The 51,386-nt window shown below is 60.6% G+C and carries 43 protein-coding genes; 17 read left to right on the top strand and 26 right to left on the bottom strand.

Annotation, left to right across the window (positions count from 1 at the left end; translation table 11 throughout):
* The 4 genes from PU724_RS31035 to rpsL form a co-directional block, all read right to left on the bottom strand.
* A partial coding sequence (locus PU724_RS31035; protein ID WP_244571411.1) for a GTP-binding protein occupies window positions 1-127 on the bottom strand: 127 nt, incomplete at its 3' end.
* A gap of 65 nt (window positions 128-192) precedes the next feature.
* Window positions 193-2,283, bottom strand: a complete 2,091-nt coding sequence (gene fusA, locus PU724_RS31040; protein WP_127284730.1) for an elongation factor G — start codon at window positions 2,281-2,283, stop codon at window positions 193-195.
* Window positions 2,284-2,312: 29 nt separating this feature from the next.
* A complete protein-coding gene (gene rpsG / locus PU724_RS31045; protein ID WP_126054431.1) occupies window positions 2,313-2,783 on the bottom strand; it encodes a 30S ribosomal protein S7 in 471 nt (156 codons plus the stop codon).
* Between the two features lie 64 nt (window positions 2,784-2,847).
* On the bottom strand, window positions 2,848-3,219 hold the full coding sequence (gene rpsL, locus PU724_RS31050) for a 30S ribosomal protein S12 (protein WP_006202128.1): 372 nt from the start codon (window positions 3,217-3,219) through the stop codon (window positions 2,848-2,850).
* A 138-nt stretch (window positions 3,220-3,357) separates the two neighbouring features.
* Here rpsL and PU724_RS31055 point away from each other — a divergent pair, with 138 nt between their 5' ends.
* The 3 genes from PU724_RS31055 to PU724_RS31065 all read left to right on the top strand — a co-directional run bounded on the left by PU724_RS31055 (window position 3,358) and on the right by PU724_RS31065 (window position 5,013).
* Entirely contained in the window at window positions 3,358-3,696 is a 339-nt protein-coding gene (locus tag PU724_RS31055) for a hypothetical protein (protein WP_128274996.1), read from the top strand.
* Window positions 3,693-3,974, top strand: coding sequence for a transcriptional regulator (locus PU724_RS31060; protein WP_126054430.1), 282 nt, complete (start codon window positions 3,693-3,695; stop codon window positions 3,972-3,974). Before PU724_RS31055 ends, PU724_RS31060 begins: the two co-directional genes overlap by 4 nt.
* A 103-nt stretch (window positions 3,975-4,077) precedes the next feature.
* Window positions 4,078-5,013 carry a Gfo/Idh/MocA family protein gene (locus PU724_RS31065; RefSeq protein ID WP_354425512.1) on the top strand — a complete coding sequence of 312 codons (936 nt, stop codon included), beginning with the start codon at window positions 4,078-4,080 and terminating at the stop codon, window positions 5,011-5,013.
* Between the two features lie 293 nt (window positions 5,014-5,306).
* Here PU724_RS31065 and PU724_RS31070 read toward each other — a convergent pair whose 3' ends face one another.
* The 9 genes from PU724_RS31070 to secE form a co-directional block, all read right to left on the bottom strand.
* Entirely contained in the window at window positions 5,307-5,972 is a 666-nt protein-coding gene (locus PU724_RS31070) for an O-methyltransferase (RefSeq protein WP_354425511.1), read from the bottom strand.
* A gap of 75 nt (window positions 5,973-6,047) precedes the next feature.
* Window positions 6,048-10,244 carry a DNA-directed RNA polymerase subunit beta' gene (gene rpoC, locus PU724_RS31075; RefSeq protein ID WP_127310835.1) on the bottom strand — a complete coding sequence of 1,399 codons (4,197 nt, stop codon included), beginning with the start codon at window positions 10,242-10,244 and terminating at the stop codon, window positions 6,048-6,050.
* A gap of 145 nt (window positions 10,245-10,389) precedes the next feature.
* Window positions 10,390-14,526: a DNA-directed RNA polymerase subunit beta gene (gene rpoB / locus PU724_RS31080; RefSeq protein ID WP_135858412.1), complete on the bottom strand. Its 4,137-nt coding sequence runs from the start codon at window positions 14,524-14,526 to the stop codon at window positions 10,390-10,392.
* 252 nt (window positions 14,527-14,778) lie between these two features.
* On the bottom strand, window positions 14,779-15,159 hold the full coding sequence (gene rplL / locus PU724_RS31085; protein ID WP_059189560.1) for a 50S ribosomal protein L7/L12: 381 nt from the start codon (window positions 15,157-15,159) through the stop codon (window positions 14,779-14,781).
* Window positions 15,160-15,213: 54 nt separating this feature from the next.
* Complete coding sequence (gene rplJ, locus PU724_RS31090; RefSeq protein WP_127286434.1) at window positions 15,214-15,732, bottom strand: 50S ribosomal protein L10; 519 nt, start codon at window positions 15,730-15,732, stop codon at window positions 15,214-15,216.
* 392 nt (window positions 15,733-16,124) lie between these two features.
* A complete protein-coding gene (gene rplA / locus PU724_RS31095; RefSeq protein WP_354425508.1) occupies window positions 16,125-16,823 on the bottom strand; it encodes a 50S ribosomal protein L1 in 699 nt (232 codons plus the stop codon).
* A gap of 4 nt (window positions 16,824-16,827) precedes the next feature.
* Complete coding sequence (rplK, locus tag PU724_RS31100; RefSeq protein WP_095765524.1) at window positions 16,828-17,256, bottom strand: 50S ribosomal protein L11; 429 nt, start codon at window positions 17,254-17,256, stop codon at window positions 16,828-16,830.
* A gap of 195 nt (window positions 17,257-17,451) precedes the next feature.
* Window positions 17,452-17,979 (bottom strand): transcription termination/antitermination protein NusG, encoded by a 528-nt coding sequence (gene nusG, locus PU724_RS31105; protein ID WP_059189556.1) that lies wholly within the window; start codon window positions 17,977-17,979, stop codon window positions 17,452-17,454.
* Between the two features lie 27 nt (window positions 17,980-18,006).
* Complete coding sequence (secE, locus tag PU724_RS31110; RefSeq protein WP_127286436.1) at window positions 18,007-18,210, bottom strand: preprotein translocase subunit SecE; 204 nt, start codon at window positions 18,208-18,210, stop codon at window positions 18,007-18,009.
* A 583-nt stretch (window positions 18,211-18,793) separates the two neighbouring features.
* On the opposite strand from secE, the gene PU724_RS31115 reads away from it, so the two are divergent.
* The 3 genes from PU724_RS31115 (at window position 18,794) to PU724_RS31125 (ending at window position 26,629) form a co-directional block, all read left to right on the top strand.
* Window positions 18,794-22,120 (top strand): NERD domain-containing protein, encoded by a 3,327-nt coding sequence (locus PU724_RS31115; RefSeq protein ID WP_354425506.1) that lies wholly within the window; start codon window positions 18,794-18,796, stop codon window positions 22,118-22,120.
* A 236-nt stretch (window positions 22,121-22,356) separates the two neighbouring features.
* Entirely contained in the window at window positions 22,357-23,139 is a 783-nt protein-coding gene (locus PU724_RS31120; RefSeq protein ID WP_354425505.1) for a HamA C-terminal domain-containing protein, read from the top strand.
* On the top strand, window positions 23,126-26,629 hold the full coding sequence (locus PU724_RS31125; RefSeq protein WP_354425503.1) for a DEAD/DEAH box helicase: 3,504 nt from the start codon (window positions 23,126-23,128) through the stop codon (window positions 26,627-26,629). Before PU724_RS31120 ends, PU724_RS31125 begins: the two co-directional genes overlap by 14 nt.
* Before the next feature lie 100 nt (window positions 26,630-26,729).
* Here the strand turns inward: PU724_RS31125 and PU724_RS31130 are convergent, their stop codons facing one another.
* Complete coding sequence (locus tag PU724_RS31130) at window positions 26,730-27,299, bottom strand: hypothetical protein (RefSeq protein ID WP_354425501.1); 570 nt, start codon at window positions 27,297-27,299, stop codon at window positions 26,730-26,732.
* A 99-nt stretch (window positions 27,300-27,398) separates the two neighbouring features.
* Here PU724_RS31130 and PU724_RS31135 point away from each other — a divergent pair, with 99 nt between their 5' ends.
* Complete coding sequence (locus PU724_RS31135; RefSeq protein ID WP_354425499.1) at window positions 27,399-28,262, top strand: DUF5677 domain-containing protein; 864 nt, start codon at window positions 27,399-27,401, stop codon at window positions 28,260-28,262.
* A gap of 65 nt (window positions 28,263-28,327) precedes the next feature.
* Entirely contained in the window at window positions 28,328-28,897 is a 570-nt protein-coding gene (locus PU724_RS31140; protein WP_354425497.1) for a hypothetical protein, read from the top strand.
* A 63-nt stretch (window positions 28,898-28,960) separates the two neighbouring features.
* On the opposite strand, the gene PU724_RS31145 is transcribed toward PU724_RS31140, so the two are convergent.
* The 3 genes from PU724_RS31145 to PU724_RS31155 all read right to left on the bottom strand — a co-directional run bounded on the left by PU724_RS31145 (window position 28,961) and on the right by PU724_RS31155 (window position 33,136).
* Window positions 28,961-30,268 carry a DUF5623 domain-containing protein gene (locus PU724_RS31145; RefSeq protein ID WP_354425495.1) on the bottom strand — a complete coding sequence of 436 codons (1,308 nt, stop codon included), beginning with the start codon at window positions 30,266-30,268 and terminating at the stop codon, window positions 28,961-28,963.
* Between the two features lie 504 nt (window positions 30,269-30,772).
* Complete coding sequence (locus PU724_RS31150) at window positions 30,773-31,423, bottom strand: hypothetical protein (RefSeq protein ID WP_354425493.1); 651 nt, start codon at window positions 31,421-31,423, stop codon at window positions 30,773-30,775.
* A 48-nt stretch (window positions 31,424-31,471) separates the two neighbouring features.
* Complete coding sequence (locus tag PU724_RS31155; protein WP_354425491.1) at window positions 31,472-33,136, bottom strand: DUF4403 family protein; 1,665 nt, start codon at window positions 33,134-33,136, stop codon at window positions 31,472-31,474.
* Between the two features lie 418 nt (window positions 33,137-33,554).
* Between PU724_RS31155 and PU724_RS31160 the strand changes: the two genes are divergently transcribed.
* Window positions 33,555-35,633, top strand: a complete 2,079-nt coding sequence (locus PU724_RS31160; RefSeq protein ID WP_354425489.1) for a DNA/RNA non-specific endonuclease — start codon at window positions 33,555-33,557, stop codon at window positions 35,631-35,633.
* 72 nt (window positions 35,634-35,705) lie between these two features.
* Here the strand turns inward: PU724_RS31160 and PU724_RS31165 are convergent, their stop codons facing one another.
* The 3 genes from PU724_RS31165 to PU724_RS31175 form a co-directional block, all read right to left on the bottom strand.
* A complete protein-coding gene (locus tag PU724_RS31165) occupies window positions 35,706-36,620 on the bottom strand; it encodes an ArdC family protein (protein ID WP_354425487.1) in 915 nt (304 codons plus the stop codon).
* Window positions 36,621-36,989: 369 nt separating this feature from the next.
* Window positions 36,990-37,400, bottom strand: coding sequence for an arsenate reductase (glutaredoxin) (gene arsC, locus PU724_RS31170; protein WP_354425485.1), 411 nt, complete (start codon window positions 37,398-37,400; stop codon window positions 36,990-36,992).
* Window positions 37,401-37,425: 25 nt separating this feature from the next.
* A complete protein-coding gene (locus PU724_RS31175; RefSeq protein ID WP_354425483.1) occupies window positions 37,426-38,109 on the bottom strand; it encodes an aquaporin in 684 nt (227 codons plus the stop codon).
* Between the two features lie 461 nt (window positions 38,110-38,570).
* Between PU724_RS31175 and PU724_RS31180 the strand changes: the two genes are divergently transcribed.
* Together PU724_RS31180 and PU724_RS31185 are read left to right on the top strand one after the other, a co-directional pair.
* Window positions 38,571-39,929 (top strand): tyrosine-type recombinase/integrase, encoded by a 1,359-nt coding sequence (locus PU724_RS31180; protein WP_354425481.1) that lies wholly within the window; start codon window positions 38,571-38,573, stop codon window positions 39,927-39,929.
* A gap of 3 nt (window positions 39,930-39,932) precedes the next feature.
* Window positions 39,933-40,406: a hypothetical protein gene (locus tag PU724_RS31185; RefSeq protein WP_354425479.1), complete on the top strand. Its 474-nt coding sequence runs from the start codon at window positions 39,933-39,935 to the stop codon at window positions 40,404-40,406.
* Between the two features lie 62 nt (window positions 40,407-40,468).
* Here the strand turns inward: PU724_RS31185 and PU724_RS31190 are convergent, their stop codons facing one another.
* The 5 genes from PU724_RS31190 to PU724_RS31210 all read right to left on the bottom strand — a co-directional run bounded on the left by PU724_RS31190 (window position 40,469) and on the right by PU724_RS31210 (window position 44,884).
* Entirely contained in the window at window positions 40,469-41,446 is a 978-nt protein-coding gene (locus PU724_RS31190; RefSeq protein WP_354425477.1) for an XcyI family restriction endonuclease, read from the bottom strand.
* Window positions 41,443-42,303, bottom strand: coding sequence for a DNA-methyltransferase (locus tag PU724_RS31195; RefSeq protein ID WP_354425475.1), 861 nt, complete (start codon window positions 42,301-42,303; stop codon window positions 41,443-41,445). Before PU724_RS31195 ends, PU724_RS31190 begins: the two co-directional genes overlap by 4 nt.
* 952 nt (window positions 42,304-43,255) lie before the next feature.
* Window positions 43,256-43,549, bottom strand: coding sequence for a hypothetical protein (locus tag PU724_RS31200; RefSeq protein ID WP_354425473.1), 294 nt, complete (start codon window positions 43,547-43,549; stop codon window positions 43,256-43,258).
* Between the two features lie 486 nt (window positions 43,550-44,035).
* On the bottom strand, window positions 44,036-44,209 hold the full coding sequence (locus tag PU724_RS31205; RefSeq protein ID WP_292216044.1) for a hypothetical protein: 174 nt from the start codon (window positions 44,207-44,209) through the stop codon (window positions 44,036-44,038).
* Between the two features lie 117 nt (window positions 44,210-44,326).
* Window positions 44,327-44,884: a recombinase family protein gene (locus PU724_RS31210; RefSeq protein ID WP_354425471.1), complete on the bottom strand. Its 558-nt coding sequence runs from the start codon at window positions 44,882-44,884 to the stop codon at window positions 44,327-44,329.
* A gap of 353 nt (window positions 44,885-45,237) precedes the next feature.
* Here PU724_RS31210 and PU724_RS31215 point away from each other — a divergent pair, with 353 nt between their 5' ends.
* The 6 genes from PU724_RS31215 (at window position 45,238) to PU724_RS31240 (ending at window position 48,808) form a co-directional block, all read left to right on the top strand.
* Window positions 45,238-45,477: a hypothetical protein gene (locus PU724_RS31215; protein ID WP_354425469.1), complete on the top strand. Its 240-nt coding sequence runs from the start codon at window positions 45,238-45,240 to the stop codon at window positions 45,475-45,477.
* A gap of 46 nt (window positions 45,478-45,523) precedes the next feature.
* The gene (locus tag PU724_RS31220; RefSeq protein ID WP_354425467.1) at window positions 45,524-46,033 is read left to right on the top strand and encodes a hypothetical protein; all 510 of its coding nucleotides are present in this window, start codon (window positions 45,524-45,526) and stop codon (window positions 46,031-46,033) included.
* 26 nt (window positions 46,034-46,059) lie between these two features.
* Window positions 46,060-46,422, top strand: a complete 363-nt coding sequence (locus tag PU724_RS31225; RefSeq protein WP_354425465.1) for a hypothetical protein — start codon at window positions 46,060-46,062, stop codon at window positions 46,420-46,422.
* Between the two features lie 36 nt (window positions 46,423-46,458).
* Window positions 46,459-47,052, top strand: a complete 594-nt coding sequence (locus tag PU724_RS31230) for a hypothetical protein (RefSeq protein WP_354425463.1) — start codon at window positions 46,459-46,461, stop codon at window positions 47,050-47,052.
* Between the two features lie 612 nt (window positions 47,053-47,664).
* Window positions 47,665-48,168 (top strand): hypothetical protein, encoded by a 504-nt coding sequence (locus tag PU724_RS31235; protein WP_135918609.1) that lies wholly within the window; start codon window positions 47,665-47,667, stop codon window positions 48,166-48,168.
* Between the two features lie 7 nt (window positions 48,169-48,175).
* A complete protein-coding gene (locus PU724_RS31240) occupies window positions 48,176-48,808 on the top strand; it encodes a hypothetical protein (protein ID WP_354425461.1) in 633 nt (210 codons plus the stop codon).
* A gap of 188 nt (window positions 48,809-48,996) precedes the next feature.
* On the opposite strand, the gene PU724_RS31245 is transcribed toward PU724_RS31240, so the two are convergent.
* Window positions 48,997-50,934, bottom strand: coding sequence for a ParB/RepB/Spo0J family partition protein (locus PU724_RS31245; protein WP_354425459.1), 1,938 nt, complete (start codon window positions 50,932-50,934; stop codon window positions 48,997-48,999).
* Between the last annotated feature and the right edge of the window lie 452 nt (window positions 50,935-51,386).

Consider the following 51,386-nt stretch of genomic DNA (forward strand, 5'->3'; position numbering starts at 1 on the left):
CATAGCGCTTGTATTCGCCAAAATACTTCGTGATCGCCGCCGTCAGCGACGTCTTGCCATGATCGACGTGGCCGATCGTGCCAATGTTCACATGCGGCTTGGTGCGCTCGAATTTACCTTTTGCCATGTGATGTCTCCGTTCCTGCTTGCCCGTGCGGGGCTTGAATTAAGGTGTCGTGCAACCCGCTCGAGTTACGCGTATTTCTTTTGAACTTCCTGGGCGACCGCGGTCGGCACCGGCTCGTAGTGGTCGAACTGCATCGTGTACTGGGCGCGGCCCTGCGACATCGAACGCAGATTGTCGACGTACTTGAACATGTTGGCCAGCGGCACCATCGCGTTGACCACGACGGCGACACCGCGGGTCTCCTGACCCTGGATCTGGCCACGGCGGCCGTTGAGATCGCCGATGACGTTGCCGACGTAGTCTTCCGGTGTCACCACCTCGACCTTCATGATCGGCTCGAGCAGCTGCACGCCGAGCTTCGGCGCCGCTTCACGGAAACAGGCGCGGCCAGCGATTTCGAAGGCCAGCACCGAGGAGTCGACGTCGTGGAAGGCGCCGTCGATGAGCGTCGCCTTGACGCCGATCATCGGGAAGCCGGCGAACGGACCGGACGACAACACGCTGTTGATGCCCTTCTCGACGCCGGGGACGTATTCCTTCGGCACCGCGCCGCCGACGATCTTCGACTCGAACTTGAAGTCGCCGCCTTCGGCATCCGGCTCGAACAGGATCTTGACGCGGGCGAACTGACCGGTACCGCCGGTCTGCTTCTTGTGCGTGTAGTCCTGCTCGTGCGTGCGGGTGATCGTCTCACGATAGGCCACCTGCGGCGCGCCGATATTGGCCTCGACCTTGAACTCGCGACGCATGCGGTCGACGATGATGTCGAGGTGCAATTCGCCCATGCCGGCGATGATGGTCTGGCCGCTTTCCTCGTCGGTCTTGACGCGGAAGGACGGATCCTCGGCAGCCAGGCGATGCAGCGCGAGGCCCATCTTCTCCTGGTCGTTCTTGGTCTTCGGCTCGATGGCGATCTGGATGACCGGATCAGGGAATTCCATGCGCTCGAGGATGACCGGGTGCAGCGGATCGCAGAGCGTGTCGCCGGTGGTGGTGTCCTTGAGGCCAGCCAGAGCGACGATGTCGCCGGCGAAGGCCTCTTCGATGTCGGCGCGCGAATTCGCATGCATCTGCAGCATGCGGCCGATGCGCTCCTTCTTGCCCTTGACGGTGTTGTCGAGCGAGACGCCCTTGGCCAGCTTGCCCGAATAGATGCGGGCAAAGGTGAGCGAGCCGACGAACGGGTCGTTCATGATCTTGAAGGCCAGCATCGACAGCGGCTCGCTGTCGTCCGCGTGACGCTCGATCTCGGCGTCGGTCTTGGCATCGACGCCCTTGATGGCCGGAACGTCGGCCGGCGACGGCAGGTATTCGACGACGGCGTCGAGCAGCGGCTGCACGCCCTTGTTCTTGAAGGCCGAGCCACAGAACATCGGGAAGAACTTGACCGCGATGGTGCCTTTGCGGATCAGCGCGCGGATCTCGTCATTCGACGGCATCTTGCCTTCGAGATAATTCTCGAGCGCGGTCTCGTCCATTTCGACGGCGGCCTCGATCATCTTCTCGCGATACTGCTCGGCCTTCTCCTTGAGGTCGGCCGGGATCTCGACGACGTCCCAGGCGGCGCCCAGCGTCTCGTCGCGCCAGACCAGCGCGTTCATCTCGACGAGGTCGACGACGCCCTTGAACTCGGTCTCGGCGCCGATCGGCAGCTGCATGACGACAGCCTGTGCGCCGAGGCGCGAGCCGATCATTTCTTCCGAGCGGTAGAAGTCGGCGCCGATCTTGTCCATCTTGTTGCAGAAGATCATGCGCGGCACGTGGTACTTGTCGGCCTGGCGCCAGACGGTCTCCGTCTGCGGTTCGACACCGGCATTGGCGTCGAGCAGCGCAATGGCGCCGTCGAGCACGCGCAGCGAACGCTCGACCTCGATGGTGAAGTCGACGTGTCCGGGAGTGTCGATGATGTTGAAGCGGTGCATCTTGCCGTCACGACCCTTCCAGAAGGTCGTGGTCGCGGCCGACGTGATGGTGATGCCGCGTTCCTGCTCCTGCTCCATCCAGTCCATGGTGGCAGCGCCGTCATGGACTTCGCCGATCTTGTGCGACTTGCCCGTGTAGTACAGGACGCGCTCGGTCGTCGTCGTCTTGCCGGCGTCGATATGCGCCATGATACCGAAATTGCGGTAGTCTTCGATTTTGTATTCGCGGGCCATGGGAGGTGCCTCTCAGTCTCGTTCGCGCTTTACCAGCGGTAGTGCGCGAAGGCGCGGTTGGCTTCCGCCATCTTGTGGGTGTCTTCACGCTTCTTGACGGCCGTACCGCGGTTGTTGGCCGCGTCCATCAGCTCGCCCGAGAGGCGGTCGATCATGGTGGTCTCGTTGCGGTTGCGCGCCGCGGTGATCAGCCAGCGGATGGCCAGCGCCTGGCGGCGCTCGGGGCGCACGTCGACCGGAACCTGGTAGGTGGCGCCGCCGACGCGGCGCGAACGCACTTCCACATGCGGCGCGACATTGTCGAGCGCCTGATGGAAGACGGTGACCGGCTCCTGCTTGGTCTTGGCCTGGACCTGGTCCAGCGCGCCGTAGACGATGGTCTCGGCAACCGACTTCTTGCCGTCATACATGACGGCGTTCATGAACTTGGTGACGATCAGGTCGCCGAACTTCGGGTCCGGATTGATCTCACGCTTTTCTGCACTGTGACGACGGGACATGGCTTTTGTCTCTCAATCTCTCATAGCCCGGCGCAGTCAAAAAAAGCGCCGAAGCCGGAAAACCTTACTTCGGACGCTTGGCACCGTATTTCGAACGGCGCTGCTTGCGGTTCTTGACGCCCTGGGTATCGAGCACGCCGCGGATGATGTGGTAGCGCACGCCCGGAAGGTCCTTGACGCGGCCGCCGCGGATCATGACCACGGAGTGTTCCTGCAGGTTGTGGCCTTCGCCCGGGATGTAGCCGATCACCTCGAAACCATTGGTCAGGCGGATCTTGGCCACCTTGCGCAGCGCCGAGTTCGGCTTCTTCGGCGTCGTGGTGTAGACGCGCGTGCAGACGCCCCGCTTCTGCGGGTTCTGCTGCATGGCCGGGACCTTGTTGCGCTTCACCGGCGCCAGGCGCGGCTTGCGGATCAGCTGGTTGACGGTAGGCATTAAACCCTCTTGTCTCTCAATTCCGTGTCTTGCCCGGTCAGGGCCGCTCAAAGCGTCGTTTCCATACGCAAATTCGGGCAACACACCGCGCCTCGCGGTCTTGCCCGAACAAATAGCAGAGGAAGCGGAAACCGCTTCATGCGCGCCGGAAATGTCTTTTCGCTCGTAAAACGAACCCTGTTTGAGGCAAACTCCAAGGCGTGTCGCCTCGAAAAGGAAAGCCTCACATCGGTTCTGACTGGGCGGCTTCTACTCGCAACCCTTCGAACCGTCAACCCCGCGCTGGCAAATATTGCGCGCGGACCGGGGCTTGGCAGCCATGCGAAAAACGCATGTAATTTTCTTGCGTCTTTTTGCAAGCGCGAGGAAGAAAGTGACCGGCTTTTGGCTGTTGCCCAGCCATGCTTCATGCCAAAAGGCGGCATGAGCAGCAGAAACGCCCTCGCCCGCCCTTTGCCGAGAGGAATCAGCCCGTGAACGACAATGAGGAACGCCCGGTCACCATCATCACCGGCCGTGTCTGGAAGAAGAAAGGCGGCAAGCCGGAAGGCGTCCATGTGATGCTTGTGGCGCCCGACGACGATTCGGCGGTGCGCAAGGCGCTCGATTCGCTCGCCGCGGAAGGCTATGCCGAGGCCGAGCTCGATCAGATCGGCGACATGGACGGCGCGCCCGACGACGAGCCGCATCTGTCGGCCTACCAGGGCGCGCTCGAAGGCGAAGTGTCGATCATCACGTTCGACGAGCCGATCTGAATCAGCGTTGAGCTTGCAGGGGCCCGCGACTCGCAGGCGTCGGCTTGCCCCCCATCGCTTCCCTGCGTAGAAACACCCACCTTTCCAAATCCTCGGAGTTCCCATGCCCTCGAACAAAGGTCCCATCAAGCTCGGCATCGTCGGCGTGGGCAAGATCGTCCGCGACCAGCATCTTCCGGCTCTGGCGAAGGACAGCGACTACCAGCTCATCGCCGCCGCCAGCCGGCACGGCAAGGTCGACGGCATCCCGAACTTTCCGACCATCGAGGCAATGCTCGAAGCCGTATCGGACCTCGAGGCCGTCTCGCTCTGCATGCCGCCGCAGTTCCGCTACGACGCCGCGCGCGCAGCGCTCGAAGCCGGGAAGCATGTCTTCCTGGAAAAGCCGCCGGGCGCCACCGTCAGCGAGGTCGAGGACCTGAAGCGAATTGCCGGCAAGCATGGCGTTTCTCTCTTCGCCAGCTGGCACTCACGCTATGCGCCGGCGGTCGAGGCCGGGCGCGCATTCCTGGCCTCGGCCAGGATCAGTTCCGCCGCCATCATCTGGAAGGAAGATGTGCGCCGCTGGCACCCGAACCAGGAATGGATCTGGGCGCCGGGAGGCTTCGGCGTCTTCGATCCGGGCATCAATGCGCTGTCAATCGCCACACACATCCTGCCGGCGATGTTCATCACTTCGGCGGTTCTCGATTTTCCGGAGAATCGCGCCTCCCCCGTTGCCGCGCATGTCGCCTTCCGCACCTCGAACGGAGTGCCGGTGACGATGGAGCTCGACTGGCTGCAGACCGGCCCGCAAAGCTGGGACATCGTGGCCGAGACGGACAAGGGCAAGATGGTGCTTTCGGGCGGCGGCGCGAAGCTCGCCATCGACGGCAAGATCGTCCATGACGAGCCGGAAGCGGAGTATCCGATGCTCTACAGTCGCTTCGCCGAGATCGTCCGCGCCGGCGTCTCCGACGTCGACCTGGCGCCGCTGCAGCACGTCGCCGACGCCTTCATGCTCGGCAAGCGCAACGTCGTCGAGGCGTTCTTCGACTGATTTATGCATGCGATTGGCTCGCGGACCTGGCTGGAATGCACGCTCCTGCCAGGTCGACCCCCACTCCGTCTCGGCTACGCCGAGCCACCTCTCCCCCGATCGACGGGGGAGAGGAAGGGCGCGAGCCTATTGCCGCCGACGCTCGTCCAACGCGCCTTCCTTTCCCTCCGGAGGGGGGAAAGGTGGCGCTGCGAAGCAGCGACGGATTGGGGGAAGCCGGTCGTCAAATGAACAGCCTATGACAAAGTGAGCACGACCAAGTTGGTCTGATCATCATCATTCACGGTGTGATGTCACTCGACGATCGCTATCGCAAAGCCGTCATAGCCCTTGGCGCCGACGGTCTGGATGGCCGTTCCATCGAGCCGCTTGTCGCCGCCGATGAACGAGAACGCCGCGCGTGCGCCTTCGACATTGGCGTCGCCGCTATCTTCCTGCACCACAGCGCCGTCACGAATGACGTTGTCGCAGACGATGACCGTTCCAGGCCGTGACAGCTTCATTGCCCAGTCGAGATAATTCGGATTGCTCGGCTTGTCGGCGTCGATGAAGACCAGATCGAACGGACCCGCGTTTTCGCCACTCAGCGCGGCGAGCGATTGAAGCGCCGGACCGATGCGCAGATCGATCCGGTCTGACACCCCTGCCCGCTCGAAGTTCGAGCGTGCGACCCTGGCATGGTGCGGATCGAGCTCCAGCGTCACAACCTTTCCATCGGCTGGCAGTCCCCGCGCCATCCAGATGGTCGAGTAGCCGCCCAGCGTTCCGATCTCCAGCACCCTTCTCGCGCCGCGGATGCGCACCAGCAGCAACAGCAGCTTGCCTTGCGCGGCCGAGACGTCGATCGCCGGCAGGCCCTGGTCGCGATTGGCCGCGAGCACTGCGTCAAGCACCGGATCCGCCGCGAAGAGCGAGGAAACGATGTAGTCATCGACGGCCGTCCAGTTCTTCTTGCTCATGATGGTTCCTCGTGGCGCTGAAAACGCGAAAGGGGCCACGCGGGCCCCTTTCCTTCTTCTCTTGTCGTCCCGCGCTTACTGCGCGGCGGTGACCATGTCGGTCAGCATCGGCTCGGCGACCTCGACGCCAGACGCCTTGCGGCGCTCGTCGATGATCAACTCGTCGCGCGAGGTGGCGATGCGCCGGATCTGGCTCATCGTGCCGCCCGTGCCGGCCGGGATCAGCCGGCCGACGATGACGTTTTCCTTCAGGCCCTGCAGCATGTCGGTCTTGCCGGCAACCGCCGCTTCGGTGAGCACCCTCGTCGTCTCCTGGAAGGAGGCGGCCGAGATGAACGACGGCGTCTGCAGCGAAGCCTTGGTGATGCCGAGCAGCACCGGCTGGCCTTCGGCCGGCTTCTTGCCGTCCTCGATCAGCCGCTCGTTGACCTCTTCCAGCTCGATAACGTCGACGTGGTCGCCCGGAATGTAGGTCGAGTCGCCCTGCGTGGTGATCTCGACCTTCTGCAGCATCTGGCGAACGATCACCTCGATGTGCTTGTCGTTGATCGACACGCCCTGCAGGCGGTAGACCTCCTGGATCTCGTTGACGAGGTAGGACGCAAGCGCCTCCACGCCCTTGATCGCCAGGATGTCGTGCGGCGCCGGATTGCCGTCGAGGATGTAGTCGCCCTTCTCGATGACGTCGCCGTCCTGGAGATGGAACGGCTTGCCCTTCGGGATCAGGTATTCGACCGGCTCGAGCGTCGAGTCGTGCGGCTCGATGATGATGCGGCGCTTGTTCTTGTAGTCGCGGCCGAAGCGGACCGTGCCGTCGATCTCGGCGATGATGGCGTGATCCTTCGGACGACGGGCCTCGAACAGCTCGGCAACACGCGGCAGACCGCCGGTGATGTCCTTGGTCTTGGCGCTTTCCATCGGGATACGCGCCAGCACGTCGCCGGGACGGACATGCGCGCCCGGCTCGACCGAGAGGATGGCCTCGACCGAGAGCAGGAAGCGTGCATCGCCGCCCTTCGACAGCTTGCCGACCTTGCCCTTGGCGTCATGCACGACGATCGCGGGCTTCAGGTCGTTGCCGCGCGGCGTCGAGCGCCAGTCGATGACCTCGCGCTTGGTGATGCCGGTCGATTCGTCGGCCGTTTCCTGCACGGAAATGCCGTCGACCAGATCCTCGAACTGCACCTTGCCCTCGATTTCGGTGAGGATCGGGCGGGTGTAGGGATCCCACTCGGCGATGCGCTGGCCGCGCTTCACCTTGTCGCCATCGTCCACGAAAATACGCGAACCATAAGTGACGCGGTGCGTGGCGCGTTCCTTGCCGGTCTCGTCGAGGATCAGCACCGCCATGTTGCGGCCCATGACCATCTGCTGGCCGTCCGAGTTGCGCACCACGTTGCGGTTGCGGATCTCGACCTTGCCCTCATACGAGGCTTCGAGGAACGAAGAGTCCACCACCTGCGCCGTACCGCCCATGTGGAAGGTACGCATGGTGAGCTGGGTGCCCGGCTCGCCGATCGACTGCGCCGCGATGACGCCGACGGCTTCGCCCTGGTTGACAGGCGTGCCGCGGGCGAGGTCGCGACCGTAGCAGACCGCGCAGACGCCGGTCCTGACCTCGCAGGTCAGCGCCGAGCGGATGCGTACCGACTGGACGCCGGCCTTCTCGATCTGCTCCACATCGCGTTCGTCCATCAGCGTTCCGGCCTTGACCAGAACCTCGCCCGACACCGGATGGTTGATGTCGTCGAGCGACGTGCGGCCGAGAACACGCTGGCCGATCGAGGCGACGATCTGGCCGGCATCGACGATCGGCTGCATGGTGAGGCCCTTGTCGGTGCCGCAGTCGAGCGAGTTGACGATGCAGTCCTGCGCCACGTCGACAAGACGACGGGTGAGGTAGCCCGAGTTCGCCGTCTTCAGAGCGGTGTCGGCCAGACCCTTGCGGGCGCCGTGGGTCGAGTTGAAGTACTCGAGCACGGTGAGGCCTTCCTTGAAGTTCGAGATGATCGGCGTCTCGATGATTTCACCCGACGGCTTGGCCATCAGGCCGCGCATGCCGGCGAGCTGACGCATCTGGGTGGGCGAACCGCGCGCACCCGAATGCGACATCATGTAGATCGAGTTCATCGGCTTCTGACGGCCGTTGTCCTCGAACTCGACGGCCTTGATGCGGGCCATCATCTCGTCGGCGACCTTTTCGGAGCACTTGGCCCAGGCATCGACGACCTTGTTGTACTTCTCGCCCTGGGTGATCAGGCCGTCATTGTACTGCTGCTCGTATTCCTTGGCCAAAGCCTCGGTCTCGGACACCAGCTTGATCTTGGTGTCCGGGATCAGCATGTCGTCCTTGCCGAACGAAATGCCGGCGCGGCAGGCATGCGCGAAGCCGAGCGCCATGATGCGGTCGCAGAAGATAACCGTCTCCTTCTGACCGCAATGGCGGTAGACGGTGTCGATCATCTTGGAGATGTTCTTCTTGGTCATCTCCTGGTTGGCGGTCTCGTAAGGCACGTTGACGTTCTTCGGCAGCAGCTCGCCGATGATCATGCGGCCAGGCGTGGTGTCATAGATCTTCGACACGACATTGCCTTCGGCGTCGACCGAGCGGAAGCGGCCCTTGATCTTGGCGTGCAGCGTCACCGCCTTGGTCTCGAGCGCATGCTGCAGCTCGCCCATGTCGGCGAACACCATGCCCTCGCCCGGCTCGTTCTGGTTGACGATCGAGAGATAGTAGAGACCGAGAACCATGTCCTGCGACGGCACGATGATCGGCGCGCCGGAAGCCGGGTGCAGGATGTTGTTGGTCGACATCATCAGCACGCGGGCTTCGAGCTGCGCTTCCAGCGACAGCGGCACGTGGACGGCCATCTGGTCGCCGTCGAAGTCGGCGTTGAAAGCCGTGCAGACCAGCGGATGCAGCTGGATCGCCTTGCCTTCGATCAGGATCGGCTCGAACGCCTGGATGCCGAGGCGGTGCAGCGTCGGCGCGCGGTTCAACAGCACCGGGTGCTCGCGGATGACCTCGTCGAGGATATCCCAGACCTCCGGACGCTCCTTCTCGACCAGCTTCTTGGCCTGCTTGACGGTCGAGGAGAAACCCTTGGCGTCGAGGCGGGCGTAGATGAAGGGCTTGAACAGCTCGAGCGCCATCTTCTTCGGCAGGCCGCACTGGTGCAGCTTGAGCTCCGGACCGGTCACGATGACCGAGCGGCCGGAATAGTCGACGCGCTTGCCGAGCAGGTTCTGGCGGAACCGGCCCTGCTTGCCCTTCAGCATGTCGGACAGCGACTTCAGCGGACGCTTGTTGGCGCCGGTGATGACGCGGCCGCGACGGCCGTTGTCGAACAGGGCGTCGACCGCTTCCTGCAGCATGCGCTTTTCATTGCGCACGATGATGCCGGGCGCGCGCAGCTCGATCAGCCGCTTCAGGCGGTTGTTGCGGTTGATGACGCGGCGATAGAGGTCGTTGAGGTCGGACGTGGCGAAACGGCCGCCGTCCAGCGGGACGAGCGGGCGCAGGTCCGGCGGGATCACCGGAACCACCTTCATGATCATCCATTCCGGACGGTTGCCGGACTCCATGAAGTTCTCAACGACCTTGAGCCGCTTCAGATACTTCTTCTGCTTCAGCTCGGAGGTGGTCGAAGCCAGTTCCGAACGCAGGTCGCCGGCGATCTTCTCCAGGTCCATGCCGGCCAGCAGGTCGTGAATGGCCTCGGCGCCGATCATGGCGGTGAACGAATCCTCGCCATACTCATCGACGGCCAGCATGTACTCTTCCTCGCTGAGCAGCTGGTGCTCCTTCAGCGCGGTAAGGCCGGGCTCGGTGACGATGTAGTTCTCGAAGTAGAGGACGCGCTCGATGTCCTTCAGCGTCATGTCGAGCAGCGTGCCGATGCGCGACGGCAGCGACTTCAGGAACCAGATATGGGCGACGGGCGCGGCGAGCTCGATATGGCCCATGCGCTCGCGCCGCACCCGCGACAGCGTGACTTCGACGCCGCACTTCTCGCAGATGACGCCCTTGTACTTCATGCGCTTGTACTTGCCGCACAGGCACTCGTAGTCCTTGATCGGTCCGAAAATGCGCGCGCAGAACAGGCCGTCACGCTCCGGCTTAAAGGTGCGGTAGTTGATGGTCTCCGGCTTCTTGATCTCGCCGAACGACCAGGACAGAATCTTCTCAGGGCTGGCGAGCGAAATCCGGATGGAATCGAACACCTGCGCCGGCGCCTGGGGATTGAAGAGATTCATGACCTCTTGGTTCATGCCGTTCTCCTTTTCGGGGTCCTCGAAAACCCCTTGCATCTGACGCGGGCCGAATGCCCGCTGAGTGGTCGGCCCACCGGCCGAAGAATTTGATTGGCGCGCCGCGATCTTGCGCGGCGCGCCGTTGCCTTATTCGGCTGCGCCCCTATTCGGCAGCATCGGGCAGCCGCACCGGAGCGTCGTCGAGCTTGGTGTTCTCCAGCTCGACATTGAGGCCGAGGGACCGCATTTCCTTGACGAGAACGTTGAAGCTCTCCGGAATGCCGGCCTCGAACGTGTCGTCGCCACGGACGATAGCTTCGTAGACCTTGGTGCGTCCGGCGACGTCGTCCGACTTCACCGTCAGCATCTCCTGCAGCGTGTAGGCGGCGCCGTACGCTTCGAGCGCCCAGACCTCCATTTCGCCGAAGCGCTGGCCGCCGAACTGCGCCTTGCCGCCCAGCGGCTGCTGGGTGACCAGCGAGTACGGGCCGATCGAACGCGCGTGGATCTTGTCGTCCACCAGGTGGTGAAGCTTGAGCATATAGATATAGCCCATCGTCACCTTGCGATCGAACGGCTCGCCGGTGCGTCCGTCATAGAGCTGCGACTGACCGCTGGTGTGCAGGCCCGCCTGCTCCAGCATGATGTTGATGTCGCCCTCATGCGCGCCGTCGAACACCGGGGTCGCGATGGAGACGCCGCGGCGCATCTGCTCGCCGAGGCGAATGATGCTTTCGTCGTCGTACTCGCGGACCGGCTCGTTGCGGTCATTGGCCGGCATGAAGCTCTCGATCGTCTTGCGCAGCGGCTTGATGTCGCCGCCCGCCTTGTACGCCTCGATCAGCTCGCCGATCTTCCTGCCCATGCCGGCGCAGGCCCAGCCCAGATGCGTTTCCAGGATCTGGCCGACATTCATGCGGCTCGGCACACCCAGCGGGTTGAGCACGATATCGGCATGCGTGCCGTCCTCGAGGAAAGGCATGTCCTCGACCGGAACGATGCGCGACACGACACCCTTGTTGCCGTGCCGGCCGGCCATCTTGTCGCCCGGCTGCATCTTGCGCTTCACGGCCACGAAGACCTTGACCATCTTCATGACGCCCGGAGGCATTTCGTCGCCGCGCTGCACCTTCTCGACCTTGTCCATGAAGCGCTGTTCCAGCGCCTTCTTGGAATCGTCGTACTGGCCGCGCAGGGCTTCCAGTTCGCTCTGGAGCTTTTCGTTCTCCACCGCGAACTGCCACCACTGCGAGCGCGGATAGTCGTCCAGCGTATCCTTCGCCAGCTTCGAGCCCTTCTTGAAGCCCTTCGGTCCGGCAATCGCATCCTTGCCGACCAGCATGTCGGACAGGCGCGAATAGACGTTGCGGTCGAGGATCGCCTGCTCGTCGTCGCGGTCCTTGGCCAGGCGTTCGATCTCCTCGCGCTCGATCGCCATGGCGCGCTCGTCCTTCTCCACGCCGTGGCGGTTGAAGACGCGCACTTCGACAACCGTGCCGAAGGTGCCCGGAGGCATGCGCATGGAGGTATCGCGCACGTCGGAGGCCTTTTCGCCGAAGATGGCGCGCAGAAGCTTCTCTTCCGGCGTCATCGGGCTTTCACCCTTCGGCGTGATCTTGCCGACCAGGATGTCGCCCGGCTGCACTTCGGCGCCGATGTAGACGATGCCGGCTTCGTCGAGGTTCTTCAGCGCTTCTTCCGAGACGTTCGGAATGTCGCGCGTGATTTCCTCCGGCCCGAGCTTGGTATCGCGCGCCATGACCTCGAACTCCTCGATATGGATCGAGGTGAAGACGTCGTCGGCGACGATGCGCTCCGACAAGAGGATCGAGTCCTCGTAGTTGTAGCCGTTCCACGGCATGAACGCGACCAGCACGTTGCGGCCGAGCGCCAGATCGCCGAGCTCCGTCGAAGGACCGTCGGCGATGATGTCGCCCTTGTTGACGCGGTCGCCCATGCGCACCAGCGGACGCTGGTTGATGCAGGTGTTCTGGTTCGAACGCTGGAACTTCATCAGCCGGTAGATGTCGACGCCCGACTTGCCGGGATCGAGATCTTCCGTGGCGCGGATGACGATACGCGTCGCGTCCACCTGGTCGACGATGCCGCCGCGGCGGGCGCCGATGGCGGCGCCGGAGTCACGGGCGACGATCGGCTCCATGCCGGTGCCGACGAACGGCGCCTCGGCGCGCACCAGCGGCACGGCCTGACGCTGCATGTTCGAGCCCATCAGCGCGCGGTTGGCGTCGTCGTTCTCGAGGAATGGGATGAGCGCTGCCGCCACCGAAACCATCTGCTTCGGCGACACGTCCATCAGGTCGACGTTCTCGCGCGGCGCCATCATCACTTCGCCGGCGTTGCGGCAGATGACGAACTCATCGACGAAGCCGCCATTCTTGTCGAGCTCGGCATTGGCCTGCGCGACATGGTGCTTGGCTTCTTCCATGGCCGACAGGTAGACGACCTCGTTGGTCAGCTTGCCGTTGACGATCTTGCGGTACGGGCTCTCGATGAAGCCGTACTTGTTGACGCGCGCGAAGGTCGCCAGCGAGTTGATCAGACCGATATTCGGGCCTTCCGGCGTCTCGATCGGGCAGATGCGGCCGTAGTGCGTCGGGTGCACGTCGCGCACCTCGAAGCCGGCGCGCTCGCGGGTCAGACCGCCCGGTCCAAGCGCCGAGAGGCGGCGCTTGTGGGTGATCTCCGACAGCGGGTTGGTCTGGTCCATGAACTGCGACAGCTGCGAGGAACCGAAGAACTCGCGCACGGCGGCGGCCGCCGGCTTGGCGTTGATCAGGTCCTGCGGCATCACCGTGTCGATCTCGATCGAGGACATGCGTTCCTTGATCGCGCGCTCCATGCGCAGCAGGCCGACGCGGTACTGGTTTTCCATCAGCTCGCCGACCGAGCGCACGCGGCGGTTGCCGAGATTGTCGATGTCGTCGATCTCGCCCTTGCCGTCGCGCAGTTCCACCAACGTCTTGACCACGGCCAGGATGTCTTCCTTGCGCAGCACGCGCACGGTGTCCTCTGCCTTGAGCTCGAGGCGCATGTTCATCTTGACGCGGCCGACGGCCGACAGGTCATAGCGCTCGCTGTCGAAGAACAGCGAGTTGAACATGGCTTCGGCAGTTTCGAGCGTCGGCGGCTCGCCCGGGCGCATGACACGGTAGATGTCGAACAGCGCGTCCTGGCGGCTCTCGTTCTTGTCGACGGCGAGCGTGTTGCGGATATAGGCGCCGACATTGACGTGGTCGATGTCGAGGATCTGGATCTCGCCCTCGCCGGTGCCGAGCAGCACCTTGAGCGTCTTGTCGTCGATCTCGTCGCCGGCCTCGAGGAAGATCTCGCCGGTGGCGTAGTTGACGATATCCTCGGCGAGGTAGTTGCCGAGCAGGTCCTCGTCGGTCGCCTTGATCGCCTTCAGACCCTTTTCGCCGAGCTGGCGGGCCTGGCGCGCGGTGATCTTCTTTCCGGCCTCGACGACGATCTCGCCGGTATCGGCATCGACCAGGTCGCCAACGGCCTTGAGGCCGCGGAAGCGCTCGACGTTGAAGGGAATGCGCCAGTGGTCGCCGGCGCGCTTGTAGGTGATCTTGTTGTAGAAGGTCGACAGGATCTCCTCGCCGTCCATGCCGAGCGCCATCAAGAGCGACGTCACCGGAATCTTGCGGCGGCGGTCGATGCGGGCGTGCACGACGTCCTTGCTGTCGAACTCGATGTCGAGCCACGAGCCGCGATAGGGGATGACGCGCGCGGCGAACAAGAGCTTGCCCGACGAGTGCGACTTGCCCTTGTCGTGGTCGAAGAAGACGCCCGGCGAGCGGTGCATTTGCGAGACGATGACGCGCTCGGTGCCGTTGACGATGAAGGTGCCGTTCGACGTCATGAGCGGCATGTCGCCCATGTAGACGTCCTGCTCCTTGATGTCCTTGATCGACTTCGCGCCGGTATCCTCATCGATATCGAACACGATGAGGCGCAGCGTCACCTTCAGCGGCGCGGCATAGGTCAGGTCGCGCTGACGGCATTCGTCAACGTCGAATTTCGGTCCTTCGAACTCGTACTTCACGAACTCCAGCATCGAGGAGCCGGAAAAATCGGAGATCGGGAAGACCGACTTGAAAACGGCCTGCAGTCCTTCGTCGGGACGGCCGCCCTTCGGCTCGTCCACCATCAGGAACTGGTCATAGGATGCCTTCTGAACCTCGATCAGGTTCGGCATCTCCGCAACTTCCGGGATCTTTCCGAAGAACTTGCGTACGCGTCTGCGGCCATTGAAAGTCTGGGTCTGGGCCATCGTCGCTCCTTAGCTCGATTCTCGGGGCGAACCTCGCCGCGGCTCGCCTTGCATTCCGGGCCGCCTCGGCGGCAGCCCCTGATCTGTTTTTCCCGCCGCCTGGCGGCAGCCGGTTAAAACGGGAGAAAACCCGTTTCCTGAAGGCCGGTTCGCGGCCATCAGGAAAGAGGTTTTCGTGCTTCTCGCGCTCTGTGGCTCCCTTGACGTCAAGGGAGTGGCGGGCGGCGCGAGGCCGCCCGCCGCAGCCAAAGCTTACTTCAGCTCAACCTTGGCGCCGGCTGCTTCCAGCTGGGCCTTGAACTTGTCGGCGTCGGCCTTGGAAACGCCTTCCTTGACCGGCTTCGGAGCCGCTTCGACCAGGTCCTTGGCTTCCTTGAGGCCAAGGCCGGTGATGGCGCGGACTTCCTTGATGACGTTGATCTTCTGGGCGCCGGCGTCGGCGAGAACGACGTCGAATTCCGTCTTCTCTTCGGCCGGAGCAGCGGCAGCGGCACCAGCGCCGCCAGCAGCGGCAACCGCCACCGGAGCGGCAGCCGAAACGCCCCACTTCTCTTCCAGGAGCTTCGACAGCTCGGCCGCCTCGAGGACGGTCAGCTTCGAAAGGTCGTCTACGATCTTTGCGAGATCAGCCATTTGCATATTCCTTCGTAAGGTTCGAACGTGTGTTTGTGATAGCGAGGAACGGCCTCATGCCGCCTCGTCCTTCCGGGCGTAAGCGCCGATGACGCGCGCGACCGAAGCCGCGGGTGCATTGACGATCTGGGCGATCCGGGTTGCCGGCGTGGCGATCATGCCAACCAGCTTGGCGCGCAGCTCGTCGAGCGACGGAAGTGTGGCGAGTGCCTTCACACCGTCGGCGTTGAGCGAGGTGGTGCCCATTGCGCCGCCGAGAATGACGAGCTTGTCATTTCCCTTGGCGAAATCGGACGCGACCTTCGGCGCCGCAATCGGATCCTCCGAATAGGCGATCAGCGTCTGTCCCTTGAACAGGTCGATGATCGATGCGGAGTCCGTGCCCTGAAGAGCGATTTTGGCGAGACGGTTCTTCGCGACTTTGACGGTGCCACCGGCGGCGCGCATTTTCGACCGAAGGTCGTTCATTTGCGCGACGGTGATACCGGCGTAGTGGGCCACGACGACTGAACCAGCGCTCGAAAACGCATCATTCAGGCCCGTGACGAGTTCGCGTTTTTCCGCTCTGTCCACTGCCTATCTCCAGTTGACCCCTGCCCCATCGATGGGAACATTCCCATTTAGAGGACAGGCGTCGGGTTGCCTTTTTGCCGGCCGGGCCATCCAGTAACGGATCTCCCGAACGACGCTCGAGGATCCTGCCCCCTTTCGCCACACCGACGGCAAGCCGCCGGTGCGCAGACAAAAGGCAAACACGGTTCGAACCTTTCATCGGAGCCTTGGCTCCTTTGTCGGGTCTTCACCCGTCTCATGCAGGCCCACATGAATTAAGGCTGTTGGGCCGCCTGCAATCTCGGACAGGATGTCCGGAAGCCTTTCGGCTTCCGGTACCGGGCCGCCAACCAGTCGGAGGCCCGGAATTCTTTGCGGATCGGCCGGTTAGCGGCCGATCGGAACGGTTCGCATCAGGACGCGGCGAGCGTCGCGATGTCGAGCTTGAGGCCGGGGCCCATCGTCGAGGTGACCGACACCTTCTTGACGTAGTTGCCCTTGGCGCCGGACGGCTTGGCCTTGTTCACCGCATCGGCGAAGGCACGCACATTCTCTTCCAGCGCCTTGACGTCGAACGAGACCTTGCCGACGCCGGCCTGGACGATGCCGGCCTTCTCGACGCGGAACTCGACGGCGCCGCCCTTCGAAGCCTTGACGGCCGCGGCGACATCGGGGGTCACCGTGCCGACCTTCGGGTTCGGCATCATGCCGCGCGGGCCGAGCACCTTACCCAGACGGCCGACGAGCGGCATCATGTCCGGCGTCGCGATGCAGCGATCGAAATCGATCGTGCCCTTCTGGACGATGTCGACCAGATCCTCGGCGCCGACGATGTCAGCACCGGCGGCCTTGGCTTCCTCGGCCTTGTCGCCGCGCGCGAACACGGCAACGCGCACCGAGCGGCCGGTGCCGTTCGGCAGGTTGACCACGCCGCGAACCATCTGGTCGGCATGGCGCGGGTCGACGCCGAGACTCATCGCGACTTCGATGGTCTCGTCGAACTTGACCGAAGACCGCTCCTTGAGCAGCTTCAGCGCTTCAGTGAGCGCGTAGGACTTGTTCGGATCGATGCCTTCGCGGGTCTTGGCGATACGCTTTGCAATCTTAGCCATGATCTCAACCCACCACTTCCAGGCCCATCGAGCGGGCGGAGCCCTCGACCATGCGCATGGCCGCTTCGACGTCGTTTGCGTTCAGGTCCTTCATCTTCTGCTCGGCGATCGCGCGCACCTTGTCGCGGCTGATCGTGCCGGCCTTGACCTTGCCCGGCTCCTTCGAGCCCGACTTGAGGTTCGCGGCCTTCTTCAGGAAGTAGCTCACCGGCGGCGTCTTCATGACGAAGGTGAACGACTTGTCCTGGTAGTAGGTGATGACGACCGGGATCGGCGAACCCTTCTCCAGTTCCTGGGTCTGCGCGTTGAACGCCTTGCAGAACTCCATGATGTTGATGCCGCGCTGACCAAGCGCCGGGCCGATCGGGGGCGACGGCGTGGCCGAACCCGCGGCAACCTGGAGCTTGAGCTGGCCTGCAACTTTCTTAGCCATCTCTATTCCTGCCTTTTCTCATGCCGGCCCCACTTTCTGGGAAACACCGGCGGTTGCAGTCTGGTGGTGCGGTTCCCGCGGCCGGCTAAGCCGCGTTCGCCTCCCACCCGTTCATGGCCGCGCGACCTTCGCGCCGCCTCCCCGCCACCGAACCGGCGCAGGGCAACCCGACGCCTTTCGGCGCGGGTATTCGGATCAGCCCTTTTCGACCTGTCCGAATTCCAGATCGACGGGCACCGCGCGCCCGAAGATCGAAACTTCCACCTTGAGCCGCGCCCGCTCCTCGTCCACTTCCTGGACGAAACCGTTGAACGACGCGAACGGACCGTCCGAGACGCGGATCGCCTCGCCGATCTCGAAGGTGACCGAGGGCTTCGGACGCTCGACGCCTTCCTGCACCTGGTTCAGGATGCGCTGCGCCTCGGTCTCGGTGATCGGCACGGGCTTGGAGTCGCCCAGGAAACCGGTCACCTTCGGCGTGTTCTTGACCAGCGAGAACACTGCGTCGGTCAGGTTGGCCTTCAACAGCACATAGCCCGGGAAGAACTTGCGCTCGGCGTCTACCTTGCGGCCACGGCGTATCTCCACGACCTTCTCGGTCGGCACCACGATCTGCTCGATCTCGCCGGACAGGCCCTTCTGCTTGGCCTTGTTCTCGATGTCCTCGGCGACCTTCTTCTCGAAGTTCGAATAGGCGTGGACAATGTACCAGCGCGCAGTCATTTCACGACGTCTCCGTAATCGCCGAACTTAACGTCCGAGGCCCAGAATGAACTCGATCGCATAGCCCATGGCTATGTCGGCGGTGAAGAAAAAGATCATCGCGATGACCGCGAAAACCAGGACCATCACCGTCGAGATCATCGTTTCGCGACGCGACGGCCAGGTCACCTTGGCGGTCTCCGAGCGAACCTGCTGGAGAAAGGTGAAAGGATTTGTGGTTTTCGAAGCCATATGCCGCTCTGTCTTCAAGACCCGTTGGCCGGGTCTCCTGGATGATCCCGCAGGCCGGGACGTGCCGCCTGGGCTTCATGTCGGCGCCGAATCAGCGCATCCATTTCGCCCATGCAAATCGGACGCGTAAAGCCGGCTTCCCAGCTCCACGCGTCGCGTGTCTGTTCTGTCTACATAAAACCGATTCTTGATCCACGCAAGTGGCAAGTGTCCGCTTTATGGCCAAACGCCGCCTCGGAACCATCCAGTCGTTCCGTCCCGGCTATGCGCGCCTTATGCCCGAATTATCGCCATATGGCAAGCCACCCATGGGTTTTCAAGGACCTGGTGGGCCATCGACGATATTGAAATCGGCCATTTCGGGAAAATGGCACGGGCAGCAGGGCTCGAACCTACGACCTGCGGTTTTGGAGACCGAATAGCCTTCTCATATCTCGTTGTTTTACAAGTGATTTATGACATATTGCCTTATGCTGTGCAAGGATTTGTGTAACGAAGAGACGCCCTTTTGGCGCGAATTGCGTCCACCGGGGCCATGTAGTTCCCTGATGAGGGCCGCCTCTGTCTCGTGCATAATGCAGCAATGACCTCTATCGAAATCTTCGTAGGTGCCCCTATCGAGCACGCATCGGAGCGGGCCGCCCTCGAGCGGGCCGTCGAGATCCTATCGGCGCGGGGCATTCCGGCTGTTGTCCTTGCCAACGTGATTTTCGGCGGCCGCCAAATTGATCTTATTATCGGCCTCGACCGGCGAGCTCTCGTTATCGAAGCGAAGGGATATAGTTCCGCTGTCCGCGGCGGGGAAAACGGCACATGGCATGTGCAGCTTGCATCCGGCCAGTGGAAGGAAACCCCGAACCTCTACGCCCAAACTCTGGGGGAGAAGAATGCGCTCCGCGACACGATGGCCGCCTTTGCGGGTGCATCGGTCCCCTACCCCGACGCCGCCTTGATCTTCGTTCCCGCCATCCCGCCGGGTTCGACCGTACCAAGCGGCGATTTCAAGGTTTCGGTCGGCGGCCTTGGTGTGCTGCCGGATTTCATTACGTCGGTAGCAGCGAACCGCAGCTGGTCGCTGGATGAGTGGCGTGCCTTCGCGGCCCATCACAGATTGATTGCGGCCCCTTCACTCGACGCAGCCTTGAGCCCGGAACTACTCCACGCCGAACAGCTGCTCTTGGCTTATGGACAAGCATTCACGCGCACCTACGGCCCAACCGCGTCTGAGATGGTTCCGGTGCGGTGCGTCCTCGATGGCCAAGCGATGTCGTCGGAAGCGGCTGTCGAACAGGTTGTCATGGACGGCAACGTTCTGCTGACAGGCAATTCCGGTTGCGGCAAGAGCCTTATCTCGTACAAGGCAGCTCTTTTCGCGCTCAGCCAAGGCTTTGTCCCGATCGTCATTCCTGCGAAGGATTTCGACGGAAGCTTGCGCGATGTGGCAAATCGTGAGGCAACGCTGCTTGATGCACGATCAGCGGCTGCCTTGATTTCCGCCGCCCGGCTCTCGGCTCGGCGCCTCGTGCTTGTGGTCGACGGCTACAACGAGTGCACGCCATCGGAGCGGCAACGCTTGACCCGAAGCATTGCAGCGACCATTCGGCGTTATGACGCAATCGCAGTCGTTTCGAGCAGGATTGCGCTTGAACGCGACGATCTCTTGCCTGCCGCTAACTACATCGTCCAGGTACCGGATGCCGAAACCAAGCAAGCAATTGCCCGGAACGCGGCAGGTGGCGCGGGATCGGAGCCGCTTTCTGAACTTCTTGAGATGGTGGGAAGCGGTCTCGAAACCAGAATGGTCGGGCAGCTTCGACGAAGCCTCCCTGCCGGAACCACCAAATATGGCCTGTTCGATGCTTATGTGCGTGAGCGACTCGGTTCGGCTGCTTCAGACGGTATCCGCGCCTTGTCACGCATTGCGGGAGCAATGACTGACCAGGTTAGCTTCAGCCTGTCCGTTCGGGAGCTTGACCGCTTGTCGGATCGTGAAGGCGTTGCGGGCACCCTGCTGCAGACGCTTCAAGCGGCGAACCTTCTGGACAGGCGCGCCGACCGGGTGAGCTTCAGCCACGAAATGTTCCTGAACGTGTTCGCCGCCGAAGCGATTTTACGGCGCGCGGGCGATGATTCAGGTGCGGTGGGGTTGGCATTGGAGCACCCGCGGTATCTCGAGATGAAACCCTTCCTGCTGGGTGCTATCGATGATGACCGCTTTCGCAGGCAGGTGTTGTCCAACCTCTCCGATGCGTGGGCGGTGAGTGCCTGCTTGGCCGGGCAATTCGGCAGGGACGCCGAGCGCTGGGCGAACACGCGCTGCGATGAGGTGTTTGCCAGACTCGGGCAAGAAATCGAGACGGTGCGGTTTGAAGTGTCGAAAGAATTTGCCTGGAGTGTTCGGGCAAGGCCGGAGACATTGCAGGCATGGACGGCCCAGGACCGGGCGGTGCTTGCCGCCATCGCTCAGGAACTTGTAACCGGGCGACGGCTTGATCAGGTGCTGGACCTGATTGCAAAGATGGATGTCCGACTGGCCGAGGAATACAGCAGGCTGCTTGATGAGGCCAGAAAACATAAGCTGGGCCTGAGAAGTGGCCTTTATGCGATGAGTTACACAGGGTTTGCAGGGCACGACATTGGCCTTACGCATATTTGCGGCCCCGTCCATAGCGGGCAGCTCTATGACGGGCCGAAAGTCGCGGTCGAGGCAAATCTCTTCGACCGGTTGCGTTCGGAAAACTTAAGCCCCGGCCAAGTCGGTTTGCTTATCGAACTGGACAAATATTCCGAGCGGGACGCTCCTTCAGTCGGCACCCTTTTGCCAGCCATCCTGAGCCGGCTCTGGGCAAAGGCGGCAGGCCATTTGCGGATGGCGCTTATGCACGCAGCCGGCATGAGCGCGCATGCTCTCACCGATGACGAACGTCAGACCCTGATTGATGCAATCCACGATCTGCTGCCCACGAACAACGGGTTCGATTCAACGGGCATGATCGATGCGCTGAAGTTTCTCGGCGCATTGGATAATGACCAGGAAGAGCATGTCGCAAGTGCTAAACGCGAAATCGAAGCCGTGCTGGCCAACTGCGATGACCCGTTGATGGCCGGAGCCGCTGCCGGCCTGTGGAGCGCACAATTTGACCATCCCTATGATGGCGCCTACTGGGAAGCGTGGGGCGCTTTGACGAGCGACGACCGCAATGCCTTGTTGTTGTTAGCAGCCCAAGATGTCGACCGTCAGTCAATGTTTTCCGCACCGTTGCTTGCGGAGGTGGCATCTTCTGGGGATCCGGCTGCTGGCACCGCCATCGCATCATGGACGGCCCTTCCGCCGAAAAAGGAAGTGATGATGCAGGACGCCGTTCGCACCTTCGAAATGGCGCATGCGGCGCTTGCACGGTTGCATTATCCTTTGCCCGATCGTTCGGCGGAAGCTGCGTCCCCGGCGGATCATGCGTTTTTAGCTTGTGGGGCGATTATCTATTGGCTGAACCGCGATGATCTTTCCAAAGCTGAGCGCATCGTTAATTGCGGTGCGCCGCTGGCAACATTGTCACGGCATGAACACGGGGTAGCCGCTGCTGTGATCAGGGAGTTTTCAGGTGCCGGCCACATGTTTGAGGAAAGCGCCCGGCGGCTTCCCGGTTCAGAACCGGTGGTCACATCCTTCGCCGAGGACTTTCCCAATGAAATCGCCGCGATTTACCGCGCGGCGCTGGAACAGCCAACACGTCAGTCAGGATATTTCGAATTCTTCAGGATCGATGATGTAATGCAGAAAGCGTTGGCGAACCTCGGGAAAGTTGGCGACGCCGCCGATATTCCGCTGCTTCGGGCCTGGGCAATTCATCCCGGCTACGGGCACGTGGCGGTACGGGCAATCAAGAGAATTGAAGAGAACCCTCTCTAGGCTCTGAGGCGCTTGGTCCTCAAGAGAAATATTGAAGCCTACCCACTACAGAAATGCTCTGCCGAGACAATAAAAAGTATCAGGATTAAAATTCTTGGCTACTATATTGTCACGATTCGATAGTGCCACTTGAATATTAAGAGGGCGTCAGGCAACTTCATATCTGCTTCCAGAGGGCGCTTACGGGCTGATGGCAGCGATGTGGTATCGTTGGAAAGGGACTATTGAGGGGAAACGTGGGGCTATACGAAAAGTGGCTTGAAGCCACCAAAGAGGAAGATAAGCGCAAGCGCTACTGGACCTATGTCGAGAAAGAAGGTGGTCGCGACGAGATTCGCAACCTCCTCGCCGAGACTATTCGCTCGCACTATGACCGCCTCGAACGCATCGCCGAGGATGTGGCGAGGCTTGGATACAAGGTCGCTGCCGAGATCCTCAGCGAGGCGATGCCTCAGACGTCCAAAGGCCGCTCTGGCGATCTTGGCGAGATCCTCGCAACCGAGCTTGTCGAAGAAGAGATCGGGCTGCGCGTCCCTGTGCGCCGGCTCCGCTACAAGGACGGCCGCAATATGGCGATGCGCGGCGACGACTTCATTGGGGCCGGATATGATGAGGACGACGACAAGCTTTGGCTCCTGAAAGGCGAAGCCAAAAGCAACAAGGCGCTCGGCAAGGCGACAGTGACGAGCGCCCGCAAGGTGCTCGACCGCGACAATGGCCGCTGCACACCCGACTCCCTGCTGTTTGTAGCCAACCGGTTGCTGGAGAGCAACGACCCTGACGACAACGAGTTAGGCCGCAGTCTCCGTGACGAGGTGGGCCTGAAATCCCTTCGCTCCGATCGCATCGACCATATGCTGTTCACTGTGTCCGGCAACGGTCCCCACGCCTCGCTAAAAGAGGATCTCGACGCAACAGGGACTAACCGGGACCACTACGTCGTGAACATCCACGTCGAAGATCACCAGGAGTTCATCGCCGAAATGTACAAAGAGGCTGAAGATCTTGGAGACGATTGACGAGCTGACCGCGTTCCTAACAGCCGCGACGGTTGACGGCATTCTTGGGCGCCTACTCTACCGCGGTGCCGCCTGGTCGCTTATGCGACAGGAAGGCGTTCTGCCACCGAATGCGCCGCAGCTCGGCCAGACGATCGAAACCGATCTTGCAGAACACGGCTTTGCCTTGCTTCGGGGCGCGATGGCTCTCCGCGCTCAGGCTGGCGCGTCGGATCTGACCAATAGAGCATTCGAGCGCGCCGCCAATGCCTTCGAGGCCCTAGTGCGCAATGGTGACCCGGGGTCCCCCGCCCGCGGCTTCCGCCGCACCATCGCTGCGGCAGCCTACCACCTGGCTGGCTTCTCCGCTGTCGCCTATTCGCTCTTCAACGAAACTGCGGACGACCTCAATGCATCGCCAGGTGAAACGGCGATTCGACACCTAATCCTACGCGATCTTGGCCAGTTGCGTGCTTTCGTCCGCAAATGGCTCGACGATGAGGCGCACGGCGACCAACAACTCGCTGAAGCGCTAAGGGGCGAAGACCCTGACATCGATGAGGTGCTGTCGACCATCCTCAACACCACGATCTGCCGGGCTCTAGCGCACTTTGACTTCGCGCTTGAGACAGGCGAGCCCGAGCCGATCGCAAGCGCGCGGGAATTGTTGGGCACCGCCGTCAACCTAGCGGACAACGCGGAGAATGTTCCGCTGTGGTGGAGCACGAACCTGTGCCGCCATCTCATCGACGACCTCTGGCAGCACTCGCTGCACCAAAACCTGCCGACCGAGCCGCCCGAAGGAACAGAGGAGAAGTACCCGGACCTGCGCCGGCTGTTCATTTCGTCGCTCTACGCCCGCAAGACCGCCGAGGTAGAACTATGGCCGTCGCAGCGCGAAGCGGCCCAACGCTCCACAGACGTAACCGACGACCTTGTCGTCGCTCTGCCGACCAGCGCTGGCAAGACGCGGGTGGCTGAGATCGCCGCCCTGATGACCTTGTCGTCAGCGCGTCGTGTGCTGATCGTTACGCCATTGCGTGCTTTGTCGGCCCAGACAGAGCGCTCTTTCAGAAAAACCTTCGCGCCACTCGGATTCAGCGTCTCCTCGCTCTACGGCGCCAGCGGGCTTTCGGCCGGTGATGAAGACGCCTTGCGCTCCCGCGAGATCATCATCGCGACACCAGAGAAACTTGACTTCGCCCTGCGAAGCGACCCGTCCCTGATCGATGATGTCGGTTTGATCGTCCTGGACGAAGGCCACATGATAGGCCCGAGCGAGCGCGAAATCCGATATGAGACGTTGGTACAGCGATTGCTCCGGCGCGCCGATGCAGCGGACCGCCGGATCGTGTGTCTCTCGGCTATTCTACCGAGCGGCGACGAACTTGACGATCTTACCGCTTGGATTCGCTCCGATAAACCTGGCGGACCGGTGCGTTCCGACTGGCGCCCTACCCGTCAGCGCTTCGGCTCACTCTATTGGCGGGGCAAGGACGCTTTACTCCGGCTTGACCTGAACGACAATGGTCCCTTCCTTGACAAATTCGTTGTAGAGAAGCCTGCGCGAGGGAAGGAAAAGAAGCCCTATCCTCGTAAGAACTCACATCTCACCCTGTTCGCGGCTTGGGAATTCGCAAGCCAAGGCAAGCGGACCCTAATCTTCTCGACCCAGGCGAATTGGGTTGAAGGGTACGGCAAACAAGTCGTTGACCTCTGCAAGCGCGGCTATTTGGACTCCCTGCTGGAAGACGAAGCCTCAATCGCCCGCGCTTTGGAAATCGGCAAGGAGTGGTTGGGCGAAGACCATCCCGCTGTCGCATGCTTGAAGCAGGGTGTCGCAATCCACCATGGGCGACTCCCGAGCCCCTTTTTGCGCGAATTGGAAGCCCTCCTGTCCGACGGCGTACTCAAGGTCATCGTCGCATCGCCAACGCTGTCGCAAGGCCTCAATCTTAATGCCGCCGTGCTCTTGGTGCCTGTCTTGTATCGCGCCTCAGAGAAGATCAAAGGCGAGGAGTTCGCGAATGTTGCGGGCCGTGCCGGGCGCGCATTTGTCGATGTGGAGGGACTGATTGTTCACGTCATGTTCGACAAGATCGACTGGCGGAAGCAGGAGTGGCGAAAGCTAGTCGCCTCCGCCAAGGCGCGTACGCTGAAAAGCGGACTTATCCAGATTGTCGCCGAAATCCTTGAGCGCCTGTCGCGTGAGGGCGTCCTGGATCGCGATGATGCCTGGGAATATCTCGCCAATGCCCGCGAAGCCTGGAGATCACCTGAGGAGGAAGCCGCGGTCGCCGAGCGCCTGGCAGCCGGCGCGGAATACGATGCTGATGGTGACGACGATGAAGACGGCGGGGATGATGAAGAGGAGACCATCGACGAGGAGCCGCTTTCGCAAATCGTCGAACGCCTCGATGCCACCGTGTTCGGCCTGATCGAAGCACTCGATGCCGATCGCGCCGACCTACCCAGGCTTTTGGACGAGGCATTAAAGGGGTCGCTGTGGGCCCGCCAGATAGCCCGAGAAGACAAAGATGTCGCCCCATTGCACAAGAAGGTATTCGAGGCGCGGGCCAATCTTATCTGGAGGACGACCACGGCGCAGGCGCGACGCGGACATTTTGCCATGGGCGTCGGGCTTGAGGCTGGCCTCGCGATCGACGCTATGGCCGATGATTTGGCGGTACTCCTAGACCGGGCTGACAAGGCGGCGCTCAGCGGCGACATTGATGAACTTGTCGATGCGCTCGGTGGTCTCGGGGAGCGCCTGTTGTTCATGCGGCCCTTCATATCTGACAAAGCCAACGCGCTGCCGGCAAACTGGAAAGCCATCCTGCGTAGCTGGGTATCCGGCGACGAGGTCTCCAAGATCGGGCCGCAGAACATGCGCGCCGTCGAGGAGGCTTTCACCTATCGCCTCGTCTGGGCACTGGAAGCTGTTCGTACCCGCCGCGTGTCGCTCGGCTGGTCGCCGGATACCGTGGCCGGTGGTGCCGCAGCAGCGGTCGAAACCGGCGTGCCGCAATTCATGATGGCTATGTTGATCCGTGCGGGCCTGCCATCCCGACGCTCGGCTATGGCGGCAATCGAGGATGCCAAGCCTGTCTTTGTTACGCCAGCCGAGATGCGGGCATGGCTAGAATCCGACGAGATTACGGCCTACACCGACGCTGGCGATTGGCCTACACCCGAGACCGCCGCGCTATGGGCGCGCTTCCGCACCGAAGCCCTTAGCGGCGGCATCCAAAAGTGGTCGATCGAACACTACAAGCGCCTGCTCGACATCGCTGCGGCTCCGCCTGCCGGCCTCTATCGGATCGTCACCGACGAGGGCGACGGGCGGACTTGGCTGTCTACACCCGACTACCGACAGGTTGCCGCCTTCAAGAAGTCGGCCGTTGATCCCAAACCCAGCCTCTTCTCGGGTCGATTGCCTGGCAACACCCGGCTGGTGGAAGCCTTGCGCGTCGGCCGTGGGAAACTGCGCTGGCCGCAGGCCGACTCGTAGGGTCATGGCTGCGCTATCTTGTTGGCTGGATGGTAAGCGCCGACGCGATTCGAATGCACGCCCTTTTCTTACGAGCAAAAAGGGTTCGGCGCTGGGGAATTCAACCGAGTTTCTTGAGGAACGCGGCGTAGGCGGCGATATTGGGCAGAGCGGCACTCACGCGCTTCACGATCTCCGGGCGTTTCGTTTTCCGGTGGGAATCGGCAAAGCCGTTGTAGCCAGTATGAAGTTGCGCGCCGGTGGCCAGCAACCGGCACCACTGCCTAATGTCGCGTTCGATCTCGATGAATTCGTTCGTACTTACAAACTGGTCCGGCAACTGGCCATGGAAGAGCTTGTTCCTATAGCCTTTGGCCGTCCAGAGAACTTTCATGAGCCTAGCGTGCTCAGCGCCGACCATGTCCGCCAGTGTTTTGCCAGCTAGCACAGCTATGCCTTTGTCCAGGCCTTTGAAAGACAGGTCATCGGCGTCGTGCAGGGTCTGGCGCAACTCGCGACTTAGGCGATGGTCAAACGCGTCCGACTGGAAGACTAGGTTTGTGAAGACCTTCCGAACTTGCCGGTCGGCGCGAAGATACGTGAGAGTGAAGGCATCAACCCCGCGGGTACGGTGCGTTGAAGCCAAAATCGTATCGACCGGTATGAATTCGTTGTCGAAATCCGCGTCCATCCCCCGCCTCCGTTTTGTGCGAATACTATCACGACACGAATGTACCCGCATCGACCTTGAGGACTGGATGTGCCAGCCTCGCTTTGGGAGGGTCCGATTTTGAAAGAACTCAACGATATTCTAGCGGACTACCAAGGGTTGCCTCTGCCGGTTGTTGGCGACGCGCTCCCCGATCTGGAACAATTTGCAAAGCGGTTCTTCGCCGACTGCGCCGAAGTCTACGACATTCTCACCCGTATAAAGGATACCGAGCGGAATCCCTCGGGGTTCTCGCTAGTTGATGCTCCCATCCTAGGCTTGCTGGTCAAGATCAGTAAGCTCATGCGGGAGATCGTTAAGTATTACGACAGCGGGGACGCCAACGTGATCGCTTATCTGGAGCGGCATGCGATAGAGGCGGCGGTCGTTGCCCGGTACTTGCTCTCAGCAACTCCAGAAACGATTGAAAACTATCGAAAATGTTCGTTCAAGGACCGCCTCGCAGTCTTTGAAGCCGCGGCGGAAGGCTTCTATGCCACCAAGGCTGGGAAGCGTCTGAAGGCTTCGATTAGAGACCAGTTCCAAGCTGAGGGTTTCGACGCGTCAAGTTTCGAACTTCAAAAAAAGCAGAAATGGAAAGTCGACGGAAAAAGTGTTCGTGACATGTTTGCTGAGATCGGCATGGCAGACCTTTATGGCAACGTTTACGGCTTCGGCTCGGAGTCGATCCACGCGAGCTGGGGCCACTCCATGAACTTCGATCTCTCCAGAAACACCGACGGCACCTATTCGGCACTCCCGATAGAGATGCCCGCCGACGTGCGGTATGTTGGTCCCGTCTTGTTATTTTGCAACCCAGCCTATGTCGGATGGTGCAGACGGATCGGATTGGGACAGTTGGTGGGCGTGCTGGACTGGATAGAGCGGGTCAACCGCCAACTGTTCGCCGCTTTTGATGCGGTCTACCAACCTCTGGATGGATAGGGTGTCCCACACGTTGCGACATATCCGGAGTCTTCAGGGGTTTAACAAAGGAGAGAGAGGCCTTGATGAGCCGGCATCACATTGAATTAACGCCAGATGAGAAAGCTTTGGTCGATCGCATCGACCTGCGAGAGGACTTACCTCATACCGTGGATGGCCATCAGGTCTACCAGGCCAACAAAGAGCCCATCCTGGGTCTGTTGAAACTGCTCACGGCGAGAGACGGTATTCCCAAGCACCGCGTCGCTTACTGGATTGATCCGGAGTTGAACTCCGGACGGATCAAGGGCTCCCACAGAGACTTGTTTGCGCGAAACGGTTCATCTGGTGCTGATGCCTACACACATCCGCACTTCAAGCCTTACTTGCGCTATTTTTTATATGGCGCCGATCTTCCCGAGCACGTTATCGAGGAGTTTGAGGAACAAATTGGCAACCCCGAGTGGTTTAGTGGTTCTGACATCATCGCATTGACGAAGAAGACGCGGGAGATCGTACGGAGGAACCGGATGCGGGACTCAAGGTACGCGGATGAATTTCACAAACTCGCATTGGACAATGGTCTCAGTGCGTCGAATGCAGAAGCGGTCAAAAAGAACGCTGCGGAGGCAATCCGTCGCGAGTTCAAACGTTAGGCACCTAGTTTTTTACCGCAGCTGGGTAGTGTGCAAATCGCACGCTGCCCGGCTGCACCCCAATTAGCTGTCGGCTTCATTTTTGATCAGAGATATCGACATCTCAATGCGATGAAGCTGCCGGCGAAGGGGTGCGCAGTCCGAATATGCCCTTTGGAGCTGAGCCTTTAGCTCGCCAAGCATCCAGATGAGGCCTTCCCGCGATTTCGTTCTTTCAAGATGGTCTTTGTTTGCGACCGTGTCGCCATAGTAGACTTGGAAGAACTCGGGACCGTCGAGCTCTCCTCGACGCCGCTCAAGCTCCAACCAGTCCTCCAGAGTCGAGCGCAATGGACTTAAGCGGTTCCAGACCCCGCCAGGCCGATGACGTGACATGAGCACCGCTTTGATGATGCTTCCTGCCTCGATATGTCCGGCAACGCTAAGTTCACCGATCGGCCGACGCCGGGTCGAGCCGAGTTGGTAGGAGTAGGGTACGGAAGTGGCGCTGGCACTCGGATAGATCATACCGCGACACCGAGCTCGGCGCATATCTTGGGCGGTCTTGGCTAACGGGCTCACGAACGTATCCCAGGAAGGCGAAGATTCCCCAGGCCAACTCTCGGCCGTCAAAGGCGGCGGCATGGCATCGATGCTGGCAGCAAGGGCGTCCAAATCGTAGCCAGATCTGGCATCCGTCACAATGTAGAGGTCGCACTCATAGGGACGGTACATACCCGGCCAAGCAGTTTTGACGCTGCTCCAGCCCGTACGGGCAGCCCATGCGGCACGCTTGGCTTTGTCAGGAGCGCCGTCGTAAGGCTCGTCTATCAGAATAAATTGGCCGCTGGATGGGTCGATCCAAGAGGTGGAATGATCCCTGCCGGGCAGTTGGTCTCGGGCCAGCGTTTTGGGGTCGGCTTCGCGAGAACTGCGGGGAGGACGCAACCCGGTGTGTTCCATGAATCGGATCGAACGCTCCGCGGTGCACAGCCGGTCACGAGCATACTCCTGCGACTGAACAAGATCATCGCAGATGAAATGGTCCTCAGCCACCATCCGAAGATTGCCGAAGCCGCGAACTTTCTTGAGGGCATATCTGCCGCAGATTTCCAGGATGGGCCGCGAAAGTACGATCTTTAGGGTCTCGCGCCCGCTTGCGTATTTCCGCTCCTTATCGCACCAATAAATGCTTAGCAGAACATATGGACGCGTCGCCTCCGGCCCTCTTTGCACAAGTAAGCGTTGGGCGTTTCGGAAATTTGAGCAACTTGCTGCCTGAGCCGCAAGATCGAGCGCTGTCGCATGCTTAATGCCGCGCTCCTTGCGCAGTTGCGCGGCGAGACTTTTTACACCTTCGAGCGTCGTAGGACGCACGTCACCAGTCAACATGATCATTCTCCTGGCTTGATCCGTGAGCGTCACTCGCCAACCGCCTTTCAAGCCCGAATGAGTGTTGAAAGGTTTGAAGAGAATATGGGCAGTGCTGCCAGCAGCTTCGGAACGGCGAGTGCCATGCTCATGCCAAGAGCGAATCGACAATAGGCGAAGAGGTAAACTTGTTCAACCGCGAGGTCGAAGAATCCTGTGGTTCTTACGTCCGGAGAGGACATTTCTTCAGACTACCTTGCCGTCCTTTTCGTACCGCCACCCGCCAGGTTACATGAATGTTACATCGCGCATTTCGGAAAATGGCCGCGTTGCGTAACTAACTGAAATCCATGGTGCCGGCAGAGAGGATTGAACTCCCGACCTTCGGTTTACAAAAAACTTGCTGGGCCGCAAGCATCTTTCATCGCCTGCGGACTGATTGACAGTTGCGGTCCACTGATAATCGCCCGCCTGAGCTCCATCCCTAGCTGCCGCTCGGTAGCACGCGAAGACTTGCCGCCTGACTTACTTGCCGCGGGTCCTGACCCGGTGAGTCTCATGCCGTTGGCCCGTCGCCACAGCGCGCCAGTGCATCGCGAGCGCGACAATGCCCGCGAGGGTTAGCGCGCCAAAGATTGTTGGCTCAAGACCCGGCAGCACGGTCGCATTGCCGATGCACGGATCGGCCAGCTCCTTGTGAAATTCAGTGCAGATACGAGCGGGATCGTTTAGCGTCCGGAGCTGCGACCAATCCCAAACGCTGGCGCCTGGGTCCTTCTTGCCGTCGTTCAGCATTACCGTCGCGGAGAGAAACGTACTCCAGAAATAGACCAGCGCAATCGCGGGCAGCAGGGAGAAGACTGTGATCATCGCGCCTTGATAGACGCGGCCTTCACGCGAGCCCGTATCGATCCCGTCGAAGCCGACAACCGGTATTCGCTCATGCCATTTCGAGCCGGCGCGTAGGGAATAGACGCGTCCAACGAGTGAGGTTAGTGCGAGCAAAATTGAACATATCGGGATTGCGATCATTACTGCAGGCACCCTCGCCTTCATGACCAGCTTTGCACCGAATATCTCTTCCCCGCCTTGCGCTACCACCCAAGAATTCAGGGCGTAATAGAGAAGGAGCGCACTGACCACAAACCAAACCTTGCTAAGCTGCGATTGCGTCATTTGCACCTCTTGATCGTTATGGTGGCCACGGCTCGTTTGGCAGACCGGCTACTGAACTAATTCAGCCGATAGCGCCATATCGAAATTCATTTTGAGTCGGGCACGGGCAATCAGATTTTTCGGCCCGACAGTGATGTCGAGAAGTTCAATCGACGGAGTGTCAGCGGAAATCTTCAATCCCGGAATGTTGGTATTGTGAACGGCCTTGAAAATCTCATCGGACGCGTCGTTGATCTGCTTGTTGAGACCCACCTTCGAATGAGCCTCTAAATCTGCCAGGATCTGGGTTTCAAATAGGGATTGAGCTGCCTTCCAGAAGGCGTTGTCCAGGACGGTCGCGAAATGCAAGTCATTGATCGAGATCGCTGTTCCAGTTTTCTCGACGCGGGGCAGCCCTGAGAGGTAAACCCAGCCGGTCGTATTCAGGAACTCGCCTGGCAGCTTTGCCTTGACCTTCAAGCCAACCACGACGGAGCCAGCGCTAGGATAGAGATCAACATCGTCGACTTTGACATCGATGGCGCCTGCCGGCGTCTGCTGTTGGAAATCGCGACCCTTAAGGTTCTTTGACAGCTCGGCCAACAGCAATCCATAAGGTGTAGTTGCTTGCAGGGTGATATCGGCCTGACTTCGATCGGCTGATGTTTTGCCCAATGGCGGCAGAGGCTGGGACTGCGTGGCAACTGGTTCTGCGGCAAGACTGGTCTTTGCCGCGACACGCACAGTCATCTTCATGCCTTGCGCTTCACCGACCAGGCCCGAAAAGCTCGCCGCCGTGGGGACGATGTTGAGATAGACGGGCGTGCTGTCCGCTCGGTCGATCTTGATCGAAATGGCGTGCCACTGGGCCTCAACCTTTGACCGAAGTGCGTCACAGGGCAGAGCTTTGGCGATGGCATCCTGTATCTTGGAACGGTGGTCATTGATCTGGCCGTTCAACACGTCGGCCAGTCCCAGATTGATCGGCCCTGCGCAGACTTGGGGGTGCCCCAGGTTTCCAAAATCAAGGCCGAGGCAGTTTTTGCCCACTACCTCTACCGAAGCACTGCTCACCCATCTGCCGGTTGGGGTTCCCGCGAGCACGGGGCACCACTTATCGTTCATATCGAGCTGCAGATCGAGGCCAGGGACCAGCCGAGCCTCGAAGTTCTTTCCGGAAAGCGAAAGCAGTTTGGCGAGATCGCCGCCGACGCCGGCCTGACCGCTGACAAACAGCGGCTGTTCGACGTGAACGCCATTGCCTGCCCGGGCCACGACAAGAGGGCCATCGGTTTTGATATCAGCGTGCCAATGATAGTCGGCGCATTGGTTCGTAGTGCCAATGCTCGGCGCGGTAACGTCAGGCACTTCAGCGCAAACACGGACACCGATCCAACGGCACTCAGTATGATGTCCCACGTGTCCGGGATTAATATGAGGAACACCGACACATCCGATTTGACCATCTCCCTGCACCGGAACGGATTGCGGTATCTTCGATTGCGCTGCTTGCACTAGCGCCCCATACGGGATTTGCGCCACCAGGGTGAGCACGCTGTCCGTCACGGGTGCCGGCGGCACATCGGCAGTGCCACCATGGGGCGGCGCCTGGAACAGATTTTTTTCGCAGCCCGAAACGCTAAGCAACATGAGAAGGACCGGAACGAACCGCCGAGCGGCGGCGCCAAAGTGAGCGACACGCAACTTCGTGTCGGGTCCGGTATGCGCTGTCATGGACGTCTCCCCCAAGAATGCTCTGCACCTGCTGAAGCGGTGGCGCTGAGAGTCACCGCTTTGCGATCTCTACGTGATCGAATGAGCTTCAGGTCTCCCAGGCGCAGGCCAGCGCCGAAGCGCCTGCCGCCAAAGACAACCGAACAAGCGATCCCGCCCTACGAACTTCGTTGAGAACTCTATTCTTCACATTGACCGCACATTACTCTTTGTTGCATAGTGATGTAAGAGGAGTCTGGAGCTTTTGAAAGAAATTTCCCGACCAGCGGCGTGAGCCGAAAGGCCTTCTGGTGGAAGTTGTTAGCCGCTTAAACATAAAGCGTTTTGAGCGCTAATCGTTTTAAGTCCAATCTCTCAATTACTATCGTCAAATAGAGTTCTATCGACTTTCCCTATTCCTTGGAGGGAGGAACCTACCATGGCCGCGACTAATTTGTTCGACGAGCGACGCCGCGCGGTAATGATTGCGGCTGCAAAACGATGGAAAGCACAGCCGCCAACGCCTGCGACGACGCAAGTGACGCCTTCGGAACAGGCGCGCTACGACGCTCGCCGTTCAAGCTTTGATCAGGCGAGCGAGCTAAAGGCACAAGGCCGTCTTCCGGTGTTCGTCGAGCGGAAGATAGGCCCTACCCTTGACTGGTACACCTTGCCGCCAGACGATGCTGCCCGAGCCGCTGGCCGGCCGGTCGCGCGCATCGTGGCCAACGTCGATCCCAAGGTCGATCCGGTCGGGTTTGCGACCGGGTTCATGATCTCACCTAACGTTCTTCTGACCAACTGGCACGTATTTCCGGATCCCGGCTCGGTACGAGGAACCGGCGCCAACTTTCTTCATGATGAGACGGCATCGGGGGTCGCCCGCGGCATCATTTTCGAGTTTGATCCGGACGCCCTTTTCTTCTCGGCGGAGGATCTCGATTTCGCGCTCGTCGCGGTGAAGCCGAAGGCGATCACCGGCGAGCTTCTCTCCTCTGTCAACTTCCTGGCGATCAATGGATCGCGGTCAAAGATCCTGCCTGGAATGCCGATCCGGATGATCGAATATCCTGACGGCGGGCCAAAACGCTATGCGATGCAGAATTGCCGGCTGCTTGAGCTGCGGGACGACGGTTTCCTCCGGTACGAGACCGACACCGAGCAAGGAGCATCGGGCTCCGCCTGCTATTCGCAGATGTGGGAGGTCGTCGGTTTGCACCACGCCTCCATCCCAAAAATGCGCGGCAACACGATTCTCAACAAAGACGGTTCTGCGTGGTCACCTGGGCAACCAGACGACGGAATAGTCTGGATCGCTAACGAGGGTGTGCGGATAAGCGCATTGGTCAAGGCCTTCGGCGGGCTTGTGCCGACCACGCCCGCCTCCAAGCATCTTTTGGACGAATTGCTGGCCAACACGACCGATCCTACCGATGAGGTCGCGAAGCTAGCGACGCCTCGCGCGCCAGAAGCGCTGCTTCTACCTGATCCCTCCAAAATTTTCGAAAACACGAAAGGAAACGTGATGGGCGGCGTTACCATGAATTTTTCCGGACCAGTGACGATTTTCGTTGGTAGCGGTGTGCCGGCATCACAGCTTCCTCAGGCGGCGGCCGAGATCGCGGGAGACGAGGCGCTCGAGAAAGCACTTCGCTTCGACCCCAATTACGACGATCGAGAAGGCTACAACCCTGATTTCCTCGAAAACGATATCACCGTGCCGCTGCCTCGCATTTCGCAGGAGCGGGACCAGGAGATGTATAAGGAAAATGGCCAGACCGTCGTGCTCAAGTACCATCACTTCAGCCTGGCAATGAACGCTTCCCGGCGAATGCAGATGTGGTCAGCGGTTAACGTCGATTACGATGCATCGAAAAGGACCTCCAGCGGCCGCGCCTTCTTCGGTCAAGATCGCTGGGTGTTTGACCCGCGGATCCCGCAGCAATACCAGTTGGGCGACCCAGATATTTACGCGCCCGCCAAACAGATTGACCGGGGCCATATCGTGCGGCGGGAAGACAATGCCTGGGGCGATACGCCAACGGAAATCGAGTTTGCCAATTCCGACACGTTTCACTTCTCAAATTGCACGCCGCAGCACGCCGCCTTCAACCGCTCCCAACCGGGAAAGCAGTGGCCGGGAGTTCAAGGCTTGTGGGGCGGCTTCGAAAATCACATTCAACGCGACTTGCAAACCGGTGACACGCGCGCCTGCATCATAGCGGGACCGATCTTGGACGCGAACGATCCGTCTGAGGATTTTGGGACCGGCGTCGTCCAGTATCCTCTTGTCTTTTGGAAAGTGGTTGCGGTCTCGGCGCGCGACACCAACGGGCGCCGGTCACTACGCACCTACGGCTTCAGGCTCTCCCAAAAGGATGTCGTCGACCGGTTCGGAGTGGAATTCGCGCCCGGCGAGTATGCACGCTATCAAGTCGCCCTGTCAGCCATAAGCGAAGAGGCCGGCGTTATTTTTGACGATGTCCTCTTGCGCGCCGATACACACGCCGAGGCGTAACGGTGGCACTCGGCGTGGCAGCGACGGCCAACTGTCGCATATTATGATCGCGTCGCTCCAGGAGGCCGCCGCTCACGCGGCGGCTGCTTCGGAGGCGCTGAAACGCGCCAGATAGTCTGCGGCGCGTTGCGCGTGTGCCGCGGCGGCGAAGATCGCTCGCTTGTCCCCCTTCAGCACGGACAGCCAGTGACCGATATAGGCGGCGTGGTCGTCGCGATCCTCGAGGTGCAGCCCCAGATCGGCGCAAAGGAACGCGGCGCCCAACTCAGCAACAAGCTCCTCGCGGGAATAGCCGTCGTCTCCGAACCGCTTGCCGCCGAGATCACGGTCAAGGCGCGTAGCGTGCCGGGTCCAATGTGTCGATTCGTGGGCAATTGTTGCATAGTACGCCTGCGCATCCCGGAAAGCCTCGAAGGCGGGCATTTGGATGATGTCGAGAGCCGGGCTGTAGTAGGCGCAGTCGCCGCCGTGACGGATGTCCGCGCACGTCGCGGCGAAGAAGGCTTCGGCATGGGCAATTCGCTCATCCGGGTTGCGGACATTTTCGGCGCGGGCATAGTAGTGAGCGGGCAGATCGTCGACCTGCTCGACATTGAAGACCGTGTAGGCCTTCAGGAACGGGATGAAGCGCTCGGCCTCACCGCCGGTGGCCTCGTCGGTCTCGGTGCGCCGCAGGGTGTCGGCATACACTACGGGAGAGCCCTTTTCGCCCTTGCGGACCCGACCGCCCAGCTCGATGGCCTGCTTGAAGGTCATCCAGATCGGCGCGGCATAATGCCCGGTCATCGCGGACGCCCAGAGCGTCAGGACGTTGATGCCGGCATAGGGCTGGCCGTTGTGGCGAAGCGGCCGGGAGACGTGGCCGGCGGCATGGGCGGCGCTCCAAGGCTGCGTCCAGGGTTTTACGCCCTGCTCGAGGGCTTCGATGATCTGGTTGGTGATGCGGCTGTAGACGTCCTGCCGCGGTGTTTCGTTGGTGTCCGACATGACCTTGCTCCTTTTGCGTCGGGTTTTTCTCAAGACGCGGAGAAGCAGGGCCGGGCGATTGAGCCGGCCGGTCAGGCCCTAACACGGTCCCGCCCCTTCCTGGCGGGAGTGGTGCGGGCGGGGTTTGACCGGGCGGTGCGCCTGGCCGATATCGCGGCAAAGATTGAGAAAACCGTTGCAAGGGCAGATCGCCGGAACGCCTACCCGCGCGGCAGGGAACTAGACAGGAAGCGCTCCTGCAAAGGCAGGCAGCACGCGCGTCAAGGCAAATGGATGTCGCTACAAGAGACGAACGCTGCAGGTACGAGCCCACGGCTGGCCTATGCGACTGGGAAAACGACGACGACCTGGGCGAGAGCACCGCGACCGCTACTTGGGCTGTGTATAGTCGACCTTCTCGCCGTCTTCCTTGACGAATTCGCGCACCGGATGGTCGAGCAGCGGCAGCACCGCCTCCGAAGGCCGGCAGAGCCTTGTGCCCTTGGGCGTCTGGACGATCGGCCGGTTGATGAGGATCGGATGCGCGAGCATGAAATCGATCAGCTCGTCGTCGCTCCATTTCGGATCAGCGAGGCCAAGTTCGGCGTAGGGCGTTCCCTTCTCCCTGAGCAGCTGGCGCTTGGTGATGCCCATAGCTGCGATCAGTTGCAGTAGCCGCTCGCGGCTCGGCGGCGTCTTCAGATATTCGATCACCACCGGCTCCTCGCCGCTGGCGCGGATCATGGCGAGCGTGTTGCGCGAGGTGCCGCAAGCGGGGTTGTGGTAGATCGTGACCGTCATGACTTGCCCTTGAATGGTGGGGCTTTCAGTGGCTTGATTGCTGAACGGTTTCGGGCCTGAGCAGCCAGCCCATCAGCGCCAGCCCGATCAGGGCCCCGAACAGCTCGGCGACGACGAAGCCCGGCAGATCGACCGGCCTGATGCCGGAAAAGGTGTTGGTGAGCGAGCGCGCCACCGCGACGGCCGGATTGGCGAAGGACGTGGAGGCGGTGAACCAATAGGCGGCGGTGATGTAGAGGCCGACCAGCCACGGCACGGCCTTTTGCTCGAACCGAAGACCGGCGAGAATGACGGCGACAAGCCCGGATGTCGCTACAGCTTCGGAGGCCCATTGCGCCGGGCCTGCACGTAGTTTCGTCGCGACCTCCAGAACCGGCAGGGCGAACATGAGATGCGCCGCAAGCGTGCCGGCGACACCGCCGACGAGTTGCGCCAGCAGATAGGCCGGAAGATCGCGGGCCGGCAGCGTCCGGTTGAGGCAGAACACCAGCGAGACAGCGGGATTGAAATGCGCGCCGGAGATCGGCCCGAGGATGGTGATCAAGACCACCAGCATGGCGCCGGTCGCCAGCGTGTTGCCGAGCAGCGCCAGCCCCATATTAGGCGTCAGCGTCTCAGCCATAATGCCGGAGCCGACGACCGTTGCGACCAGGAGGCCCGTGCCTAAGGCTTCGGCGGCAAACCGACGGCGAAGATCGAAGGTTGTCATTTCATGTTGCTGCCTGGACTGATTGTGTCGACGACCGGGGCGAGCATATTTGTCGCGCGCCGGTCAAGGAATATTATCTGGATGCGTACAAAAACCCTGGGCTTCTGCTCCAAATGGGAAGCATGTGGGCCGATTGGCGAACGGCCAAAGTATGAAGAAGCCTAGAACGTCCTTTACGGATGTAGCTGGCAACTCCGGTTACATGAAAGTTACATGACAGGAACCGAAGAGACTGAATGCCCTGCCATCCATTTGAAAAAATTGGCGCACCCGGCGCGATTCGAACGCACGACCCCTTCCTTCGGAGCGCCTCCAGGATAATATTACCGCAATCTTGAAATGCGTAATCATTTGTTATTTCGTCATTTTTCGAGACTTTGTATCAATCATTACTTCACTATCCATGTAACATTTGCTATAAATCGGTTACATGGAAGTTACATGAAATGCCTAAAATATTTTTGACCGACGACGTTGTTTTTGAAGCGAATTGCCCGGCTGACAAGGATCAGGAACTCTATTGGGATTACGCGGTATCCGCCAACGGGCAAATCCGCAACGGCTCGGTCCCCGGGCTTGGGCTCCGCGTTACCGCTCTTGGCCACAAGTCCTTTGTCCATGCCTACCAATTCAACGGCAAGCGCTGCCGCAAGGTTTTAGGATCCACGACGACTATGAGCGTTGCCTCCGCCCGCCTCGCGATTGTTGGACGGGACCAGCAGCTCAAGGCTGACAAAGACCCCGACCTGGATCGGATCGACACGCGCCGTAAGCACTTCCTCACCGTCCGGGAGGCCATCGATCAGTACTGGGAAAGCCATGTTAGCAGCCTTTCCGAAGGCTACCGCTATAACTTCGCGATTTTCGTGGCTCACTGGCTGCGGCCGGCGCCGAAGGTGGCCAGCCGCCGCGGATATAACAGCAAGCGGCTGTACAAGGATTTCGGGGCGATGTTCGCCGATCGGCCGCTTGCTGCCATCAAGCCTATTCACATCGAGGAATTCCAGAAGCAATTCACTTCCCCGTACGTCTTCAACAGCGCACTGCGACACGTGCTAGCCCTCTATAACTGGGCCATCCGCATGCAGCTCGTCGATATGCGCAATCCCTGTAGCCCGATCCGCGCACGCAAGCTGATACGCCGGCGCCGTGATTACTCCACGGAGCAAATTCGTCAGATCGCGGCCCACATCTTCTATCCGGCGTTCGCCGCCCCACCAGAGATCGGCCACCTTGACGGGGTCGCGAAACGGAACATGGCATTGGTTCGAGGACAGGCCATCACGGCCAACGACCAGATGCAGGAACTCTGCAATTATATGGGCATCCTCTTCCTGACCATGGCTCGCCCTAGTGACCTCAACAAGGCCGAGTTTGACCATTTCGACCTGGAGAAGTTGATCTGGCACAAACACAACACCAAAGGCATCAAACTGTCACGCTCGCTGTACGAGTATGCCTACCGTTCGGTGCCGATCCATTCCAGGGTTGCCGGAATGGTCCAGGCCCAGCGCCTCCGCTGGCCTGAAGCTAAGTTGCTGTTCCCCTCGCATACCGACAGCACCCTTCCCCGCGACAACTTCCGCAAGGGGCTGGTCAGGTTCAAAGCCCTGCCCGGTGTGCCGGCGTATTTCCAGCTTTATGACCTCAAGCGGATCGCGATTTCGCTGATGTTAGCGGGCCAGGGCGTCTCGCACGAGGCCATCTCCCACTACGTCGACCACAAGGGCAATCTTGAAACCACCATGATCTACGATCTTGGCCTGGTTGATCCCATGCGTCCGGTCACCGAAAAGCTCGGCGCCCTTCTCGGCATATAGTCCTTGACGTCATTTCTCGGTCGTGAGGCAATGAACCGGGCGACCTTCGCCTCAAAACTTCCCATCAAGAAAGTTCGGTTCATGGAAGCCCTCCAGGCGCTGGTGCTAACGAGTACGCAGCTTCGCGATATGCTCACTGAGGCAGCCAAACGGGGCGCTGCACTTGCCATAGAAGACCTCCGCGCCGACCTGCAACAAGCCCCGGACGATTCAACGCTGCAGAAACTCCGCGGCTATTTGGTCGATCCGGCCTCCATCGCCAATCCGTGTGATTATTGGGCACATAGTGAACTGATCCGTCGCATTCAGATCACGGCGCGCGGCAGACCAAAATCTATCGCGTGGTTCATGAAGTTCCAACGGCAGACCGGACTGCGTGAGTGCCATACTCGTCTGAGCCCCGTATTTGGCCGGCGCCGGGAATGGATGTTCACCGATATCAGACTGGCGTGGGAGGCGTACTACCGGAAACGATAGTGGCGATGTGGGTCTGGTCCGAGCTCAAAAGCATTACTGGTCGGCCGTCGGAGCCGCAGCGTCTAGCTTTTTCGCTTCCGCTTGCCGGGGCGAATTCCTGTCATCGATACGATTAGATCCCGAAATCCCTCGTATTCCTCCCCTGCCGCCTCAGCCAGGCTGGATATGCGGTAGAAGCGGTTGCTCGACGGTGACTCCCTAGCGGCCATGGCCAAGTCGATGCGGTCCACATTCACCACTGTCCAACATTCGACATATCCGCTCGCCCGCGCTTTCTGGTGGCTCTTTTCGGCCTCGCCGATGCGGTTGTGGATGTTGGAAAAGTCCGTGCCACCCTTGACCTCAATGGCGACGATGTTGCGAAACGTGTCCCTGCGTATTTCCTCGCGGATCACAATGTCGGGGTCGGCCGCAAACTCAATCAAAACCGTTCGCCCAGCAGCGTTGCGGACGGTCATGCGGCGCGGTTCGGCGGTGGTGACATGCTCGCCCACGATGTCCCGGATAACGTTGAACACCAAGACGATTCCCGCACTTCCCCGGCGCACGTTGGCGCCACCACGCAGCTGCGGCCCCAACGTTAGCAGCGTCAGATCGTCAAGAAGGGCATGAGAAACGGGTTGGTTCAGGATGCCAGCCAGGAGTTGGGCACCCGCCTCGCACATTTGGTGACAGAGCTCAGACACGTTCTTGGCCACAGGTGGCCGTACGATGCCCCGCTCTTCCAGGCCCTTAAACTGACCAGCCACCTCCGTCTTGTAAAATTCCTTCTGACTGTAGCCGTATAATAGGCGGTAGTAGCCAAGAAGCCGTGGATTAGCGTTGAGAACGCTAGGGATCGGGAACATCAGCTCGCCCCGCATTCCGAAACCGGCCAGCTGCTGCAAACTATGCGGTGGGACGAATTCGGCCAGTTCCTTGTCGAGCGTCCGGATGTCCAATTCCTTCACCGTGTCGCGCAAAGCGTCCTGGAGCAGGGCTTGCCGGATCTCAGCGAGTGCAACGCTGAATTCGATCTGCAGTTCGGGCGGCGGAATCATGCGGCGACCCGAACGACTGTCGTATCATCCGCCCTTAGCCTTTCAGCTGCTATAGCGACATATTCCGGGTGCAGCTCCACTCCGACGTACGACCGGCGCAGCTGCTCGGCTACCAAACCAACGGTGCCGGAGCCGAAGAACGGATCCAACACGAAATCTCCGGGGCGTGTGGACGCCCGGAGGCAGGGGTCGATTAGCTTCGGAGGGAAGGTTGCAAAATGAGCTCCCGGGAAAGGCAAAGTGTTGATATTCCAGACCGATCGTAGGTTTCGGCCGTTGATCTCGCGCACTGCGTCGCGATCATAATAGTACTGTTCCTCCTTCGAAAACATGAAAAGGTACTCATGGGCCCGGGTGGGTCGATCCCGCACGCTTTCCGGCATGGCGTTAGGCTTGTGCCAGATTACATCGGCGCGCAGGTACCAGCCGTCGTCTTGCAGAGCAAATGCCAGGCGCCATGGAATGCCTAGCAGATCCTTCGGCTTCAACCCGTCGGGGGTGTCGGGTCGTACAGCCATTGCGCGAGCCCGGTTCTTTTTATCCGGAGCGCGCCAGCCTCGGTTTCCGCTGGTGAACCCGTCGCCGATGTTGAGCCAGAATACACCATCGTCCCGAAGCACACGCTTGGCCTCGCGGAACACCTCGACGAGGCGATTAATGAATTGAGGTAGGGTCGGCTCAAGGCCGATCTGATCTGCTGTATTATAGTCCCTCAATCCCCAATAGGGCGGCGAAGTCACAATGCATTGGACGGCACGGTCGGGCAGTCGACGCAGGACCGTGAGCGCGTCGCCTTCAAAAATAATACTGTCACGAAGCGCTAGGGGGCCCGGACGCTGGATACGTGCCGTTTTCATATGTTGGTCCCGTCCCCCTTCGTGATTCGGCACGACAGTCTCTCGTGGCTGCGAACGTGCTTCAAGGCTTATGACCGGGGATATCTTGGATTGTAGTGGGCATGGCGGAGGTCTCATATGCTGAGCACCATACTCCGACCAGAACAAAAAGGGAACATACCTTTGGATGTTATCCGAGGTATCGCAGCTGCCATGAGGTGGCTCAGTGTTACAATAAAAACAACATCGATCAGGCAGCCGTTGATCGACACATGCTGCGCTGGAGCAGCCCGATTCGTATGAAGTTGTTCGTCGAATCCACTGGCAGCGCGCGGTAAGCAGAAATCACGGTGGTCGTTCAGGAGATTCCAACGTAAACCGGCCTGAGCGGATGCCCTATCCGCCCAGGATGGAGCTTATGGCCGACGGCGAGATTGCGGACATCAAGCTGTCATGGGATGCTTACTACGGGAGACGGCAGGGGCGGTGGGAGTGGCAATCGAAGAAGTCAAATATCCGGGCGAGTTGGCATCTCCCCAGCAGATTCACGAATTGGCTGAAGAATACCGAAAGGCGGCAAACCACCTGCTTCCACTCGGCCGATCTGGCAAACCGCTCAGCCGGGCGCCGTTCAGACTATCGGCAATCCATGCGATCGAACTTTACCTAACCGCACTGTTGCTCCACCGTGGGCACAATCCCAATCAAATTCGCAAACTGCAGCACGACCTGTCGGCGCGGACAGAACAGCCCTGGAAGCAGGGCTGCGTCTTCGCGGGAAAACCGCCAACCATCTTCGGTCCCTCAGCCAGAACCGTGAATATCTCGTCTCCCGCTACGGGCCCGAGCTCGCCGCAACCGTGTCACAGATCAACCACCTAACCGCCACCCTTGAAGAGGTGGCGGCAAAGGTTACGGTACTGATCGCGAAGTTCCCTAGGCAGCAGGTAGAGCCAACTGCCGCCAGAGAGGTTCAAGTCCGAGACTCGGCAGCCTCGTTGTCTGCGGCGCCCGCCAGTTGAGCGACATGGGGCATCAGAAAGACATCAACGAGATACGCGGCGTAGTCCAGCGAGATCGGCAGCATGGATGCGGTGATTTCACCGTCGATGTAACTCTCGGCATCCCAATAGCTTCGAGTTAGCTCCTCATTGGCTGGCTCCATCCGCTCGATAATCCTTTCGAACGCTGCGTTTGCGGCATCGATAAGCACGGTACGCTCAGCCCCAACGACTGGCAGGGACGCTATAACGACATGGCTATCCATGACGGTTGTTTCCTTATGGAATGGCGGTCTCTTGCCTCAGCATTTTCGGTCGCCAGGCCGACGCTGGTTCTTGAGGGGGTGGCTGGTCGAGGCGCCAGGCGCCACCTTATGCTCACATGCGCATCGGCAGGATACTCGGGAATCTCGGCGAAGCAATCCAACTGCCTCATGAAAGGTTCATGATCCTTTGCTAATGGCCCCGTTCGGGGGGAAGTTCCATGGACGAAAATGGACCATACAGGGAAGCGTATCGCCTTGAGCGCATCGTACGCGGCGCAGCCAGTATCATAGTGACTTTCTATTCAGACAAAGAGGCTCGGACGATCATCCCCAGTTTGAATGATAGTTACCGGTTGATGCAGGGTGACAGGCAGATCTGGCCCAGTGAGGGTTCACCCGAACGTCATCGCTAGGCCGCAGATTAGCGAGGCCGATTTCGATCGGCTCCCAAGAAAGCGCTCCTGCCCGATTTCGGCAGGGCATCTTCTAGCTGTCGGCAAGCGCCAGTTTCGACCGGATCGTGCCGATCGCGTTCACGATGGCATCCGCGGAGTGAACATCCAGGGCAACATCCAGGATACCTTCGGTCGTCCGTATCGAGAGGATACCGAGAGTGCCTTGCTCATCCTTCACGGTGCCGACGTGGATTTCGGTTGGCACGAAAGGCCTCGCCTTATCGGTCCGCTTCATCGTTCACCTATGTTAAGGGGTGAGACACAATGGCTGAAATGGGTCGGGCGTTCAAGCGGCCTTGGGTTGTGGCCAGCCCTTTCTCAATCATCTTAGATGTTGCGACTGCAGTCGGGAAATCGTGCTGCCGCTAACCTTGAACGAGCTGGCCACTGCGCTTTTCGCCTCCCCGGCTGCCAGCCGTGCCAGCGCTTCGACACGTTGCTGCATGGAGAGTTTCGGTTTGCGGCCGAACTTCACTCCCATCGCCATAGCGCGGGCGCGGCCGCTCGCCGTGTTCTCCAGAATCCTGCGCCGCTGCCACTTCGCCGCCCATCCGACCAGGAACAGCACAAGATCGGACATTTCCGAGGTCGTGTCGATGAACGGTTCGTCCAGCAGTCTCAGAGCGGCGCCTGCTGCCGTGACGGTCCGCATGATACTCAGCAGATCGAACGGATCCCGCGCGACGCGGTCGCTTACCACGGCGTAAACCACGTCCCCCGGCTTTAGCCCCCTCAAGAGCCGTCTGAGTTGAGGCCGGTTCGCATCCTTGCCGCTCTTTTTTTCAAAGAAGATCCGTTCACAGCCCGCAGCCCGGAGCCGCCCCACCTGTGCTGTCAAGTCCTGAGCTTCAGTTGAGACCCGCGCATATCCATATCTCATTCACATGCGCCTCCCTGTTGCTTCATATGTCACGACATTTGCAAGAGCCGTTTTTGCCTCTTTTTGGGCTTAACTGACAGTTACTTTGCGCAAAGCTTGAGCAGAAAAGCTCCTAGCGCGCGCTGTGGGAGGCGTGCGCAAATGTCGTGAGTTTTGATAGGAATGCTCCCCGTGGGGATGGCAAGGCAGGCGGCCAGCCCGCCCCTTCGTGCCTTTCCCAAATCATTCTCGACGGTCTCTCCCATGATGCGAACTGATCGTTCCCGGCTCAGCGCCAAGTGCCGGCACCCCTGTTCGCGTTAGCCATTCCTCGCCCCATCACTGGACGCCACAAGCCCATCATCGGAGCATCAATGTCGATTCTGCTCATCCCCGCCGGCCTGATCCTTGGCCTTCTCGTAGGTTATGCAACCCGGCCGTCCCATATCGGCTTTCAGATTCCGCTCGAGGTCCTGTTCAGCGCCAGTCCCATGGATGCGCCCTTCCGCAGCGAGCTGATGACCCACCTTATGACCTGTGGCGCGATCGGCCTTGTCGGGGGCGTCGTGCTCTTCGGCATTGTCCGCGCGCTCCTGCCGTCCCGCAAAGCCTAGCCTCACCGGCTGGCAAGCGTTTTGTTCGTCCCTCCGGAGAAACTTCATGACTATCAGAAAAGCAGCCTTACTGGCCTCGTGCATTGCCGCGAACGCGGTAACCGCGCACGCAGGTCCCCCGGACAACCCGCAGAACCGTCGGATTGTCCGCGACGCCGTCGCGGGCCTTCTTTCACCGCTGGACGTCACGGTTGACATGGTCGAACAGATCGACCTTTGCCACTATCGCATCAACCGGCCCAACCTCGCGTTTCAGCGGCTTTATGACTTCACCAAGGCGAAAAACGTCTTCGCCTTCTCCGGCCTGACCGACAGCTTTCCTGACGGCAAGGGCGACATCATGATCTCGGGCACGGACGCGAAGTTCACGTGCATTGTCGGCGGAGACGGAGGTGATACCCCCCACGATTGTGAGGACAAGTTTGTGGTGAAGGATGCCACCTTGAACCAGTTTATTAAGGCCCACTCTGCGGCGGAGCCGATTTTCGCCGCCTGCAGTTCCGACGCTACCTACAAGGCCTGCACCGTGTACCGCGGCTGGAAGTGCGACAACTGAACCGTGGCGCTGTGGAGCTTCTCACGATGACAAAGACTCTTTCCAGGGTGAGTCCGCTCGCGATCATGGCGATTGCTGCCAGTATCACCGCAGCCAGCGCCAAACCGCCGAAACTAGGCGAAGCGGCCGCCACCTTAGCGATCACTGAATATGCCGAAAAGAACTGCCCAGGGCTCGCCGTCGACCATGCCAAGCTCACCGCCTATTTTCAGGCTGGTGGCTTCGCCACCGATCAGCTCAAGCAGACAGGCACGTACCAGCACGTCAGGGACATCGACCTCCCAGGCGACGTGGCCAACAGAGGTTCGGCGGCTGTCTGCTACGACATTCAGGCTTCATGGTATGTGCCGAGCGATCCGCTGCGCCACAAGATCGTCTTCAAACCATAAGCCCAGTGGCTTAATCATCTTCCCGGGGGAAGCATCATGAAAACGAAGCTGCTCGCAAGTGTCCTTGCCGGTGTCCTGGTTTCTGCGTGTTCCGGCTCAAGCAATCCGTTTGACGGAAAGCCGCCGGAGGAGGTCGCGATGTTCATTTTCAGCGGCTTCCAGAAAGGGACTGTTCGAAAGGACAAAGACTTTGAACTGAAGGTCCTGGCCAGCCAAGACAAGCCGCTCGTCCTCACCATCAACGGGTCTGCCCAAGGACAAAGCCGCGACATGGCAACCTTTAGCGTGACCGATCAGGGCAACTGCTCGTTTTTGTACAGCGTGGTCGACAAAGGAGACCAGAATACATTTGGGACCTGGCAAGCGCGCATTGACCTTTCGGGCCTCACGGATGCCAAGCTCGTCTATGGTGGCCCCACCGACTCGATCGCGTTGTCTGGTTCAAAAATTCAATGTCTGGCCAGCGGTCGTCGCGAATGTGAATGGATGGGGAAGAACTTCGCCAAAGGCACAATGGTGCGGTTCGGACCGATCGACCTCGATGAGAAGCAAGACGGATATAGGGAACTCAAGGAAAAGATCCTTGGTGAGGCCGTCCAATACCTAAAGACCAAGATCTGCAAGATTTGACTGGCATAGTCGGTTGGCCGCTGTGAGGACGATCTCCACAATGCGCCGTGCGGCAAGGTGGAGTGCCGACATTCCGTCGTTACGGACGATCGGGTGGGCCGTGGGCGCAATCGGTCTGCTCTTAGCCCCCGCACAAGCCCAGGACGAACCACCTCAGCCTGCACCCATCCAGAATTTCAAACTCGGCCGAACCGACGGATGCTTTCGGTATATCGGTGACGCGGTCGAGTTCGTCGGCCACTTCAAAGCCGGGAGCTACATCGGCATTTCCATGATCACCATCGGCCCCGATGGATTTCCGACGCCCGCAGCCGACGAAGAACGGGCGCCCGCAATAGACTTGCCGGAATGGAAAAGCGCATCGCCCTACTTCTGGTTCGGTCCGGCGACAACCAGTCGGGACTACTGGATTACGTTTGTCCCTCGCGCAGTCTGGGGAAGTGCCGCGATCGTTACGATTTGTGGACGCCAAACGCCACCCGGAAGCTGAGATAAGAGCTCTATCCGCATTCTGGTCGCGGGCACTGCCGCGCAGCAATAAGAAATCCTTCTCCATCCGATCGACAACACCTGGCGTTTCTGCTTTGTATTTGCGCGGGTTGGGGATTTCAGATGTTCAAAACAGTCTTGCTCGCATCTCTTGTCGTGGCGATCAGTGTTGAGCCGTCGCTGGCCTGGCAGGCTAACACTGAAGGTCCTGACGTGTTTGGCGTCACCAAGGTGCTCGCTACCGAAGGTAATGACCGGGAATCTCTCGTTGTCCAATGTGACAGCAAAGACGTGCTCTTCGTCGCCTACATCATGCGTAAGAAGGAGTTCGACGCGGTCACGGAAGGCCCGGCGACCCTCTACCTGCAGGGTAACAGTCCTGCTCCATTGAAACTCGACGCGTCGATCCGCGCTTGGAACGACAACTACGCCGGGATTGTGGCCGTTGGCCGCGTACCCGAAGTGATAGCCGCGATTCAGGAAATCAAGAATACGAAGGGCAAGGTCAATGTCGGCTTCGACATTGCCGGAAACCGTGATTCCGCGAGCTTCAGCTCGCGCGGATCCAAAGCAGCTATGCAGCGGGTGATTGACAGTTGCAAGCTCTCCGACATTCCTCCGACTTGAGCTGGTTATGAAGCGGCTTCGATTGGCGGGGGCGACCGCCGCTCTGTTATTGCTGTCGGCCTGTGGTTCGATGACCCTCCCTGCGGCGGTCCGGCTATCGGACGGCACGTCGATGGTCGGAACGACCACGGCTGCTGTCTCCGGCGGAACATTCAAAGTCGCCACTGCCGATGGGTCGCTCAAGTGCAGCGGCACCTACAACGCGCTCGACACCTCGCCTACCATCTCGGTCCCCGTAACCTGTTCCAACGGGAAACTCGGTCGTGCGGTGGTTACTCGCGCCGCCGATGGCATGAGTGGGTCCGGTTATGTCGAAACCTCCGATGGCCGAACCGGTCAGGTCGCCTTCGGCAACAACGCAGACGTTGTCCTAGGCGCGATGTCGCCTTCGAAAGGCGGAACATCGCCAGCGGATATCGCGGGCGAAACAGGCGTTGCTGCCGCATCCGCGCAAAGCTCGGCTCAGGCTTCGCCTGGCAGCTACAAGCCATCGACGGGCTCTGGCTCGTCAGGTTGCGTTTCTCCCAATCAGTACGGCGCCATCAGCTGCGTCACGGGGTTGCCTAGAACCAACTATGTCAGGGGCTATTTCCGCAAGAACGGGACCTATGTGCGCCCCTACTATCGGAGCCATCGGTAAACGGACACATGGCGAGAACGCCGTACGAAATACCTTGAGCGTCCGAGCCAGGAGGCCGTCTGGCGCTTCGGTGGCCGGGCCCTCTTGTGGGCGGGCGGGAGCGCGAGGGTGGGTGTGGGACCCTCGCCCTAAGCAACAAAGCCCGGCACCGTCACCGGCACCGGGCTTTCCTGCGAAGATACGGCTGACTATTCAGCCGCCTCCGCCATGACAGACGGTTCGGCCTTCCTCGCCCCGCGCAACGGCATCGGCAGCCAACCCTTCCCGGCCAGTTCCTTTTCGGCCAAGGCTACGGCCTCCTCTTTCGGCGACCGTTCCACCGCCTTAGCAGCTGTCTCCGAGCATCCCGCCTCGCGCAGGACATCGGCGATGTCGGCCTTTGATAAGCGGGCCAGAAACGGCGCTCCGGGCTCCCACCACTGCTGCATGTCCAATCCCACGGCCTCGGCAATGGCGTCGGCCTGACCCAGCCTGCTGCGGCTGGCGTTGTAGCGGCCCGCCACGGCGTTGAGGTTGGCGGCAGCCACCACCGCCAACAGGTCGAGCAGGCGAGCAAGCTCCTGCTTCAACAGCCACGGCCACAGGTCTGCCGGTTCACCGGGGATATGGTGGCTCCAACCCTCGATGATGTCGTTCCAGCCCGACAAGGCACGGCAGGCATCCGGGTCCTTGATGCTCGTCGACAGGGTGACGCATTCGCCCCGGACTTCCACGGCGGCATCCACACCCGAACGCAGTGCGTAAGTATGGAACGTGCGGCTCAGGAGCGGCATCAGGATAGCCGCCAGTGCCACCTCCGGGCGCGCCACCAACTCCACGCGCATCGCCGCTGTTCGAATAGCGGTCAGTTCCTCCACCAGACTTGCGGAAAGGCCGCTCGCCTTGGTCTCGGCTTCCTCGTCGCTCTCGGCCTCTTCACCTTCTTCCTGCTCTCCGTCAGGTGCCCGCAAAGCAGCGAGCGCTTTCTGGTCTTCGGGCTTGACCAGCCCCTGAACAACCTCCAGCGTGCCATCGTAGCCGATGCCGACAAGGCAGCCCGCCACCGCCACTTCCTGCGGGTCGAACGACTGGCTGGCCGACTGGATGGCGTCGATGCGCGCAGACACCTTCTGCTGCCGCTGCTCGTCTGCCTCAAGCTGCGGGTCGCCGTCGTCATACCCGTCAATCCGCTCCGCCAGGGCATCGAATTCGGCGGCCAAAGCATCAAGTTCGGTCTGCTCCGTCTCATCGAGCGCCCGGCTGCGCATGTGGATGCGCCCAAACCCGCCGCCATAGCTGATATTGCTCTCCAGCGAGACCTCGGCCCATTTCCAGCCGCGCTGCCGCAATTCCTCGGCAACGACCTCCAATCGCCCGCTCGCCAGCGTCACCAGCAAAGGCCGGTCAGTGAGGTAGGTGGTGGCATCCTCCGCGAACAGGTCGCGCAGCACCCCGCCCCCGGCCTGCTCATAGGCTTCAAGCCCGACAAAGCGCGCCAGCCGGTCGGTCGCCCGCACATGGGCCTGCGTCAGGAACGCCCGTAGGCTGCGCGGGTCACGGTTCCAGTTGGACTGCTCGAACCAAGCCTTCTCCTGCGCCTCGTGGTCGTCGCTGATGGCGAGTGCCCGCGCCTGTTCAAGGGTGATTTCATCGTCACGCATCACGTCAAGGATGCGCGGCGACAGGCTCGCCAGCTTAAGCCGCTGCCGGACGGTCACCACCGACTGCCCGAACCGGGCGGCGATGTTCTCGACCTCCGCGCCCTGCTCGGCCAACTCACGATAGGCGGTGATTTCATCGACGGGGTGCATACCGACACGCTGTACGTTCTCGGCAAGGGAAATCTCGGTGTCGCTGCCTTCGCCTTTCAGCACCACCCGCACCGGATAGTCCTTGGTGACGGCCACCGCCTCAATAGAGCGGCCCTCCTTCATCAATAGCGTCAAGGCATCAAGACGACGGCCACCGGCCACCACTTCGTATTTGTTTCCTTTCTCTGCCTTGCGGACGACGAGGTTCTGGATGAGGCCGTGATGCTCGATGCTGGCGGCCAGCGCTGCCCGGTCGCCCTTGTCTGTGATGCGCCGTACGTTGGATTTGCTCGGCACCAGCTTGCCGAGCGGGATGGTGGTTTCTGTCGTGGTCATGGTCTTGCTCCTTGTTGCTCTCAGGTTGACCTGAAGGGTTCAGGCCACCTGAACCCCTGCCTCGCGGCGAGCAGCGGGGAGCGAGGGGGCAAGCCACGGCGGCGGAGGGGTATCCCCGGTCTGCACGGAGCGAAGCGCAGGAAGATGGGGGAGACCGCCGGCGGGGCTTGCGGGGAGAGAGGGCCGCGCGCCTCTCTCCCGACCAAGGCAAACAAGGGCGTACAAGGCGGAAGCACCGAAATGCCCGTAAGCGGGATCAAGTCAGTTCGGTGCTGGAGAAAGTTCGTGGCCCTGAGACCGGTTCAACAGGGCGGCCGTAGGAGCATCAGCATAGATGGGCTAATCGGCTTCGTGCCCCATCTCGTCCGTCCGGAAAGAAGGTGTTGCGCCACCGCTGATGATAAAACGCAGTCTGTCGGAACCCGACCCAACCATCACGCAGAGGAGCGCAG

The organism is Mesorhizobium abyssinicae, from assembly GCF_049887195.1.
GTDB classification, from domain to species: Bacteria; Pseudomonadota; Alphaproteobacteria; order Rhizobiales; family Rhizobiaceae; genus Mesorhizobium; species Mesorhizobium abyssinicae.

Excerpts from the sequence above, each read along its gene's own strand:
- fusA (WP_127284730.1), bottom strand. The coding sequence starts at position 2,283 with ATGGCCCGCGAATACAAAATCGAAGACTACCGCAATTTCGGTATCATG.
- rpsG (WP_126054431.1), bottom strand. The coding sequence starts at position 2,783 with ATGTCCCGTCGTCACAGTGCAGAAAAGCGTGAGATCAATCCGGACCCG.
- rpsL (WP_006202128.1), bottom strand. The coding sequence starts at position 3,219 with ATGCCTACCGTCAACCAGCTGATCCGCAAGCCGCGCCTGGCGCCGGTG.
- PU724_RS31055 (WP_128274996.1), top strand. The coding sequence starts at position 3,358 with ATGCGCGCCGGAAATGTCTTTTCGCTCGTAAAACGAACCCTGTTTGAG.
- PU724_RS31065 (WP_354425512.1), top strand. The coding sequence starts at position 4,078 with ATGCCCTCGAACAAAGGTCCCATCAAGCTCGGCATCGTCGGCGTGGGC.
- PU724_RS31070 (WP_354425511.1), bottom strand. The coding sequence starts at position 5,972 with ATGAGCAAGAAGAACTGGACGGCCGTCGATGACTACATCGTTTCCTCG.
- rpoC (WP_127310835.1), bottom strand. The coding sequence starts at position 10,244 with ATGAACCAAGAGGTCATGAATCTCTTCAATCCCCAGGCGCCGGCGCAG.
- rpoB (WP_135858412.1), bottom strand. The coding sequence starts at position 14,526 with ATGGCCCAGACCCAGACTTTCAATGGCCGCAGACGCGTACGCAAGTTC.
- rplL (WP_059189560.1), bottom strand. The coding sequence starts at position 15,159 with ATGGCTGATCTCGCAAAGATCGTAGACGACCTTTCGAAGCTGACCGTC.
- rplA (WP_354425508.1), bottom strand. The coding sequence starts at position 16,823 with ATGGCTAAGATTGCAAAGCGTATCGCCAAGACCCGCGAAGGCATCGAT.
- rplK (WP_095765524.1), bottom strand. The coding sequence starts at position 17,256 with ATGGCTAAGAAAGTTGCAGGCCAGCTCAAGCTCCAGGTTGCCGCGGGT.
- nusG (WP_059189556.1), bottom strand. The coding sequence starts at position 17,979 with ATGACTGCGCGCTGGTACATTGTCCACGCCTATTCGAACTTCGAGAAG.
- secE (WP_127286436.1), bottom strand. The coding sequence starts at position 18,210 with ATGGCTTCGAAAACCACAAATCCTTTCACCTTTCTCCAGCAGGTTCGC.
- PU724_RS31115 (WP_354425506.1), top strand. The coding sequence starts at position 18,794 with ATGACCTCTATCGAAATCTTCGTAGGTGCCCCTATCGAGCACGCATCG.
- PU724_RS31130 (WP_354425501.1), bottom strand. The coding sequence starts at position 27,299 with ATGGACGCGGATTTCGACAACGAATTCATACCGGTCGATACGATTTTG.
- PU724_RS31140 (WP_354425497.1), top strand. The coding sequence starts at position 28,328 with ATGAGCCGGCATCACATTGAATTAACGCCAGATGAGAAAGCTTTGGTC.
- PU724_RS31145 (WP_354425495.1), bottom strand. The coding sequence starts at position 30,268 with ATGTTGACTGGTGACGTGCGTCCTACGACGCTCGAAGGTGTAAAAAGT.
- PU724_RS31150 (WP_354425493.1), bottom strand. The coding sequence starts at position 31,423 with ATGACGCAATCGCAGCTTAGCAAGGTTTGGTTTGTGGTCAGTGCGCTC.
- PU724_RS31155 (WP_354425491.1), bottom strand. The coding sequence starts at position 33,136 with ATGACAGCGCATACCGGACCCGACACGAAGTTGCGTGTCGCTCACTTT.
- PU724_RS31160 (WP_354425489.1), top strand. The coding sequence starts at position 33,555 with ATGGCCGCGACTAATTTGTTCGACGAGCGACGCCGCGCGGTAATGATT.
- PU724_RS31165 (WP_354425487.1), bottom strand. The coding sequence starts at position 36,620 with ATGTCGGACACCAACGAAACACCGCGGCAGGACGTCTACAGCCGCATC.
- arsC (WP_354425485.1), bottom strand. The coding sequence starts at position 37,400 with ATGACGGTCACGATCTACCACAACCCCGCTTGCGGCACCTCGCGCAAC.
- PU724_RS31175 (WP_354425483.1), bottom strand. The coding sequence starts at position 38,109 with ATGACAACCTTCGATCTTCGCCGTCGGTTTGCCGCCGAAGCCTTAGGC.
- PU724_RS31190 (WP_354425477.1), bottom strand. The coding sequence starts at position 41,446 with ATGATTCCGCCGCCCGAACTGCAGATCGAATTCAGCGTTGCACTCGCT.
- PU724_RS31195 (WP_354425475.1), bottom strand. The coding sequence starts at position 42,303 with ATGAAAACGGCACGTATCCAGCGTCCGGGCCCCCTAGCGCTTCGTGAC.
- PU724_RS31200 (WP_354425473.1), bottom strand. The coding sequence starts at position 43,549 with ATGGATAGCCATGTCGTTATAGCGTCCCTGCCAGTCGTTGGGGCTGAG.
- PU724_RS31210 (WP_354425471.1), bottom strand. The coding sequence starts at position 44,884 with ATGAGATATGGATATGCGCGGGTCTCAACTGAAGCTCAGGACTTGACA.
- PU724_RS31215 (WP_354425469.1), top strand. The coding sequence starts at position 45,238 with ATGTCGATTCTGCTCATCCCCGCCGGCCTGATCCTTGGCCTTCTCGTA.
- PU724_RS31220 (WP_354425467.1), top strand. The coding sequence starts at position 45,524 with ATGACTATCAGAAAAGCAGCCTTACTGGCCTCGTGCATTGCCGCGAAC.
- PU724_RS31225 (WP_354425465.1), top strand. The coding sequence starts at position 46,060 with ATGACAAAGACTCTTTCCAGGGTGAGTCCGCTCGCGATCATGGCGATT.
- PU724_RS31230 (WP_354425463.1), top strand. The coding sequence starts at position 46,459 with ATGAAAACGAAGCTGCTCGCAAGTGTCCTTGCCGGTGTCCTGGTTTCT.
- PU724_RS31235 (WP_135918609.1), top strand. The coding sequence starts at position 47,665 with ATGTTCAAAACAGTCTTGCTCGCATCTCTTGTCGTGGCGATCAGTGTT.
- PU724_RS31240 (WP_354425461.1), top strand. The coding sequence starts at position 48,176 with ATGAAGCGGCTTCGATTGGCGGGGGCGACCGCCGCTCTGTTATTGCTG.
- PU724_RS31245 (WP_354425459.1), bottom strand. The coding sequence starts at position 50,934 with ATGACCACGACAGAAACCACCATCCCGCTCGGCAAGCTGGTGCCGAGC.